69 protein-coding genes, 1 other RNA gene and 1 pseudogene (2 of these 71 running past the window's edge) are annotated in these 55744 nt (G+C 29.8%); 12 read left to right on the plus strand and 59 right to left on the minus strand.

Annotated features, from left to right (window positions below):
* Positions 1-14, plus strand: the 3' portion of a protein-coding gene (gene kdsA / locus BT107_RS06940) for a 3-deoxy-8-phosphooctulonate synthase (RefSeq protein ID WP_072303074.1). Its footprint begins 808 nt before the window's first position; the window shows 14 of its 822 coding nt (coding positions 809-822); its start codon lies beyond the left edge, outside the window; the stop codon is at positions 12-14.
* Between the two features lie 222 nt (positions 15-236).
* A complete protein-coding gene (locus tag BT107_RS06945) occupies positions 237-2153 on the plus strand; it encodes a TlpA family protein disulfide reductase (RefSeq protein ID WP_072303075.1) in 1917 nt (638 codons plus the stop codon).
* 75 nt (positions 2154-2228) lie between these two features.
* Here BT107_RS06945 and BT107_RS06950 read toward each other — a convergent pair whose 3' ends face one another.
* Positions 2229-2582, minus strand: coding sequence for a DUF1801 domain-containing protein (locus tag BT107_RS06950; RefSeq protein ID WP_072303076.1), 354 nt, complete (start codon positions 2580-2582; stop codon positions 2229-2231).
* An 81-nt stretch (positions 2583-2663) separates the two neighbouring features.
* Between BT107_RS06950 and BT107_RS06955 the strand changes: the two genes are divergently transcribed.
* From BT107_RS06955 to BT107_RS06970, 4 genes are read left to right on the plus strand one after another with little or no spacing between them, the layout of a single operon-like run.
* A complete protein-coding gene (locus tag BT107_RS06955; protein ID WP_072303077.1) occupies positions 2664-3287 on the plus strand; it encodes a hypothetical protein in 624 nt (207 codons plus the stop codon).
* Positions 3288-3289: 2 nt separating this feature from the next.
* Positions 3290-3580, plus strand: a complete 291-nt coding sequence (locus BT107_RS06960) for a winged helix-turn-helix domain-containing protein (protein WP_072303078.1) — start codon at positions 3290-3292, stop codon at positions 3578-3580.
* Between the two features lie 53 nt (positions 3581-3633).
* The gene (locus BT107_RS06965) at positions 3634-4089 is read left to right on the plus strand and encodes a hypothetical protein (RefSeq protein WP_072303079.1); all 456 of its coding nucleotides are present in this window, start codon (positions 3634-3636) and stop codon (positions 4087-4089) included.
* 3 nt (positions 4090-4092) lie between these two features.
* Complete coding sequence (locus BT107_RS06970; RefSeq protein WP_072303080.1) at positions 4093-4737, plus strand: DUF1361 domain-containing protein; 645 nt, start codon at positions 4093-4095, stop codon at positions 4735-4737.
* 15 nt (positions 4738-4752) lie between these two features.
* Here the strand turns inward: BT107_RS06970 and BT107_RS06975 are convergent, their stop codons facing one another.
* A complete protein-coding gene (locus BT107_RS06975) occupies positions 4753-5955 on the minus strand; it encodes an NAD(P)-dependent oxidoreductase (RefSeq protein ID WP_072303775.1) in 1203 nt (400 codons plus the stop codon).
* Between the two features lie 214 nt (positions 5956-6169).
* On the opposite strand from BT107_RS06975, the gene ssrA reads away from it, so the two are divergent.
* Positions 6170-6565, plus strand: a transfer-messenger RNA (tmRNA) gene (ssrA, locus tag BT107_RS06980).
* A gap of 159 nt (positions 6566-6724) precedes the next feature.
* Here the strand turns inward: ssrA and BT107_RS06985 are convergent.
* The 11 genes from BT107_RS06985 to BT107_RS17510 form a co-directional block, all read right to left on the minus strand.
* The gene (locus tag BT107_RS06985) at positions 6725-7660 is read right to left on the minus strand and encodes a toxin-antitoxin system YwqK family antitoxin (RefSeq protein WP_072303081.1); all 936 of its coding nucleotides are present in this window, start codon (positions 7658-7660) and stop codon (positions 6725-6727) included.
* A 172-nt stretch (positions 7661-7832) separates the two neighbouring features.
* The gene (locus tag BT107_RS06990; protein ID WP_072303082.1) at positions 7833-8330 is read right to left on the minus strand and encodes a hypothetical protein; all 498 of its coding nucleotides are present in this window, start codon (positions 8328-8330) and stop codon (positions 7833-7835) included.
* Between the two features lie 53 nt (positions 8331-8383).
* Positions 8384-8923, minus strand: coding sequence for a hypothetical protein (locus BT107_RS06995; protein ID WP_072303083.1), 540 nt, complete (start codon positions 8921-8923; stop codon positions 8384-8386).
* 310 nt (positions 8924-9233) lie between these two features.
* Complete coding sequence (locus tag BT107_RS07000) at positions 9234-10220, minus strand: hypothetical protein (protein ID WP_170854713.1); 987 nt, start codon at positions 10218-10220, stop codon at positions 9234-9236.
* Between the two features lie 469 nt (positions 10221-10689).
* Positions 10690-11538 carry a hypothetical protein gene (locus BT107_RS07010; protein WP_072303086.1) on the minus strand — a complete coding sequence of 283 codons (849 nt, stop codon included), beginning with the start codon at positions 11536-11538 and terminating at the stop codon, positions 10690-10692.
* 35 nt (positions 11539-11573) lie between these two features.
* Positions 11574-12398: a hypothetical protein gene (locus BT107_RS07015; RefSeq protein ID WP_072303087.1), complete on the minus strand. Its 825-nt coding sequence runs from the start codon at positions 12396-12398 to the stop codon at positions 11574-11576.
* Between the two features lie 80 nt (positions 12399-12478).
* Positions 12479-12853: a hypothetical protein gene (locus BT107_RS07020; protein ID WP_072303088.1), complete on the minus strand. Its 375-nt coding sequence runs from the start codon at positions 12851-12853 to the stop codon at positions 12479-12481.
* Between the two features lie 34 nt (positions 12854-12887).
* The gene (locus tag BT107_RS07025) at positions 12888-14813 is read right to left on the minus strand and encodes a hypothetical protein (protein WP_072303089.1); all 1926 of its coding nucleotides are present in this window, start codon (positions 14811-14813) and stop codon (positions 12888-12890) included.
* 38 nt (positions 14814-14851) lie between these two features.
* Positions 14852-15670: an SH3 domain-containing protein gene (locus BT107_RS07030; protein ID WP_072303090.1), complete on the minus strand. Its 819-nt coding sequence runs from the start codon at positions 15668-15670 to the stop codon at positions 14852-14854.
* A gap of 323 nt (positions 15671-15993) precedes the next feature.
* A complete protein-coding gene (locus BT107_RS07035) occupies positions 15994-16314 on the minus strand; it encodes a hypothetical protein (RefSeq protein ID WP_072303091.1) in 321 nt (106 codons plus the stop codon).
* Positions 16315-16354: 40 nt separating this feature from the next.
* A complete protein-coding gene (locus BT107_RS17510) occupies positions 16355-16531 on the minus strand; it encodes a hypothetical protein (RefSeq protein WP_170854714.1) in 177 nt (58 codons plus the stop codon).
* Between the two features lie 197 nt (positions 16532-16728).
* Here BT107_RS17510 and BT107_RS07040 point away from each other — a divergent pair, with 197 nt between their 5' ends.
* Complete coding sequence (locus tag BT107_RS07040) at positions 16729-17238, plus strand: LemA family protein (protein ID WP_170854715.1); 510 nt, start codon at positions 16729-16731, stop codon at positions 17236-17238.
* A 1-nt stretch (position 17239) separates the two neighbouring features.
* Entirely contained in the window at positions 17240-18412 is a 1173-nt protein-coding gene (locus BT107_RS07045) for a DUF3137 domain-containing protein (protein ID WP_072303093.1), read from the plus strand.
* Positions 18413-18519: 107 nt separating this feature from the next.
* Here the strand turns inward: BT107_RS07045 and BT107_RS07050 are convergent, their stop codons facing one another.
* The 21 genes from BT107_RS07050 to BT107_RS07150 all read right to left on the minus strand — a co-directional run bounded on the left by BT107_RS07050 (position 18520) and on the right by BT107_RS07150 (position 36338).
* A complete protein-coding gene (locus tag BT107_RS07050) occupies positions 18520-19089 on the minus strand; it encodes a hypothetical protein (protein ID WP_072303094.1) in 570 nt (189 codons plus the stop codon).
* Positions 19090-19344: 255 nt separating this feature from the next.
* Positions 19345-20376: a hypothetical protein gene (locus BT107_RS07055; RefSeq protein WP_072303095.1), complete on the minus strand. Its 1032-nt coding sequence runs from the start codon at positions 20374-20376 to the stop codon at positions 19345-19347.
* Between the two features lie 6 nt (positions 20377-20382).
* Positions 20383-20997: a hypothetical protein gene (locus BT107_RS07060; protein ID WP_072303096.1), complete on the minus strand. Its 615-nt coding sequence runs from the start codon at positions 20995-20997 to the stop codon at positions 20383-20385.
* Positions 20998-21294: 297 nt separating this feature from the next.
* Positions 21295-22164, minus strand: coding sequence for a glycerophosphodiester phosphodiesterase family protein (locus tag BT107_RS07065; protein ID WP_072303097.1), 870 nt, complete (start codon positions 22162-22164; stop codon positions 21295-21297).
* Positions 22165-22455: 291 nt separating this feature from the next.
* Entirely contained in the window at positions 22456-23046 is a 591-nt protein-coding gene (locus tag BT107_RS17710) for a DUF4238 domain-containing protein (protein ID WP_072303098.1), read from the minus strand.
* On the minus strand, positions 23043-23369 hold the full coding sequence (locus tag BT107_RS17715) for a DUF4238 domain-containing protein (RefSeq protein WP_170854716.1): 327 nt from the start codon (positions 23367-23369) through the stop codon (positions 23043-23045). The genes BT107_RS17710 and BT107_RS17715 overlap by 4 nt, the downstream gene beginning before the upstream one ends.
* Before the next feature lie 151 nt (positions 23370-23520).
* A complete protein-coding gene (locus BT107_RS07080) occupies positions 23521-23940 on the minus strand; it encodes an RDD family protein (RefSeq protein ID WP_072303100.1) in 420 nt (139 codons plus the stop codon).
* A gap of 183 nt (positions 23941-24123) precedes the next feature.
* On the minus strand, positions 24124-24672 hold the full coding sequence (locus BT107_RS07085) for a hypothetical protein (protein ID WP_072303101.1): 549 nt from the start codon (positions 24670-24672) through the stop codon (positions 24124-24126).
* Positions 24673-24718: 46 nt separating this feature from the next.
* Positions 24719-25558 (minus strand): hypothetical protein, encoded by an 840-nt coding sequence (locus BT107_RS07090; protein WP_072303102.1) that lies wholly within the window; start codon positions 25556-25558, stop codon positions 24719-24721.
* A gap of 164 nt (positions 25559-25722) precedes the next feature.
* Entirely contained in the window at positions 25723-26448 is a 726-nt protein-coding gene (locus BT107_RS07095) for a YggS family pyridoxal phosphate-dependent enzyme (protein ID WP_072303103.1), read from the minus strand.
* A 2-nt stretch (positions 26449-26450) separates the two neighbouring features.
* Complete coding sequence (locus tag BT107_RS07100) at positions 26451-27026, minus strand: MarR family winged helix-turn-helix transcriptional regulator (protein WP_072303104.1); 576 nt, start codon at positions 27024-27026, stop codon at positions 26451-26453.
* On the minus strand, positions 27010-27753 hold the full coding sequence (locus BT107_RS07105) for an AAA family ATPase (protein WP_072303105.1): 744 nt from the start codon (positions 27751-27753) through the stop codon (positions 27010-27012). The genes BT107_RS07100 and BT107_RS07105 overlap by 17 nt, the downstream gene beginning before the upstream one ends.
* Positions 27754-27799: 46 nt before the next feature.
* Positions 27800-28153 (minus strand): gamma-glutamylcyclotransferase family protein, encoded by a 354-nt coding sequence (locus tag BT107_RS07110; protein ID WP_072303106.1) that lies wholly within the window; start codon positions 28151-28153, stop codon positions 27800-27802.
* A gap of 3 nt (positions 28154-28156) precedes the next feature.
* Positions 28157-28411 (minus strand): DUF2024 family protein, encoded by a 255-nt coding sequence (locus BT107_RS07115; protein WP_072303107.1) that lies wholly within the window; start codon positions 28409-28411, stop codon positions 28157-28159.
* A gap of 60 nt (positions 28412-28471) precedes the next feature.
* Positions 28472-28705 carry a thioredoxin family protein gene (locus BT107_RS07120; protein WP_072303108.1) on the minus strand — a complete coding sequence of 78 codons (234 nt, stop codon included), beginning with the start codon at positions 28703-28705 and terminating at the stop codon, positions 28472-28474.
* 488 nt (positions 28706-29193) lie between these two features.
* On the minus strand, positions 29194-29835 hold the full coding sequence (locus BT107_RS07125; protein ID WP_084639179.1) for a hypothetical protein: 642 nt from the start codon (positions 29833-29835) through the stop codon (positions 29194-29196).
* 58 nt (positions 29836-29893) lie between these two features.
* Positions 29894-30739, minus strand: coding sequence for a hypothetical protein (locus tag BT107_RS07130; protein WP_072303109.1), 846 nt, complete (start codon positions 30737-30739; stop codon positions 29894-29896).
* 201 nt (positions 30740-30940) lie between these two features.
* The gene (locus tag BT107_RS07135; protein ID WP_072303110.1) at positions 30941-33142 is read right to left on the minus strand and encodes a PepSY domain-containing protein; all 2202 of its coding nucleotides are present in this window, start codon (positions 33140-33142) and stop codon (positions 30941-30943) included.
* A 7-nt stretch (positions 33143-33149) separates the two neighbouring features.
* Positions 33150-33641 (minus strand): DUF2271 domain-containing protein, encoded by a 492-nt coding sequence (locus BT107_RS07140; protein WP_072303111.1) that lies wholly within the window; start codon positions 33639-33641, stop codon positions 33150-33152.
* 11 nt (positions 33642-33652) lie between these two features.
* Positions 33653-35128, minus strand: a complete 1476-nt coding sequence (locus BT107_RS07145; protein ID WP_072303112.1) for an ankyrin repeat domain-containing protein — start codon at positions 35126-35128, stop codon at positions 33653-33655.
* Positions 35129-35363: 235 nt separating this feature from the next.
* Positions 35364-36338, minus strand: a complete 975-nt coding sequence (locus BT107_RS07150) for a helix-turn-helix domain-containing protein (protein ID WP_072303113.1) — start codon at positions 36336-36338, stop codon at positions 35364-35366.
* A 124-nt stretch (positions 36339-36462) separates the two neighbouring features.
* On the opposite strand from BT107_RS07150, the gene BT107_RS07155 reads away from it, so the two are divergent.
* Both BT107_RS07155 and BT107_RS07160 read left to right on the plus strand, forming a co-directional pair.
* Entirely contained in the window at positions 36463-38889 is a 2427-nt protein-coding gene (locus tag BT107_RS07155) for a TonB-dependent receptor (RefSeq protein ID WP_072303114.1), read from the plus strand.
* A gap of 19 nt (positions 38890-38908) precedes the next feature.
* Positions 38909-40276, plus strand: coding sequence for a hypothetical protein (locus BT107_RS07160; protein ID WP_072303115.1), 1368 nt, complete (start codon positions 38909-38911; stop codon positions 40274-40276).
* A gap of 88 nt (positions 40277-40364) precedes the next feature.
* Here BT107_RS07160 and BT107_RS07165 read toward each other — a convergent pair whose 3' ends face one another.
* From BT107_RS07165 to BT107_RS07265, 22 genes and pseudogenes are all read right to left on the minus strand, one after another.
* Complete coding sequence (locus tag BT107_RS07165; protein WP_072303116.1) at positions 40365-41057, minus strand: hypothetical protein; 693 nt, start codon at positions 41055-41057, stop codon at positions 40365-40367.
* Positions 41058-41266: 209 nt separating this feature from the next.
* Positions 41267-41599, minus strand: coding sequence for a hypothetical protein (locus BT107_RS07170; RefSeq protein ID WP_072303117.1), 333 nt, complete (start codon positions 41597-41599; stop codon positions 41267-41269).
* Between the two features lie 226 nt (positions 41600-41825).
* A complete protein-coding gene (locus BT107_RS07175) occupies positions 41826-42305 on the minus strand; it encodes a hypothetical protein (RefSeq protein ID WP_072303118.1) in 480 nt (159 codons plus the stop codon).
* Between the two features lie 173 nt (positions 42306-42478).
* The gene (locus tag BT107_RS07180; RefSeq protein WP_072303119.1) at positions 42479-42949 is read right to left on the minus strand and encodes a hypothetical protein; all 471 of its coding nucleotides are present in this window, start codon (positions 42947-42949) and stop codon (positions 42479-42481) included.
* A 26-nt stretch (positions 42950-42975) separates the two neighbouring features.
* On the minus strand, positions 42976-43602 hold the full coding sequence (locus tag BT107_RS07185; RefSeq protein ID WP_072303120.1) for a hypothetical protein: 627 nt from the start codon (positions 43600-43602) through the stop codon (positions 42976-42978).
* Between the two features lie 7 nt (positions 43603-43609).
* Positions 43610-44179, minus strand: a complete 570-nt coding sequence (locus BT107_RS07190; RefSeq protein WP_072303121.1) for a hypothetical protein — start codon at positions 44177-44179, stop codon at positions 43610-43612.
* Positions 44180-44614: 435 nt separating this feature from the next.
* The gene (locus BT107_RS07195) at positions 44615-45076 is read right to left on the minus strand and encodes a MarR family winged helix-turn-helix transcriptional regulator (protein ID WP_072303122.1); all 462 of its coding nucleotides are present in this window, start codon (positions 45074-45076) and stop codon (positions 44615-44617) included.
* A gap of 20 nt (positions 45077-45096) precedes the next feature.
* Positions 45097-45456, minus strand: a complete 360-nt coding sequence (locus tag BT107_RS07200; RefSeq protein ID WP_072303123.1) for a VOC family protein — start codon at positions 45454-45456, stop codon at positions 45097-45099.
* A 95-nt stretch (positions 45457-45551) separates the two neighbouring features.
* Positions 45552-46019 carry a hypothetical protein gene (locus BT107_RS07205; protein WP_072303124.1) on the minus strand — a complete coding sequence of 156 codons (468 nt, stop codon included), beginning with the start codon at positions 46017-46019 and terminating at the stop codon, positions 45552-45554.
* 12 nt (positions 46020-46031) lie between these two features.
* Complete coding sequence (locus BT107_RS07210; RefSeq protein ID WP_072303125.1) at positions 46032-46409, minus strand: hypothetical protein; 378 nt, start codon at positions 46407-46409, stop codon at positions 46032-46034.
* A 187-nt stretch (positions 46410-46596) separates the two neighbouring features.
* Positions 46597-47397 carry a hypothetical protein gene (locus tag BT107_RS07215; RefSeq protein ID WP_072303126.1) on the minus strand — a complete coding sequence of 267 codons (801 nt, stop codon included), beginning with the start codon at positions 47395-47397 and terminating at the stop codon, positions 46597-46599.
* Positions 47398-47404: 7 nt separating this feature from the next.
* Positions 47405-48004 (minus strand): hypothetical protein, encoded by a 600-nt coding sequence (locus BT107_RS07220; RefSeq protein WP_084639181.1) that lies wholly within the window; start codon positions 48002-48004, stop codon positions 47405-47407.
* 103 nt (positions 48005-48107) lie between these two features.
* Positions 48108-48497, minus strand: a complete 390-nt coding sequence (locus BT107_RS07225) for a RidA family protein (protein ID WP_072303127.1) — start codon at positions 48495-48497, stop codon at positions 48108-48110.
* A 104-nt stretch (positions 48498-48601) separates the two neighbouring features.
* Entirely contained in the window at positions 48602-49165 is a 564-nt protein-coding gene (locus tag BT107_RS07230) for a Crp/Fnr family transcriptional regulator (RefSeq protein WP_072303128.1), read from the minus strand.
* Complete coding sequence (locus tag BT107_RS07235; RefSeq protein ID WP_072303129.1) at positions 49137-49538, minus strand: hypothetical protein; 402 nt, start codon at positions 49536-49538, stop codon at positions 49137-49139. The genes BT107_RS07230 and BT107_RS07235 overlap by 29 nt, the downstream gene beginning before the upstream one ends.
* Before the next feature lie 25 nt (positions 49539-49563).
* Positions 49564-50508 (minus strand): hypothetical protein, encoded by a 945-nt coding sequence (locus tag BT107_RS07240; protein WP_139254294.1) that lies wholly within the window; start codon positions 50506-50508, stop codon positions 49564-49566.
* Between the two features lie 56 nt (positions 50509-50564).
* Entirely contained in the window at positions 50565-51056 is a 492-nt protein-coding gene (locus tag BT107_RS07245) for a hypothetical protein (RefSeq protein WP_072303131.1), read from the minus strand.
* Positions 51057-51069: 13 nt separating this feature from the next.
* The gene (locus BT107_RS07250) at positions 51070-51798 is read right to left on the minus strand and encodes a hypothetical protein (RefSeq protein WP_072303132.1); all 729 of its coding nucleotides are present in this window, start codon (positions 51796-51798) and stop codon (positions 51070-51072) included.
* Positions 51799-51840: 42 nt separating this feature from the next.
* Positions 51841-51963, minus strand: a complete 123-nt coding sequence (locus BT107_RS17720; RefSeq protein WP_280173622.1) for a hypothetical protein — start codon at positions 51961-51963, stop codon at positions 51841-51843.
* A 128-nt stretch (positions 51964-52091) separates the two neighbouring features.
* Entirely contained in the window at positions 52092-53360 is a 1269-nt protein-coding gene (locus BT107_RS07255) for an RHS repeat domain-containing protein (protein ID WP_139254295.1), read from the minus strand.
* Between the two features lie 93 nt (positions 53361-53453).
* Positions 53454-53717: pseudogene (locus BT107_RS17760) on the minus strand (DUF4236 domain-containing protein); the annotation flags it as partial.
* 136 nt (positions 53718-53853) lie between these two features.
* Complete coding sequence (locus tag BT107_RS07265) at positions 53854-54270, minus strand: DUF4259 domain-containing protein (RefSeq protein ID WP_072303134.1); 417 nt, start codon at positions 54268-54270, stop codon at positions 53854-53856.
* Positions 54271-54607: 337 nt separating this feature from the next.
* On the opposite strand from BT107_RS07265, the gene BT107_RS07270 reads away from it, so the two are divergent.
* Positions 54608-54967, plus strand: a complete 360-nt coding sequence (locus BT107_RS07270; RefSeq protein WP_072303135.1) for a hypothetical protein — start codon at positions 54608-54610, stop codon at positions 54965-54967.
* 64 nt (positions 54968-55031) lie between these two features.
* On the opposite strand, the gene BT107_RS07275 is transcribed toward BT107_RS07270, so the two are convergent.
* The 3 genes in view from BT107_RS07275 to BT107_RS07285 are tightly spaced (at most 56 nt apart) and all read right to left on the minus strand, a layout consistent with a single transcriptional unit that may run on beyond the window.
* On the minus strand, positions 55032-55349 hold the full coding sequence (locus BT107_RS07275) for a hypothetical protein (RefSeq protein WP_072303136.1): 318 nt from the start codon (positions 55347-55349) through the stop codon (positions 55032-55034).
* Positions 55350-55405: 56 nt separating this feature from the next.
* Complete coding sequence (locus BT107_RS07280) at positions 55406-55603, minus strand: hypothetical protein (RefSeq protein ID WP_072303137.1); 198 nt, start codon at positions 55601-55603, stop codon at positions 55406-55408.
* 11 nt (positions 55604-55614) lie between these two features.
* Positions 55615-55744: the 3' portion of a hypothetical protein gene (locus tag BT107_RS07285; protein WP_072303138.1), read on the minus strand. 218 nt of this gene lie beyond the right edge of the window; only the last 130 of its 348 coding nucleotides appear in the window; its start codon lies off the right edge, out of view; the stop codon is at positions 55615-55617.

Here is a 55744-nt window from a genome sequence, read left to right on the forward strand (position 1 = left end):
ATAGTTTAAAATAAAATTTACTAATTTTAGTATTATAGAAAACCAATTCTTAAATTTAAGAGTTGGTTTTTCTTGTTTTAAACAAGTTACCAACGTCCAAAATAACTCATTAATAATATTAAAAAAGTCCCATTAATTCATAATTAATAAAAATTATCACAAATAACTCAGATATAGCTAGTTAATTTCTTACAAATCCAATACTTTTATCTTTCAACTAAAAATTTAGATCTAAGATGAAAACTACAAATTGTTTATTTGCTCTTGCATTAACAGCGCTTTGTTTTTCTTGTAAAGAAACTCCCAAAGATACAGGGGCCAACATAGGTTCTTTATATATTTCTGATGCTACGCCAAGCCCAGGAGAAACTCTAAACCTTGCATATAGCACAGACGTTAACAAAGAAGATTTTAGTGCTTTTTACTATTATACTGTTGGCAGCAGTGCTTATCCCGTAGATTTAGATGTAACTAAAACAGATAGCTTATACAAAGCATCTATTGTTATACCTGACTCTGCTACGGCATTAGCTTTTAATTTTAAATTAAAAAAAGACTTTGATTCTAATAATAAAAACGGGTATATAATTCCATTAACAACAACATCTGGAGATACTATTGCAGGTGCACTAGCAAGTATTGGCACCTATAAATTAAGGCTTGCTCCAAGTTACGGTGTAGAAGTAGATAAAAAGGAAGCTTTTAACCTTATGAAAGCAGATTTATTTGCTCACGAAGATCTTCAAGAAAAATGGGATGGTATTTTTCCCCGCACATTTATGTCTGAAGAAAAAGCTGAAGCTGAAAAATACATTACTAACAGAATAGCTGCTTACAGAAGTAAATCATCGTTAACAGAAAAAGAATACAGAAACTTAAATTCTCTTTATCAAATTAATGGAAATAAAGAAAAAATAGACTCTTTACAATTAGTAATGGTAGAGAAGTTTCCTAAAGGACTTATTGTACAGCAACAAGCTTGGTCTGAATTTTATAAAGAACAAGACTATTCTAAAAAGAAAGAATTGTTTAATGATTTTAATCAAAAATTTGGTAACAAGAGTCGTATTAGAAATATAATGGCAACAAGGTTAGCTAGTGAAGCTATACAAAATGGAAATAAAGAAGAATACACCTCTATTATGGCACAAGTAACAGACAAAGCTATGTTACCAAATGCATATAATAGTATTGCTTGGAACTATGCTGAAAAAGGTGAAAACCTAGAATTTGCCGCTGAAATATCTAAAAAATCTTTAGACTTAGTTAAAGCTTCTATTAATGATACTAAAGATAAGCCAGTTTACAATACTGTGTCTCAGTATAAAGAAAATATGGTAAGTACTTATAATATGTATGCAGATACATACGCTTTAATTAAATTTAAACAAGGAGATATTGACGAAGCTATAACATACCAAAAAGAAGCTATTGGTAAAGGTTTAGATGTAGAACTTAACGAGAGATATATTCAGTTTTTGACTGAAGGAAAAAAATATGATGCTATTTTAAATGAAGCTTCAAAATTTATTGAAAACGGAAATGCCAATGCTAAGATTAATAAATATTATAAAGAGGCATTTGTACAAAAAAATGGTTCTGAAGATGGGTTTACAGAAAAGTTAGAAGCTTTAGAAAAAGTTGGTTATGACAAATTAGTTGCAAAAACTAAGGAAGAAATGATTAACAAAAAAGCAAAAAACTTTACACTTAAAAATACAAATGGCGAAGTTGTTGAATTAGCAGCCTTAAAAGGTAAAACTGTAATTCTAGATTTTTGGGCTACGTGGTGTGGTCCTTGCAAAGCTTCTTTTCCAGGAATGCAAGTAGCAGTAGACAAATACAAAGACAATGAAAATGTAGTTTTCTTGTTTGTAGACACTATGGAAAGTGGTGATTATGACACTAGAAGTAAACTAGCTGGTGACTTTGTAAAAAATAACAATTACAGTTTTGAGGTTATAGTAGATAACCCCGTAGAAGAAGGTAGCCGTGCTTACCAAGTAGCTTCTAATTTTGAGGTTACTGGCATACCAACCAAAGTAATTATTGGCCCAGACGGAAATATAAAGTTTGTATCTGTTGGCTACAGCGGTAATTCTGACAAATTAGTTAAAGAATTATCATTAAAGATCGATTTACTAAACTCGTAACCATTTACACTTAGTTATCAATAAAGGCAACTCTAACCGGTTGCCTTTCCTTTTGCTTAATTTTTAAAATTTGAATTAAAACTTTTTGTTTCTAACAACAAAAGCATCATTTAAAACTGCTTCTAAAACCATATTATCTATCTCTTCTAAAGAAGTATAACGCAGTGATTTCATCTTCTTACGTCCATCTACAACCAACAATTCGGTAAACTTTGTTAAGTGTTGTCCGCTTTTAAAAACTAAATCTACATAGTTTTTACTACAATTTAAATGACAAAAAGGCTTCTCCTCTATATAAAAGTAAGGTAAACTATATTTAAATTTTAAATCTACACTTGGCAACGTGCGCACAATAACAGCCTGCAAATGCATTAAAATATCTCTATAAGGCTCTTGCGCATTGTAAATATATTCTTCGGCTGGTTTCATATTTTAAATATATAAATTTTACAATGACTATTGCACAACACAATAATTTTACTTTACTTTGTTTTTCAAAGTACTTTATATATGGATTCTAAAAAATACTTAGACGACATTTCTGAGATTAAAAATATGATGAGCAAGTCGTCTCGTTTTATGTCCTTAAGCGGACTGTCTGGAATATTAGCTGGTGTGTATGCATTAATTGGAGCCTATTTAGCACACAGCGTAATACATACAATTAAAACTGAGCAAAATGGGTTAAGTAGATTTTTTATGACATTTGGTGCATTAGACAGTTTACTAATAATTGCATTAAGTGTTATGGTTCTTGCGTTAATTACAGGAACAGTATTAACCTATTTTAAAGCCAAGAAAAGTGGCGAAAAAATGTGGGATGTATCTAGCAAGCGTTTACTGCTAAACTTTTTATTACCATTAATAGTAGGCGGACTTTTCTGCTTAGCTCTAATACAGTATGAATACATAAAAATTGTTGCACCTGCCACACTAATCTTTTACGGTCTTGCTTGTGTTAATGCCAGTAAATATACCTTAGGAGGCGTACGTTATTTAGGGATTACTATAATTACAATTGGTTTAATATCTACACAATTTGTTGGTTATGGTTTGTATTTCTGGGCATTAGGTTTTGGTGTTTGTCATATAATTTATGGTTCTTTAATGTACTTTAAACACGACCGCAACTAAGTATGAGTATTATAAACAATATTAACAAAGCATTTGATCACCGTATTAGACTAGGCATTATGTCTATTTTAATGGTGAATGATTATGCCGATTTTAATATGCTGAAAGAATTACTAGGTGCAACAGATGGCAACATAGCTAGCCATACAAAAGCTTTAGAAAAAGTAGAATACATTAAGGTTGAAAAACAATTTATAGGTAGAAAACCCAATACAAGATATTCTGCAACGCAACTAGGTAAGCTAGAGTTTAAAAAGCATATAGATGCACTTGAAAAATTAATAGGAAGATAAAACTATTTTTTTATAATTCTACTTTGAAATACAAAGTACTTTAAATAATAAATATGAGAGCATTACTGTTAGAAAAACTATACGACTGGAGTAAAATTCCCTATCAAAAATTCTTAAAAAAGAACGATGCTTGGAACATAGAAGTATCTAAACTCTTGCGCTATCCTAAAGATTCTTTAGGCCAAGGATTAGGCTTGTTTATTACCAAGCACAATTTTGAGTTACAAGATAAATTAGAAAGTCATGATGTGTTCCACGTGTTAACAAATACGGGAATTACAGTGCCAGAAGAAGTAAGTATGCAGTTTTATTTATTAGGGAATGGTAAGCGCAGTCTTTATTTATTCTCGGTTGTATTCTTAGGCCTACTACTCTACCCCGATTATTTTACAACTTTTAAAAACACCTACAATAGAGGTAAAAAAGCATTGCAATTTCATCAACTAGATTTTTTAAAAATGCTGCATTTACCAATACAAAAAATTAAAACAACCTTTTTAATATCTTAAAAAATGAAACAGAAATTAATTTTAATTGCAAAATCTAACTTAAGCTTAATAACATCTATAAGCTTTGCTTTCTTAATTTTAGCCGTACGTATAAAAATTACAGGGTCTTTATTCTTTAGTTTTCTTGTTTGGAATCTTTTCTTGGCCGGTTTGCCCTACTTGTTTTCTCAGATTTTAAAACAGTTACACGCCACTAACGCCAATAAATTAATACAGTTTGGAGTCTTTGGTTTATGGTTGCTATTTTTACCAAACAGCCCATATATTATTACAGACCTCATACATTTACAAAATGAAAGCGCTACTATGGTATGGCTAGACTTACTTATTGTATTTGTGTACGCTATTAATGGTTTGTTATTTGGTTTGTTTTCTATGATAGATATTTACCAGATTCTAAAGAGTAAGTACGACGTTAAAAATGCCAACTTTTTTATGATATACTTATGTTTACTATGTGGTTATGGCGTATATCTAGGCAGGTTTTTACGCTTTAATTCTTGGGATTTGTTTACAAAGCCACACATACTAGCCTACAATATTGTCCATAGTTTAACCAACTACAATGTTTGGGCAATGACATTTGCTTTTGGTGGCTTATTATGGATTTTATTCTGGACGTTACAGTCTAAGCTTTACAAACAATAAGTGTTGCACACCAAACTATTTGCCGTCTACATAATCTTGCAAGTAAGAAAATCTTGGTGTTAGTTTACCATCTTTTGTCATTCTGGCACGTTCTAACACTCCGTCTTTATCATTATTAAAAAAGGCGGGGATTACGTGTTTTGTAAAAGATTCTCCAAAACCAACACTTGCATCTCTTGGTAGCTCGCACGGTAAATTATCTACTGCCATAACTGCTATAGCATTTGGATTTTTATAATCTGTTTCTTTTTCTGTTTCTGGATTATACCCATATACAGGATCTGCTATTGTAGATGCTTTTATGGTAGATGCTACTGGCCCATCTATATCACAACTAACATCTGCTACAACTCTAATTTTAAAATCGGGGTGTTTTGCATCTTCTTTTGTAAAAAGGTATGGTGCACCATCGCCATAAAAATGACCTGCAATGTAAAAATCTGTTACTTTGGCAAACCTAAAAAAGTTAGATTTATACTCGCTTGGCTTATCAAAAAATTCTTGTTTGCTACTGCGTTCACCATCTTTACGCTTGTTGTACTCTAAAGCATCTATTTGGCAATATACTGGTGTATTAAATTCTTCTTCTAAATAGGCTTTAAGGGTTACTTTTTGTAAGCCCATACCATCTAGCATTTCTTTAGCTCCATTGCCTACACGACCTTTACCAGTTAACAGTATTTTTATATTGGGTAATTGTATTTTTTTTAATTCTGCTATTAGTGCTGGTTGGTCTTTTACTGTTTCGGCTTTTGGCAATGCATAAGAGCCATACTTTAGTCCGTATGCTCTAAAACCGTTATACGCACCAACTATGCCAGCGTAACGTCCAAAAGCTACTAAACGAGCTCCTTTTGCATTTACAATAACTTCATGATCGTAAAATTCTATGTTTTTTTCTAAAAATGCCTTTAACAGGTTTCTGTTGTAAGGTTGTTTTTTTATGGTATGCGAAAAGAAAAAGTACTTCTTATTTGGCAGTAAAGCATCAATAGGCACTTCTTTTACACCAATAAGCACATCGCAATTTTGCATTTCTGATGCTACAGTTATGTCTTTGTCTGTATATTCTGAATCTTTGTAAACCCTAATGTCTGATGGCTCTACCACTATTTTTGCACTGCTAAAAGTAGTTTCTACTTTTTTACAAGCTTCTGGTGATAATACTACGCGACGATCTGGTGGGCTTTTACGTTCTTTAATGATTCCGAATTTCATAGAAAATACTTTTATAACTTTAGGCTTATGCTTAGTTGTAAATGTAACATATGACAAGATGACAAGCAAAACTTTTTTTGGAATACTTTTTGCTCTATCTTTGCAGACTGCGTTAGGGATAGAAGCGGCATCTTTTTTAAGATTCTTTTTTTTAGAAGATTAAAAAAATACAGCGAATAGCCCGTTAAAACGCCATAATAATTATTAAAATTCTGGGGCCGACTGGTTTTGACAGCGAGACTAATTGGACAGTAAGCACGTCGTGTAATGGCATTGAAACACGTTAAAGGCTAGACCAACTTTTTAAACGGCGAGAATAACTACGCTTTAGCTGCATAATCCGAATTATAGTAGGATTGGCCTAGGTACACAAGGTGTACAAGCTTTATGTCTCCGGAAAGCCTTGATTGACGGCGTTCCATTTTGAGATATCGTAAAAGTCGATATAGATTAGGCAGTGCTTTGTTGCCTTTTTGAAACTAAAGAAGATAAGTTATAAGTGGGTTGTCTTTAACCAGCTTATAAACGAAAATCCAAGAAAAGAATAAGCGTGTAGAAAGCTCTTTGATTACTTGTTTGGACGAGAGTTCGATTCTCTCCGGCTCCACAAGAAAAACTAGGTTGTAAACCTTAAAAACCTGCTCATTTATTTTGAGCAGGTTTTTTTATGTCTAAAATTAGGTATGTTTAGTGTTACTGCTATATATGCTTAAACACTTTTTACTTATTTAAAATAAGAATATAAAACACTGTTTTACAACCTTATAAATTAATTAGGCGAGTCTGTTTTTATTACTCGATTTATGCTCTTGTATTTATTATATGAGGTAATTTTTCCGGTATCATAAACATATTCATCATAATAATCTTGCGTAATATGGTACACAAAATAATGTCCTTGAAACGGTTTATTATTTTTGTATTTGCACGTTACAAATTTACCCGTAAACGGATTTAAACTTTTGTTTAAGACAAGTACATCATTAGCAAATGTATTTTCTACAATTAATTTACCTTCATAAAATATGTTTTGTACTCCCTCTTTTTTTCCGTTCTTATAAAACGTATGTGTAACCTCTAACCAACTCTTTTTAATATCTAATCCGTTTATAGTTTTAGTGCCTTTGTAGGTGCCAAATCCTATTTTTTTACCTTTACTTGTATACCAATAAACAGTATCTCTTTCTTTACCGTATACTGTAGTTGCCAAAGGGTAATAATCATTTGGAGATAAAAACTCAATTCTCTTGGCAGTTACACCGTTTTTATACAAGTATTTAACTGTTGCAGCCTTATATATACCATTGTATATATCGCCATTTTTATATTCACTAGTATACTCTATTTTGCCGTTTTTTAAGTAAACAATACTTGGTCCGTTTAGAACACCATTTACATAATTTGCGCTATTTGTTATTTTCCCTTTTTCATCATAAAAGGTAATTTTACCCTCCATAACTTCTTGTTCTAAGTTAGAGAAATGACCATTCATTTGTAGCACACCACTTATAAAATAGTCTCTAATATAAAAAAGAGAATCGTTCTTTTTAGCTACAACTCTATAAAAACGAGCTTCTTCTTTGGTTGTTTTTTTCCAGTCCTTATCAAAATAAATTTTTGATTGACCGTAGGTACTCTGAAAAAGAAAAAAGCACACCAATGCTATTATACTATTCTTTATACCTCTTGTTTTTACATTGTTCATTATAATTCTATTTTTATACTTTAAATTGATAGTCTTTCTAAATCTACCTCATCTATTAATTTAAGTAACATATATTTTTTTAGTAAAAAAATTAAATATTCTCCCACTTGCTTAGAACAGCTACTTTTAAAGTAGTATTGATTCTGAATTATTTCTACATCTAGTAATAAGGCTAGTGAATTTCTTTTATATGTTCTTCCATTTTTTTAAACCAATATTCATCTTCTTCAGGTTTAAAAGAGAATTTGGTTAACAGTCCTGTCGCCAACATTAACCAAGCAAAAATGTTAATTGGTTTCATCTTTTTTACACTTAAAGAGAATTTTTGTGTTTCTGTAATAATTGTTCCTTTTGCATTTTTCTCTAGCTTAAAAATTGTAGTGTTTTTAATTCCTGCTTGATGCCTTACCGTAGTAAACAAATTATACTTATAAACATCCGTAATTTTACATGTAACAACATCTCCCAAGCAGTCTTCTCCCGTGTGTATTTCTTTCCATTTATTGTTTTTTTCTAATTTAAAAGACTCACTAATTTCATTATTATAGCAAGGTTCTAAACTAAAACCAACTGCATATTTAGGATGTGTTAGATACTCCCAAATTTGCTCTGGTTGATAATCACTCTGAAATTGAAAAATAGTTTTTGTGTGTTTTTTTTCTATCCTCATTTGGTACGCTTAAATAGGTATACGATGATATCCAAGATTAAATGATTCGTTTTTTAATTAAATGCTAAACTATCTTGTGGTTTAGACTCTTGATAAGCTTTAGATAGAGCAACGTAATACACCACATCTTGTTCATTATAAAAAAATACTATACGCGTTTCTTTAAAACTATATTCCAACACATAATTACTCTCATGTATAGGCTTCCCAAGCTTTCCTTTTACTTCTGCTATAGTAGACTTACCTAGTATAATTCCGTTATAAAACTTTACTTTTGCTTTGTTTAATGTAATTCTGTTTAGTACTTCCTCTTTAGGTTTTGGTGTATTCTCTACCCAGTTTTTACTAAAATTTAATTCTATCCCTAAAGTGTCATTTTTAACATTGGTGCTAGAGCTCCACATTGGACTAGAGTCTCCGCAACTTAAACTACCGTGTTTGGTTTCTTCAAAAATAACTTTATTCTGCTTTATAAAATCTGAGTAGGTTAACGATTCAATTTTTAAAAAAGGTACACCAAAGTCCTCATTAATTAATAATGTGTCATTTAATTGTAAACTATAGTTAGTTTCCTTTTTCTCGGGATGTTTCATTTCTTTTTTTTGGTTATTCCCGCAAGAGAATAAAAAGAAAAGTATAATATAAAAGAGGCTTTTTTTCATTTGTGTACCGCTTATTAATTTAAGGTTTGCACCTTTATTTTCATTAGCAATAATACATACACTTATGCTACAACCAAGCCAGCAATTAATATTCGTAAGGGTGCGTTGTATATTTAAAACTAGACTAAAGACCTTTATTTACTTACGCTTCAACATAAAAATAACTGCAACTAATTATTAATAGTAATTCTAAAGCTGTAACCTACACTGCTACATATAATTACATCTAGCATTTTTTTTACTAATTCGTTGCGTTGTCTTTTTTAGCTTGTTTTTTAAGTAAAATCATTCTATAGGTTAGCCCTAAAAACAAAATAAAAATAACGCAGATATTACTAATTATCTCTGTAGAGTTATAAGATCCGTTCATGTTATTACTAATCATTTCAATTACCTTATAGCTATACAAATAAATAGCAATACCTGCTATAACTACTACAAATGGGTGTTTATTTTTAAGGTTAAAACCTAGTACAATACCATAAGCAACAAAAAAGAACGTCAAGAAAATAGTAAGATAATACTTTGCTTCTTCCCAATTTGATAGCTTAATTTCTTTAATTAATTGCTTGTGTAAACTTACCTCATACTTTAATTTATTTAGCGTAAACAAACTAAATTCTGATGTGTTTTTAGGTTTATTTTGAATATATTTATTTAGGTAAGAGTTAGGGAAAACACTTTCTAATATACTATCTGGTGTATTTAATACGAACTCTTTTATATTAGTTTCTTTAACAGACATTTCTGTTTGTAATGAATCTTTGTATTTATTTATGGATAAAACATTCATTATTGACAATCTATTTCTTCTTAAATCGTCGCTCATTTCTCTTCTTTCTTCTGCGTTTAGTTTTTCTCTAAGGGCATACTCATACCTACTTATATAAGACATAATTTTAAGCTCAGGAACCACCGTGTTTTTAACTAAAAAAAGTATTCCTGCAAATAAAATTGACATTGCTAAACCTAATCTTAATAATTTTATTAGGCTAAGTTTATTCTGAAACCAGTAGACAGTAAACAATAGAGTAGAAATAAATAAACCAAAAAGTATAATAGTATCTATTAGACTTAAACTAAGTAAGCACGTATTAATTATATTGATTAAAATATCAGCTTCAGCCATAAAATGTACAATTACTTGTACTACTGAAAACAAATAATAAAAAAAACAACTTATTGTAAAGTACTTTAAAAATTGAAGTAATAATTTCTTTGTGGTCATAACAGTCTAAATAATGGTTTTCTAATGAGAAATAGCTTCTATAATTTTGCCAAAAACTACATATAAACCAAAACTAATTGCACTAACTAATAGTACCAAAAATACTAGTTTAAAAATGGGTTGTTTGGTTTTAAAACGCCTTAAAGCTCTTATTACTAAATAGAAGATTAAACTAAATAGAAACAAAGGGATTCCTATAAAAAAACTATTTCTAAAAACGTTGTATACATCTAAAAAATGAACAACAACTCCGGTACCTATAACCAGTAATGAGATTACTAGTAAGACTTTACATAGTGACTCTAAAAAAGTAATTATTTTTAATTGATTCATTCTTAAATCCTAGTGGTTTACCTATAAAAACAACGCTTAAAACCGTAATTTTTATCTAACAATAATAAACACTAGCATTAAACAAGCATAACTGCAATTTATATTCGTTAGCGTCTATACTATATTTAAGAGAGGTTTACTGTTTTTTAAAATGAATGTATTTTTCGCTACAGTCTTTTAGTTTTACATAGTAATTCATTGCATTACCGTAATTCTGAATTGTTAACTCGCCCGGACTATAGTAGCACTCTACACCTAATCTGCGCTTGCCTATTTCTTTGAGTTTTGCATATTCATTTTCTTTTTCTGGATCTTCTTCAAACAAAGCAACATCAAAATAATCTTCGGCATATTCAATTTCTGTTAGGTTAATATATAAATCGTCTCCTCTAGAGAAGCTTAATTTCCCTGTTAAAGTTCTCTCATTAGATTTATATGTATAGTAATATTCGCCTTTAGTTTTAGCAAACGTAAGCGTAACATCGCAAATATCGTTATAATACTCACCTTCTATATTTTCTGGTAAAGGTGTAATGGCTGTGTCTGTTTTTTCTAAAGTAAATGGGAGTTCTTTTTTACGTTGTGTACTTATCCATTTTCCTTTAATAGCAGCCTTACTAATTTTTCCTTTTAAAATAGCAAGCGTGTCGTTTTTATAATTTAGCTCGTATGCAAGTAGACTATCTGCTACCACAGTACCTACAACTTTGATATCTATTCCTATTTTTTTGTAATAATAAAAGCCGTCTATTACACCATTGCTATTTGGCAAATTAAAAGCAACTTCTAAATTACTACCTATTTTACCTGTATAACTCCCTAAAACTATAGCTTTATTTAATTCCTTAGACGGACTTTCTTCTTTTTTAGCATCTACATTATCCTTGGCATTAAGCTCTGTATTCTTAAAATCTTCTGTTTTAGTTTTTTTCTCCGCACAAGAATTAAGGGCTATTAAAAAAGCTACAAGTAGTATTTTTTTCATTTTTGATAGTGGATTAATATAAATTAAAGTTATAATTATATATTATTTAGTTCTATTCTTGATTTTGTTTTTTGACTAAATTGATTTCTCCATTCTTTGATGTCAAAATTGTTTCTTTCTTGAAAAGAAGATGTTTCCCAATACATCATTAATGCATAATTTTGCTCTAGCAACAAAGCTCTATTATGATCTCCTAGCTCGTAAAGTTCTGTAAAAATAGCCTTAATTACCTCGTAATTTTTATTCTCTTTTTGTCCTCCAAAATTAAAGTCGATTTTTTCTCTATTTCTAAGTAAAGGATGGTCTTTTAATTCTGCTACAGGAGTTAAATTCTTAAGCATTCTTACTGCGTTTTGAGAAGGAAAATCTATTGCCCAGTTAGAAATTACTGCGTTAATTATACTTTTCTGAAAATCTAATTCGTTTCCAATTCTTTTATATTGCGATGCAAGTTTAAACCAGTTTTCGCTTAATTCTCCAAAACTTTCTGTGCTTGCCTTATAAAACTCAATAGCCTTTTCTACGTTATTTTGTTGTAAACATTGGTTTCCTTTCTCTAGATAATTATACACTAATTTTTCATCGTCAATTTCTTCATCGCCATAATCAAAATCGTTTAGTGTATACCACTCCAAAAATTTATCAAGAGAAGAAAAACTAGGTTTTATAATTCCCTCATCGTGTATCATTTCACAAACTATAGGCTCTTCATTTTCTTTACCAAACTCCCAGTACAAACCAAAGTAATCTCCGTTGCCTAAGCCTGCTTCATAAAATTGTAAAAAACCATTTGGCGGATATACTCCAACTTGTATTTCTGTATCTATAGAAACTTCTTTTATTCTCTTGGGTAACTTCATCTTCTATTATTGACTTTCTATTATTAAGACCATATATTTTACTCCACTAAAGTATTAATCTCTTGATAAAAGAATCTAAATTACAACTTTTTGTTCTCTGCTCGTTCTTTTACAACTCCGCCTACCAGTATACCAAGCACGCCTATAATTATATAAAATGGCAATCCTAAAAGTAGAAATAAAGGAAAATCTATCCAACTACTTACAGAGTATATTATTAAAAATAATAGTGTTGAAAAAAAAGGGTAAAAGAAAAGTTTTATTTTAGATCTGTAAATACCTGTAGTTACATAACAAACAGGTACTAAACTTATAATTGCGGGTACAACAAAAATGAATATAAAGTTCTCATTAGAAACATCAAAATAGTCCCTTAAAACTCTTAAAAAAACTCCGTAAAACACAGCAAATAGTACACCTGAGTAACTTTGTATTTTTATCTTTTTTCTAAGCACAGTATTAAAATTAACTACTTACTTTACAATAATTTTATTCTTCAAAATTACGAAGCTGCTCCATAAAATACTTTTTTAACGTATACAAACGAGAAGTTAAATTAGTATTTACCTCTTCTATATTTGATATATCTGTAATGACATACGAATAAAACTCTAGTTTATTTTCACTTAATTTATCATTAACCTCATCTCCAAAAATTAATTTTTTTAAAGCTGCTGCTTTGGTAGTGGTTGTACTCTCTTTGTTATTTCTTTTTATACGCTCTAAATTTTCAATAAGATTTTCAACCATAAGATCTCCATTTTTAAAATCTTTTATGGCATACGCATTTTTAGCCATAGATGCAATCATAAAACTAATATCTGCGTAAAGGTCTTTTGGATAAAAATTTGTGAACGCATCTAAAACTTCCTTACATTCTTTAATTTCTCCTGCTTTTTTGTAATGATTAATAAGAGTTTCATAAGAAGATGCATAACTTATTAAAACAGAAAGCTCAGTTTTTGAGCTATTTTTTGTGTTTTTATGATACTGAAACTTATCCACTAAAACAGAATAGGTTTTATCTGCATCTATGCCTGCTAAATACCTATCATTTTCTATTTTGTTTTTAGGGCTAGCTGCTATTTTATAAGCAAAACCAGATTTCTCTAAATAGTTAAATACTACAGGCAACTCATTAAATGTACAGTATACAGGTCTTGTTTTTATGTTTGAGGCTATAATATCTAACGCAAGTAATTCTCCCTTTACTATATAATTTGTTTTGTACGTAAGTTTTAAGGTGTCTTGATTAATAGCAATAGCTATTTTATTTGTAGACAATTTAGCATTCTCTTTTGCTGCTTTATAAACAACAGATGAATCTTTTTCATTTATTAGTTGTAGTGTGCTTTTTAAATCTAAGTACTTATCATCATTTTTGTTACTACCTAAAACTATATAAGATAAATTTTCTTTTGCATATGCATCTGGTTTTAATGCAAACTTAATTGGTGAGGAAGCTAAAACCATATCATCTCTTAAATGATTTACATAACTGTTTTGGTTTAACAAACTTGTATTTACAATAGCAACATCTTGGCGGTGTTTTAGCTTTGCTTGTGCATACATAAACGGAAATGTATCATTATCACCTGTGGTAAATAAAATTGCATTTGGTTCTAAGGAGTTTAAATAGTTTTTGGCATAATCCATAACAAAATCTGTATACAAATCCTCTGGTAAAAATGCTAAAGCTTCTGCCTGGTTTTGGTAAATACTAAGGTTTAAATAAGTACTAACATACTCGTTATCTAATTTATTACAAATATTACCTACAACTGTTGGATAATCTGGATTTTTTTGACATAGTATGTTATAATTTTCTATAGCCTTTTCTTCATAATTAATATATGTTTTAAGCTGCTCTTTTGTAAATTGATTTTTACCAGATTCTAAAAAATTAAATTGATCTTTAGGATCGCCAAATTCATAACTATTATTTAATAAATGACTTGCACTGGCACTGTATGCTCTTCCTAAAGCATAGTATTCTATATCTTTAAGATTAGATTTTTGTTCTAAAAAAGCAATAACATCTTTTGTCCACCCCACATAACCATAGTAAGGCAGCACATTAAACCTTTCTTTATTATGGTATGTTAAATGGTAATTAGCATACTCGGCATTTAACCCTTTACCTTTAGGAAAATTTAACTCCTGGTATGTATTCTTAGAAGCACTCCAGAACAAAACTGTTTTTTTATAATCATTAGTATCATAATTATACTCTTGAATATAGTAACCCTCTTGTTTTTTAACAAATCTAATATCATCTGTTCCCTGCTCCTTACGTAGATCATAACTTGTAAAAAACGTAGTTACTACATCATCAAAAGAAGGAAATTTATGTTGTGCGCTTTTGCAGTTAACACAAAAAATAAAACACAATAAGAGAATGCTTTTTTTAATCATTTTGTTTTTAGTTAGATTCGTATTTACAAAGTTCTATTTTATCCATTAAACTCGTAATACTCAAATTTATATACCCAAGATGTATTAATAAGCTCTAGCGTAAAATTACCACCATAGCAATCGCCAGGACTACCTTCTAGGTTACCATATAACCTATAATTACCATCTACTTTTTTTAATGCATAAATAGTTATTGATGATAAATACCCATAGTATGCATAACTCTCCATTTCTCCATTCTCTATTATAGAAACTACTGTTCCTAAATTTTCAGAATAAGAGTCATAATATTTGGTTACTACTACGTTTGTATTTTGCGAAGCACTATATGTCTTCTGAGTAAATTTTAATGTTTTTTCTGAGTTATTATTCTCGAATAAATCTATATTTTCTAGCGCACAAGATAATAGCTTATTAATTTTAACTCTGTTTTTCTGGCTTATATTTAAGCTAATTTCTTTTAGATTTGGTGCTATAGAATCTACTGTTCTAGAACCAAGGCTTCCTCTTGTTTTTTCCCAAGTTTGATCTATTAACTCAATTTGATTTGCACAGTTGTCTTTTCTTAATTCATAAATTCTATTAAAGTAGACATAGCCAACTTCATTTAAATTTGTTTTAACTAAAGTCCATTTCTCGTTTTCTGCTTCTGGTAAAGTGAATTTAAATTCTTCATCTTCATTTATTCTTGCTATTATTTTACTTGAAGAACTTTTACCCTGTCTAACATTAACGTATCCATCTGCATCGTTAATTACTCCTGTTCTAATATGCCCATAATCTGGGAATTTAAGATCCTGTGCAGACACATTAAAACCAAATAAGAATAATAAAAGTATGTATGTTATTTTTTGCATTAAATTTTAAGTTTTAGTACTTCTACGTAAATAAGCAACTGCAATGTTTAGTATCCAAAATATAAGCTAGATCAATAGTAGTAATTATAACCTAACAACTAAAGCTTCAATTAATATTCGTAAGCGTGTGTTATATATTTATAACAAAACTATTTACCACTCTTAATAGCTTATCTCCCTAACTTCTAGTTTGCCTATATCGTTTTTATTAAAAGAATTTTTAGACAATCTTTTGGTCCAATTACCATTTTTATCAAATACTAAATACTTGTATTTTATATTAGATATAGTATCCTTGTTTTTATTGAGGACTACAATATTTTTTACAAACCTATTATCTGTATAGTAAAAAAACGCGTGTCTTCTTTATCCACATTTGTAATAGTGATTTTAGAAAATCTATTATTATTTTTTTCTATTCTACCAGAAAATAATAATTCTTCATTATAACTAAAGGACTCTTCTAAAATTAATTTATTTGATAAATATTTAATTCTGTTTTTATTCTTAAAAACATTGTCCTTTGAATAATAAACACACTCATAATTTTTACCTTGTATATAACTAGCTATTGCGCTACCGCTTATACTGTTATTTTCATCATAAGAAATAATTTTAGTATATCTTCCTATGCTATCAAACATTACAATTTTAGATTTTAGATTTTAGTAACCTAAGCTTACTTTATTCATATTTCTCGTTATCAAAATCGGCTTTATACGTTTTTTCTTTTAAAGTTTTTACTATCCCCTCTAGCTCAAATCTATTCCATTCTCTATCTTCTTTAGATTTAGGCAACTGCTTTTTAAAGGTACAACTCGTAAATAGAACTAAAAATAAGACGGTTATTAATTGCTTCATTATTTGGTAATTTTTCAGTTAATATACTATTCTCTATTATTTTAATTAACTGCGACCAGTATAGACAGCAAATTAACCCATTTCCCACTTAAGAAATAGAAAATTCTTATTTTTTATGTTGTACAATTTAAGGAGGTTTTATAAATTAACAGCTGCGTTAGTAAATGCAACAAACTAATTTATACAAAAAAATTAAAATGATTTGGACTTATAATAGAATTGTTAAATATAAAAACCATATTAAATTTTCTAAACAAAACATAGACGTACAACTAAAAAAAAGGTTTGAGGCTTTACCTAATATAGCATCAACTGTAAAAAAATACTTAAGCCACGAAAATGAGATTCATACAAAAATTGCTAGCTTAAGAAATAGCTACACCACCACAAATGGCTCAGAAAAAATAGCAATAGAAAATCAACTCTCTAAGTTACTTGGTAATTTATCTGTTAGTTTTGAGAATTATCCTGAATTAAAATCTAACGAATCTGTAACTCATTTACAACGTTCTATAAATGAGTTTGCAGAACAAATTTCCGCTTCACAAAGAGCATATAATAACTCTGTACTAACCTATAATGACTCTATCTCTACTTTTCCAAGTAATATAGTTGCTTCTATTTTTGGGTTTAAAGAAGAAATTTATTTAAAAATTATTTCTGATGAGCAAGAAAGAGAAAACCCTAACATAAACAACCTATTATAATATGAACCAATTTACAGACCATTTTAATAAGGTTAAAGCAAAGGCTAGTACTATTAAACCACCTTCAAGTATAGGGTATATTATACCCATAATTTTAATGGTTTCTTCCCTTTTTTCTCTTATTACATTTATTCTCTCTTTTATTATATACTTAATTGTTTCAATACTAACCTTTAATAATGGGTTTATAGGTAGTGTTGCTTTTTTTACTTTTTTTTATACTATAGTATCTGCCATTATAGCAATAGTTTTATTTAGATCTTACTTAAAACAAAAACAAGGTTTTAAAAACACCAACATTTACCGTAGAGAATTTAAATTAGGTATTTTACCACAAATAATTGCGTCAAAATATGATAATATAAATTATCAATTTGATGGGATGATTGATGAAGAACGAATTGTAGAATCTTCATTTTTTTCTCCGTCTGTTTTAGACAAAATGAAAGAAAGTTGGTTTTTTGGAGATGATTATTTTTCTGGTAAAATTAAAGACGTAGATTTTGAGTTTTGTGAACTCTACTACAAAACTGATGGAATGACTACTATGGGATGGCTTATTATATTAATAGCTGCCATTATACCTATTCCTCTTTTACCAGATATAATGGTACCCGTTTTAACTAGTTATGATTCGATAAACGATTCTATAGAATTTACATCTAATAAAACTGAAACCGAGTATGACAATACAAAAGTTAATAACAAAGCATTTTTATATGGTAAGCAGACTAATTTTAGAGGTCTTTTTTTATTTGCAGATTTTCACAAAAATTTTGAAGGCACTGTAAATATTAAAACGAAGAACAGATTTAATAAAAAAATGTTTGCTAAGAATCAGCTTAAAACTATTAAAGTAGAAAACAGCGTTATTAATAAAAAATATACAATTACTACTACAAATGAGCAAATGGCGTACTATGTTTTAAGTCCTAAAATTATTGATGCCATAGAACGATTAAACATAAAATTAGGAGAAAAGTTATCTATGACATTAAAGGATGGTAAATTATACTTAATAATGCCAATGAGTAATGATTTATTTGAGAATATAACCATTAAAGAAAAACACATAAAAGTAAATTCTATTGAAGAAATACAAAACGAATTAAACATTATTGCCGACTTAATTAACGAACTAAATCTTAATACTAAAATATGGTCCAAAGCATAAATTAGATTTAAAGTAAATTCTAAAAGAATATAAAAAAGGTAGTTTAACAAAATCTCTTTTGTTAAACTACCTTTTTTGTTGTAATACCTAATTGCTAAGCCTAATTTTTATGCAATTTTAACCACTCGGCACTTTTGGCACAATGGGTAACTATCTAGTAAGGGTTTAATGCGAGTATGCATTTCATCAAAACTTTCGCCATACAAATAAAGAGAAGTTTCTTCACCTTCCCAATAACTAGCAATATGTCCTGTTTTAAAATCGCCAAGTAAACGCTCTATTTCTTCGTAAATATAATTTACATCACAGTTTTTATAAACTTCATCATCTAAATCATTACTATTTAAATACAGTCCTAATCCTTCTTGAGAGCCAAAAGGGATCCTTACAACATCTTTACTTTCATCTTCTGGGTATATAATTAACTTTGACCCAATAGGCGCTAACATAGCCTCTGCTGCTTCAATAATTTTATTAATATTCTCTTCAGAACTATCAGAAATACTTAATTCAATATCACAAGATTCTATTTCTCCGTTTGGTGCTTGCATAGTACCGCCACCAGTAGTTTCGGCCTTAAAACCTAATGTTTCTAGTATTTCTTGCAATGCATCTTCCAAGTCGTGACGGTGCATTGGTTGTAATTTTGCGTTTAGGTTTAATGTTAAATTTGTCATACTATTTACTGTTATTTATCTATAATAAAAAAGTCTTCTAAAATATTCGTTTTTAGGGTTAACAATAATAGCAGTAGAAATTTAATTGCCAAAGTTGCAGTTTATATTCGTTAGCGTATATTATATATTTAAAGTAAAAGTAAAACCAAATGAAATAGATTTTAAAAACACAGATGATTTGCCTCTGTCAAAAGAAATTAGATTTAAGCGTAATTTTAAAAAGTCTGCGCTAACTCCTTTTCTGTATTTATATAATTAATCTTTAAAATACTGCTTAGATATAGCACCAAGATTAGCTATAAAACGTTTTTTTCTCAAATCAGCTCCTTTATCATAAAAATTACCATAAGTCTTTATTTCTAGACTTAACTTATCTATTAGAGATTCAAAATCTGAATAAGTTGCACACTTAGATCTTGTTAAGAAATAGCTTATATCATTAGTATAAATTATTCTAAAAAGAGATCGTATATCTGATAAGGCTTCAATATCTGGAAAATATTCTGCTACATTTTTAGACGATAAATCTGGTCGGGTACTAGTAGACTTTTTTACTAAAAACTCTATATGTTTAATAAGTTCCTCGTTCTCTTTTATCTTATTATATTTTTGAATTAGTTCTTTAGAAATACTTTCATTATTAAAACTTAATTTATGCTCTACTAACTCCATACTCGGTTTAGTAGTATAGGGGCTATTTATTATTGCTCCAATTATACATGCATTAAAATCTTTTTCTTGAATAAAAGAATAACTTAAACTACCTTGTTTTATTGGCTCACGTATTTTAGCCTTAGATATTTCTACATCTCCTATTGCAAAAGTTAAGTTTTCTCCAATATTTAGAGTACTAAAATCTTCTAAAATTTGTGGATTTTTAAAGAACATTGTTAATTTAGATCTATCAGAATAAGCAAGGGATTTTACATCTACATACTCATTCCCCGTTACACGAACATTACAACTCTCTTTAATATTTATAGGAGAAGAATTAGCTGCTTTTATTTGAGCTAAACCAGCTGTCTCTAATAAAAATTTTACCTTTTTTGGCGAAACAAAATTTTCATATTTAATAGTTAAACTATTCTCAGTTATATGAATATGAGTTATTATTCTTGAATAAGATGAATAAAACTCTAATCGGTTTTTTATTTGCTGAATATTTGCATCTGGTCCTATTTTAAAAGTAAATATTGACTCGTATCTATTATTCTTTTGTACGGTATTGGTTGATACGTTTGCTAAGCAAAACACAAGAACCAAAACAAGCAGTACGCCTTTTTTCATTTTTATTTATTTTAAAATTCCTCTAACAATAAAGAAAATACCTAAAGCAGTAACTCCAAAAGAAATGGTACTACCTCCTGTTTTGTACAACAATAAAACACCCATAAGTAATAGAACTACACCAACAATTCTGTTGGCCCTAGACTTCTTTTCTGCGGCCTCTACTTTCTCTTTTAAACCAGGAGAAACAGAAAACATATGTTCCTGAAAAGTATTTAGCAGATCTCCTATATTATCAGAACTATTTGCAGCTTTATCCTGAAACTCTTTATCACTTTTTGCTTTTTCATTTAAAAGCACAGACAGTTCTGCTTGTAAACCTCTTTGGTTGGCTTCATTTTTAAAAACAATTAACTCTTCTTCTGTAAAGTTATCTATGTTATATAGAATTATATTAAACAAATCTTGTTGTGGTAAATCTTTTGCTGAGTCTATTACACTTCCCTTTCTTGCGTTATTATTTGCAATAGCTTCTGATAATTCTAATTGCAGACCTCTTTTGTTTATCTCCTCCATAAAAGCACTATGCTCATCTTTACATAGTTCTCTGTTTAATATGCCATCAAAAAGTACTTCTTTAGATACCTTTTTAGCAACACTTTTATAGTCATTATAGTTCATAGTTAATTGGTTAAATTAGTAAATAAGAAGCATTATTTTCTGCTGCCAGTATTTCATTTACACGCGTATTACTGGTGAAATCTAGACCAACTATAATTTCAGAATTTTTAAGTTGAAGCTTAGTCATTAATCCCGTTCTGTTTTATTCTTTTTTACACTCCTTAGGGTGCATAGGAATAACAAAACGAGTCTTGATTTGTAAAGGGGTAATGTGTTTACAAATACAAGTGCTTTTAGGGTTTATACACTTGTAGCATTGTAGTCTTGTTTTTTTATTTCTATATGTAAATTGCTTATCTATTTTTTTTTATCTCTAATAGCTTTTTGTACCTCCAACGCTCTATCGGCAGCAAAAATATCTATACCAAGTTTAGCCCATTCTTTATAAAGATGATCTCCTTTTGCAGCTGCTTGCCTATCTAAGTTACCTAAAGTACCTAACATACACATAACTCCTTTTTTATGTAATTTGTTATATAATGATGGGTCTGATAACTTTGTTCCTGTAAAAGCAACCATATTTTTCCACGGTATACCAGAATTAGCAGCCCTGTTAAACTCTTCCATATTTCTAATACTTACAGATAGTACTACCTTAGGATTTAGTTTATATAGTTTTTGAGCTGTTTCTATGGAGTAAGTAATAATAACCGACTGATTTAACGCATCATTTTCTTCTATAAAATGCAGCACCTCTTCAGGGTCTACACTTCGTTTAATATCTACAGTAAGTATGGCATTATCTTTTTTTGCCCAATCTAACACATCTTTAAATAACGGAATTTTAAAATCTACAATAGAGTCAAAATTATCTTTTAGTTTAAGTTTAGATAGCACTTCCCAATTGTTTTGGTCTACCCTACCAAAACCTGTAGATGTTCTCTCTAGCGCATTATCATGCATTAATAGTAAAACACCATCTTTGCTTTTTGCTACATCAATTTCAAACAGCGCATTAGGTATGTGCTTTTTAACGTATTGCATTGTTTCTAAACAATTCTCAGGATAGCCAACATAACCTTTACCACCGCGGTGAGCACTAACTAATAGCTCACGATTCTCTACATAACTAAAGTAAGTTTGTAATGTCTTCTCCTGTTTATTTTTTCCGTTACAACCAATAAATAAAAATGAAATTAATAGAATAGGAATTAATAGTTTTTTCATAGTTTTTTTAATAGTATTTAGTTCTTTCTCTGTAACAGAATTTTAAATTTTGAGCCGCTGTATAGAGCCTGTGATATGTTTTAAGCGCCTAAATTAATGAAAAAAATGAATAAAAGTCCCGAAGTATTAGAACCACTACTCTTACGCTTAACTATTATTTTGTTTTTAACTTATTATTATTAAAAGCCTGCCAAAGCATCTAAATAAAAATTTAGCGGACTTTATAAATATATACAGACCTTTCGGTTTTGCCCTAAAGTCAACATTAAGCTCAGGTGTTTTGTTAACTGCTTACTTTTCAGGAAAAACTTTGTTGATAAATTCGTTGAGAGTGTTTTCATTGCTGCAATAAATGTTAGCTGTTCTATTTACAGCTGAACCATAATTCAATTGAAATATTTCTTCAGAATTAACCTTTTGATAGGAAATTCTATTGGTCGACTCATAGAATTCAGGGTTGTGAAAACCTAAAGCAAGTTTTGATGAAATTGGAATAAAATGATAGAGATCATCAATATATTTTGTATCAAAGAAAGCTTTGTTTTTATCTACACTGTACCCTGGTGCATCTGTTGTAATAAATATATCTTCTTTTTCTTTTGGACTATAAATAACTATATTGTAATTGACGACTCGATTTAAAACCGACTTAAAAACAACATTATCGTTAGAATGTAGTCTCAGTATTGAATTGTTATGAAGTTCCTTTGGCTTTGGAATACTCGATAAAAGATAATTAATAACTAACTTAGCTCTTCGAATCAATTGAGGATTATCTATTTTTTCTATTTCAGAGTTAAATTCATCAATACTCTTAATATACTGTTCATTAATTTTTTCTTGAGTGTAACCTTTCCGGAATCTAGGATTTCTTGATTTCATACTGAGTAAAAAAAAGCCAAATCAGGGATTTCCTGGACACTCAATAATTGCTTATCCGCCTTTTCAACAATATCTTCAATAAAGTGTTTTTCATACCAAAAAGCATTACGTTCAATGACATCTATATTTAATTTGTGATAATCAGCTATTCTTGAATCTAAATTATAAAAGTCCCCATGAAAACATATCGAATTGATATGATACTTTTTAGGTTGACTCCATTTATTACCTGCTTCAAAAAATTGTGTAGCGAAAATTTCTTCCGAGTCTGATACTGAGAAATGCTTCAAGTAAGATTTTGGCACATAATGTTGGTTTTCCATTTTGATATATTGCATCTAACGGTTTGGCTATGATTTCGGTCTGGGAAATCCGTTAGGATTTTTCAGGATCGGAATCGAGCCAAATTAAAAGTAGTAATTTTTTTTAGACTAAAAAGTAAGACTGAATTATAGCCATTGTTAGCTGTAGTTTTTACTTTTTAACCACTAGAGTTTTTGCGATTATATCACCAATTCTCTGTTTTTTGTCAGTCGATTTTACAACGACAAATGCAACTAATCCAAAACACCAGTTTATATCTATAATGTCAGAAAGTCTTCTTTTAATGGTTTGCCCTATTGTTAATTCTTCTCCGTTTTCTGAAATAATTTTAAGTCCAACCGTCCAATGTCCCAAAGTCGAACAAAATTTCCATTCGCAAATTGGCAAGTATAAGAACCAAAATAAAAAAGGAACTAACCCCTTGAGTCCACTTACTTTAAATCCACCGTCCTCAGATGGTTCACCGAATTGGTATATATAAACAATAGTAAAGCAAAATATCAGAATGTAATCAATTAGAGTAGCGACAATGCGGAGTCCGGTATTTGATTCGTAGGTATCTATATTCATTAAAGTATTTGGTTAAATTACAGCTAACTAGTTAGTGACAGCAATTAATTACATTTTTCCTACAATATAAAAATATTTTTTTGTAGTACATATGTACAACAATCTATTTTAATATAAACCCATAAAAAAAACCATAAGCACATATGTTAATGGGTTTAGTTTTCTTACTTGCTAAGGTTTAAATTAGGTACTAGACTTCTCATTTATATACTCTAAGTAATCTTCTTCTAGCTTATCTATTTCAGCAATTAAAAAATCGTATATGTTACCTTCAAATACTTCAATATCGGTTTCGTCATATTTGTCGTGTTCAATGGTTATAACACCATTATTTGTGTAAGCTCTATACCCATTGCCTGTTTTCTTAAAAAACATCTGACCAAGGGTTTTCTCTTTATACTCTAATGCTTCTTGGTTTTTCTCTTCAAAAGTCATCCAAGCCGGAGTTTCTTCGTCCTTAGATAGCCCGTAAACAAAAAAGCCATACCCAAATTTCCAGGCAGGCATAACATCATATACTTTTGGTCTTCTCCACACCTCTTCTTTCACCTCAAAAAGTAAGGTGCCAAATGTTACTAAAAAATCTTTTACATCTTCGCTAAATACATAACCACTACTTTTTTCGTAGGCTGTAATTTGCCCTACTGTTGCTGGGTCTGCTACAGAACCAAGTACTACAAAATCATCATTTAGTCTATTTTTACGCTCCCAAAAAGTTTCTTTTGTTGTCATATATAGTTCTTACTTTTTAACCACAGTACTTTGTTAGGCATAGTGTTTATCTATTTTTTTTAATCATATTATCAATATTCGTTTCTTTCTCAATTAATGGTTTCCAAGTTTTAGGAATGAAATCAGTAAGTCTATTTTTTCTAAATTTAGGAAGTCCTTTAATTGTCCAAAAGAATTCTTCTACGTCAGTTAAATCATTAGGTTTATCAATTTTCCATTGAACTAATCTTCCATTTTTATTTATAAAATCGTGTATTAAGTCTTGAATACGATTCTGATGGTTAGAATTTAGAAGTTCCCAGTAAGAAATGAATAGTTCCCCTAATTTTTCGACCATATGAGTTTGATTAAAATTTAATCTGTCATCGAGTACAGCTTCTTTAAAGTAGGCTAAATGTTCATTATAATCCTCATTTTCATAATTCGGAATATTATTTTTTTTAAAGTGCTTTTTTAGCTTGTTTTTAATTATTGTTAGATGATAATAACTATGTTTTGAATAATTCGATTGAAAGTTTATTAGTTCCGCAAAAGAGATTTCAAAGTCAATGTCATATGGTGATATATAATATTTATAAAATCTTTTCTTAAAAAAGAATTCTTTGGTTTTTTTTATTGTTTGAAGAAATTGATTAAAATCATCATTGTGTTTATATTTAACACAAAAATCTTCCATTAAATTAAATAAGGAAACTCTTTTCTTTGGGTCAAGTGGTGATTCAAAAGAAGTATTTAAAAATTCATTTAAGCGTATAAAAAATAAATCAGCTCTTTCATCATCGTGGAAATATACCATTGATTTGTCATTAGTCAATTCAAATATAGTAGGACTAATTATAGTCAGAGAAAAGCTTGTGTATTGTTCGATTAATAATCTTACGTCCATTTTTTTACATTATGCCTAACGTTTAGTATATGAAAAGTAGCAGATTTATGTATGCTAATTTTCAGTTAAAAGCAAAGATAGCAGAAAAGAACTAAACCTTGAGGTTTGCTCTTAACTGCTATTTTTTATATACATTGTTGGCAATAGTACTTTATTTGATGTTGCTATTCAGTTTCATTCCAATAAAAGCTGTCAGGATAAATTCTATCTCCAAAAATAGCTGTACCTACTCTTACTATTGTTGCACCTTCTTCAATAGCAATTTCTAAATCTCCGCTCATACCCATTGATAATTCCGTCATCTTAACATTGGGCATTTTCAAGTTGATTATTTCTTCTTGAATTTTCTTTAATAGCTGAAAACATTTTCTAATTTCAGTTGATTGTGAACTTAATAAGCCAATAGTCATAAGTCCTTTGATGCGAATATTATTAAATTTAGACACTTCATTTACCAAGTCAATAGCGTGCTCTGGTAAAACTCCAAATTTACTATCTTCAAAAGAGGTGTTTACTTGGATATAAACATCTATCTTTTTTTGTTCAAATTCTAATCTTTTTTGTAATTTTTCGGCAATTGACAGCCTATCTATAGATTCTATACAAGTAGCCCACTTTAATACTTCTTTTATTTTGTTAGATTGTAAATGACCGATAAAATGTACTTCGGTATTTTGCTCTTTTAAAGCTGTACATTTCTGTTTTAATTCCTGAACCTTGTTTTCTCCAATAAGATTTTCTCCTTCTTTTAAAGCATAATTTATTCGATTTGAATCTACAGTTTTAGTAGCTAACAATAAACGAACACTTTCTGTATTTCTGTTTGCGTTTTTACAAGATTGTTCTATTCTATTGTGTATAATCTTGAGGTTATGACTGATATTTTCCATTTTTATGCTGTCATTTTATGATCTGGACAATCTATTTGAAGTTCCTCTTTTTTAAGGGCTGTTCCTAGTAGATTGCAATAATTGGTATTACCTTTTTTCTCATAATGAAAACAGGTTAGACACATACGTTGTGTGGAAATTATTTTTTGCTGATTTAATTGATAGATAATACTCAAAATATTCGCTAATAAGTTTTCTTTTTCAATTGTAGTTAAACTGTCTATCGACTTGTTTAAAACAGAGGTAAAACCCTTTGCTTTATTTACAATTTCGTTCCCTTTTTTTGTTAGTTTGACTGTAAAACTTCTAGAATCAGATGAATTTATTTTTTTTGAAAGTAGTTCTTTTTTAATAAGTACTTTGACCGAATCGCTAATCGTGGCTTTTGTTAAATCAAACTCATTTGCTAAAAAACTCACTTTCAAATTTTCTTGTTTATGGGAAGCACAAAAAAGTAAAATTTGGATTTGAATAGGACTTATTTTATACAATTTGCTTTCCTCCCAAAGTAAAACCCTAAATGCTTTTGCAATACGCTCTAAACCGTAGGTTATTTTTTGATTAATTGATTGATTCATCTTGCTCTATTTTGGTCAATTCACTTTCTTCTATACTATTTACTATGTTATTTTTTATGGCACGAAATGCAACATCTTTTGCTTCTGCATATGATAAATTATATTTTCTCCCGATACTTCTAAACTCTTTTGGGAATTGAGTTATTAAAGTATCATAATAAGCATCTAATTGATTATTTGAAGGTTTAATAAATTCTAACTTTAATTGAAAACGCCTTAATAACGCAGTATCGATAATTTTTGAATTATTGGTTGCTGCAATGAGTAATGTTTGGGATGGCAACTGGTCGATTAACTGAATAACAGTATTTACAAGTCGTTTCATTTCGCCAGAGTCTTTATTGTCATAATCCCTTATTTTTCCGATAGAATCAAATTCATCCAAAAAAAGAACTGAGTTTTCTCTTGAAGCTTTTTTGAAAACTTCGGTTACATTTTTTGCGGTTTGCCCTAATCTGGAATCAACAATACCACCTAAATTTAAGATGATAATTTTTTTGTTTAAATATTTGGCAATTGCTTTTGCCGTAGTTGTTTTTCCGCAACCAGTATGACCAAAAAGCAACAGTTTGTTATCTACGGGAAGGTTAAATTCTTCTAGTCTTTTTAGATGTTTAAACTCTTTTAGTAACTGCTTTAGTTCTATTCTATTCGTTTTACTTAAATGGATTTTATCTAAATCTAAAACTTCACTTTTTACGTTTACTATTAAATCATATAATGCCATTAAAAATGTATTTGAGGACAAAGTTAGTAATCCTAATCATTAGAAGCTAAACTTTATTAAGAATATATACCCAGGCTTTGTTTCCAGATTTAAACTTTTTTTGTACTCTTTTATAAGCTGAAACTTCATATTTATCCGTTTCTAAAAGTTCATTCTCTGTGATTTCAAAAATTACACCATCTATAAAATCACTTTTATTTTTTGAGGGTACAGCAATAGGATGAAACTTTTTTCCACTTTTTGTTATAACATTTTCATTTAAGATTTCTTGTTGCTTAATTTCAAAGCCTTCAAGTGTGTCAATTTTTCCTATTAGCTTTCTGCCGTACGTTTCTATTTGTACTTTTTTCAGTTGTAGAGTACCGTAAGAAAATAAAAAATGAGTGCTTTTGTTTTTCATTGATTAACAATTTTCCATTTCAATAATAAAATATCCATTTTCTTTAATTTCTTTTTCAATATGAGTAGGCGCAACTTCTATATGACAAAATTTGCATTCTTTTGTATTTAATTTATAATTAACTAAACCTTTACTTTGTAAGTAGCCTTTCCCGTAATTAAGTACATTTTTGAGCGTTTCATTTTCTTCTGTAAGAATATCAAAATGCATTAATTGATTGTTTTTAGGTACGTACGTGTCGTAGACTGATATTTTCATATTTTTTTGTTAAATTAAACTGGCGTGTAATGGAATTACACGCCAGTTTAAAAGTTTAGATTAGCCTTTTACATCTGCCATAGATGCACCAAAGTTAATATGCAATGTGTTCCCATTAGGTGTTACTAATGCAGGAACAGAATTTACACCAGCATTTTCTGCTTCTTGTATTCTACTTCTGTCTTCTCCAATGTTTACAACTTCTACATTGTTTTCTCCAACTAAATTAATAATATCGTGCTCTGCACTAATGCATACAGGACAGCCAGCGTGATAAAAAATTGATTTACTCATTTTGTATATTTTTAATTTTCAGCAATATTGCTGACACAAACATAGTAAGGATTCCTAACTAAAAAAAGTATTTCAACAAATTTTGCTTCATTTTTTTTAAAATGGTAGTTTAAGTTGTTTTAAAAATTGTAAGTACTGAAAAATGTTTTTGGATGGAAATTTAGTTTGTAGGTGTGTCCTGTATTATTGCCAACTAGTTAGTAACCGCAATTAATTGCGGTTATTCAGCCATACTGGTGGTATAAACGCAATAATTACATTTTTCCTACAATATAAAAACATTTTTTGTAGTACAATTAAAGAAATGTATAATCGGGTAAAAAAAACATAAATAACAAAAAAACCGATAACATACAGTTATGGGTTTTAATTTGTTTTAGTAGCAGTCCATTAAAATATGGCCTTTGTTTTGGTAGTAACTCAGCGGCTTTTTTAAGTGGTTTTTACTTATTTTTTTACCACAGTACTTTGTTATAGCCAGTATTTATTTAAGTGCATTGCCATAAATATCCGCTAATTTTATGTTGATTACACAAAAAAGCGTAACAAATTCCGTCATTACCAAACATTATTTCATTGCCATTAATTGGATTCAAATCCGGGAGTCCGCTATCTAGTTGAAATATAAAAGTCATTTTATTATTACATTTTGGACAGCATATATTTTTAGGTTCTTGAATCCAGATAGGTTTTCCTCCAATTTTATTACAATTCCCTTCCCATTCTTGATTTTTAAAAGAAAGAGGAGTCAGAGCAAGTTTTATATTCGTTTCCTTAAGAGGTTGATTACAATATTCGAATTCTATAGGAATGTTTTCATTTAACCTTTCAATTTCTCCATTTTCTGAATGTTTATAAAATAGATAAGGACCATTTATTTGTGCATTGAAAAAATCTTCAAAGTTGAGTCCGAATATTCGACCTTTAAGTTCTATTCCGTTAACAAGGAAATTTTTATCAAAAGAAATCAGATGGTTTATTCCATTTTTCAATACTCCGCCAAATTTCAGATTGGAATTTTCTAGTGGCTCAAAACCCCAAGTAGGATGCTTATTATTTCTTTGTCCGAAATCATTAGTCGGTAAATAATAACTTCTTTCAAAAATTATATGATAGCTGTTATTTTGCATTATTTTATCATATTTGTTCTAACGGTTGTGTTAAATTGAGTAGTGACGCGATAGCGAGCTATTCAGTTTTATCACTTGTTAGCAAACGTATTTTTCTAATTAGTTTTTTATGAAAATCTTCTTTTCTTGGCTTTTTCTTTCCATCATGCGTTACTTTATTTAACATATTATACTCTAATTTATTTGAATATTGAGAATTTACTTTCTTTAACTCCGTAATGAATTTTATTGCTTTTGGCTGGATACAAGCATTAGCAGAAATTGTTTGATATTCCCCAGGCTCAATTTCAAATTGATTTTCATTTATTGGACTTTTACCATTTTCAGATAATAAATCAATCTGATAAATTTTTTGTTTCGACTTTTTAAGCCTTTTACTTCCTCTTCGCTCATTTCTCCACGGGTGTTCATTATCCTTTAATTGTTCGTACAAAAAGTCTTTATTCCAAATAGAAATTTGATGAGACATTAGAAAATTTGATTCTTTTTTAATTGCTTCTGAAAGAGTGTAACCAGAAAAGTCTATACTCGTAGCCTCTGTTTTATAAGCTTCTGATGAATGAAGTTTTACCAATTTTAGGTCATTACCTTCCACATAACTTATAATTTGGTGTAGAATATCCGTTGGGACTTTCTTACTGAACCACATATCTTCTTGAATAAAAATCACATACTCTTCTTCAATTTGGTTTAAGACTTTTTTCAATCTATTAGTCCATTGTCCAGAACCAGATTTAAGATTAATGTATCCATCTATAGAAATGTCCTTTTCTTCAGTAGAAAAATATTTTTTTAGTGTGCTATTATCACCCCAATGTTTATTAAAAAAATAATTGAACCCTTCAAAAAGAAGTTCATAACCGTCACAGGCAAAAATCAGTATTGCAGTTTTTACTTTTTTCATTTGTTTATGTTTGCCAACTAGTTAGTAACCGCAATTAATTGCGTTTATTCAGCAATACTGGTGGTATAAACGCAATAATTACATTTTTCCTACAATATAAAAACATTTTTTGTAGTACAATTAAAGAAATGTATAATCGGGTAAAAAAAACATAAATAACAAAAAAAACCATAACATACAGTTATGGGTTTTAATTTGTTTTTAGTAGCAGTCCATTAAAATATGGCCTTTGTTTTGGTAGTAACTCAGCGGCTTTTTTAAGTGGTTTTTGCAAATTGTATCTAAAACCGTAGTAACCTCTTTTTGCATACCTATAGAGCCGCAAATTAAAATATAACCTTTGTCCTTTATAAGCTGGGCAACTTCTTTACCGTTTGCCTCTAACAGGTTTTGTACGTATACTTTTTTGGCTTGTTCTCTAGACAATGCCAAATGTAAAGAGGTTAGGTTACCTGCCTGTTGCTGTGTTTCTAATTGGTTTTTGTACAGCTCAAAAGATGCTGCTGTACGCCCACCCCAATACAGGTGTAATTTTTTGTGTGCAGTGTTTTGGCGTATCATCCCTAAATAAGGACCAATACCTGTACCAGTTGCTATTAATAAGGCTTCTTTTGCTTTTTTAGGCAAATGAAATGCTTTGTTTTTTACTATACCACAGCTTATTTTGTCGCCCACAGCAAGGTTTTGTAGCCTATTAGACACACTGCCTTTTTGGTGACGTTTAACGCTTATAACAAGTTCGTTTTTATTCCATTTACCAATGGAGTACAATCGTTCTCTCTGGTCTTTTTCGCCCAAAATAGAGAGTAAATCTCCAGAGGTAAACTTCACTTTTTCTACTGGTTTTAAGTATATACAAAAAGTATCGTCCGGGTTATTTTCTGCCTTGGTGTGTTTGGTTACAGTAAAAGCATAGGTTTTACGTTTCTTTTTACTACCAATAGCTTTTGGTAAACTTATACTTAAATTTTCTTGCTTGCTCCACGCCAATAACCACTGGTTAAAAGACTCTAAACTTTGGTTGTTTATGGTAAACACATCTGCCAAACGGTTATTGTTTGGGTGCGCTTGTAACATAGTATCTACATCATAAGCAAACTTGCAATAGTCTGGGTATGCTAATGATCCAAAACCTACAACCGAGTAGTTAAACTTTGTACCTTGTTGGTGTGTGTTTATAAGTGCTTTAAACTTTTTGGCATTTGTTGGCGCTTCTCCTGTACCGTAGGTAGATGTCATTACCACCAAATGCTTCATATTTTTATAACTCTTGTAGCTGTTTAGCTCTGCCAAATATGCTTTTTTACCCAAACGTAGTAACTCTGAGTACAACGCATTGGCAAAATAAAAGGTGTTTCCGTTTTCAGATCCTATAAGAATAACATAATCGCAGTCGTCTTTTTTGTATTTGTTTTTAATTCTAGATTTTCTACGTTGCAGCGTAATGCTAAAGCCAGAATACATAAAAAATAAAATACCAATAGAAGCTAATAGTAAAACTATACTCCACACTATACTCCCCTGCCCTGTATGAAACAACATACTGTAGTAGCTTATAACAACGTAAAAAGGATAGTTTACTTGGCTAACAATATCACCATTAAATTGGTTTACTAAATACTCTTTGTCTGTTAACTGCAGTAAAAAATAACTTTCTGGAAAAGGTGCAAACGGAAATTCTATTTTACGAACCTGTGATAACTTAGTGTCTTTAAAAACTTTAAATTCTGATAGGCTTACCACTGGTTCTTCTGCAAACAAGGTGTCTTCTTGGTGTACTATCCTGGCAGATGGCAGTACAGAAAACTGTTCTAAAGACAAATACACGCCTGTTAGCGTTATAACCAAAATAGGAATTAGCAACCATCTACCAAAGAGAGTATGGTAATATGGATTAAAGTTTTCTTTAACTATAGGTTTAAAAAAGCCTTTAACACCACCTTGCTTTTTAAGAATTAGAAAAATTCCGCTAATGCTTATTAAACACAGTAAAAATGAAGATAAACCTACAAAAAACCTGCCTATACCTTTTAAAAATAAGGAACGGTGTAATGTGGTTGCAAACTTAAAAATGGGATTAGACTCTTTTGGTGTGCCTAAACTATCTCCTGTTTTTGGGTCTATGTATATTATTTTATCTACACCATCTTTGTCTATTACAGATGCAGTAACCCAGCTGTTCTTATCTATTTCTACAGAAATAACCTCAGCATATTTTTGCTGTAGTGTGCTTGTAAATTCTGCAACAGTAATTTGGTCTAAATCGCCCGTAGTATATGGCTGTATACGATTACTAATTGGTTCTAGTGCTAAAACAGTACCTGTTAAAGCAGCTAATAAAATAAAAATAGAAGAAGATACAGCCAACACAAGGTGACTGTATCTCCAAACTGATAATGTCATAAATTAATTATTTCTGTGGCAACATACGTATGTAACGGATATATCCTGTACCGTCTACTTTACTATTTACACTTTCTGATGTTAGCTCAAAGGTTACATCGTCTGCAACATATTTTTGATCTTCTACTGCAGTTTCAAATCTAATTTTGTAGCCTTTATCTAATTTATCATCATCAATTTTAATGACTTTAATTGCACGTTGTCCTCCGCTAATTGTTGCACCAGTAATTGCATCAATCTTGCTATTTTTATTTTCAAAATAACCCCACCATTTTGTTAAATCGTGGTACCATTCTGGATCGTCGCCCAAAACATTTAACGTTTCTATGTAGTTACCTTTACTGTCTAATAACGAAACTACAATGTAAGCGCCTTCACCCTCATAATTCTTTAACTGAATCATACATTTATACTGGCTAGTTTTAGGAACTGTTGTAAAAGCTGCCAACGTAAATAAACCTACTATTGCAATTGTTATTGTTACTAATTTAAGTTTCATAACGCTATTTATTATTTTAAAAATTCAATTTCGTTTTTATCTAAAAGCTCGTTTTCTAAAGCTAAATCGTAAACAGTTTCTTCAAAATCTGTTCCAATATCTGTTTTTGCTCCTAATGCAATTAATTTCTTTATGTTATCTACGTTGTTAGACGTCATAGCAGCAATGTGCAAAGCAGTAAGTCCGTTTGCGTTTTTAGCATTAACATCTATTTTATAAGAAGCAATCTTAGCTAATAAATCTGCATTGTTTTTAGTTACAGCCAAATGTAAAAGTGTATTACCCTCACTCTGTACACGTGCAATATCTAAGCCTTTTTCTGTAAGTAGCTCCCATTTTTCTGTAAATGGCTTTTTATTTCTTTTAGAGTAAGATTCTAATAAATAGTATGCAAGGCTATTACCGCTAGCATCTACTGCCTTAATATCTGCTCCTTTGTCTATTAAAAATACAACCACATCTTTACTGTTACCACGTACAGCATTCATTAAAGCAGTTTTACCTTCTTTGTTTTTAGCCAATACATTTGCAGCCTCTAAAAACTGAACAATCTCTAGACTGTTGCGGCCAGCAGCATTCATTAAAGGTGTATTTCCTTTATTATCTGCCTTAGAGATAGAAACTCCTTTCTCTATAAAATACTGAAATAACGCTTTGTCTTTACCACTGTAAGATAAATTATGAATTGGGTTAACACCATCGTTATTGGTATTATTAGCTGCAATACCTAAACCTTCTAAATACTTGAAGAACTCTAGGCTATTACCACCACCTCTACCGCCTTGCGATGCAATTAAAACAGCATTACTACCATCTAAATTAGTGTCTTTATAGCTAACTCCTTTTTTAACCAACTCTTCTATAATAGTTTTGTTACCAACACGAGCTGCATAATCTACCACGTTAAGACCTGCTTTGTCTGTACTTTTAAGATCTAGTCCTTTTTTAATAAAGTAATCTAGTTCTTTTAAGCTTTTAGCCTTACCAATTAATTGGTGTAAAGCATTAGCACCTTTAGGATTAGTCTCGTTTATAGATGCTCCATTGTCTATAAGTAAGTTGTACAATTCAGGATTTGTTTGTCCGCCACCAGCTGTAAAAAGTAATGCCGAACTACCTTTATCATCTATAACATCTGTTTTAGCGCCAAGCTTTAAAAGATGCTTCATTACTGGTAAATTCCCTTTCATACCTGCCCAAAATAAGTAAGTACGTCCATCGTGAGTTACCTTATTAACTACATTACCCTCTATGCTTAAAAGGTATTTTACAACATCTAAAGAAGCATCTGCTAAAATAGCATTTGTAGTAGCGTCGAACCCATTAGAACTTAAATCTACAGGGCTATTGCCTTCTTTTACTTTTTGCTGAACCTCTTTTACTGTTGTCGTTGGCTTAAAAAAACCACGGTTTAAAAAAACATTAGCGTCTTGTGCGGTAATTGTACCAACAATTAACAAAAGAGTTAGGGTAAATAATTTTTTCATTTTTGAATCTATTTTTAATAAATAAAGCTTATTTCTTTATTTAGACTTATTATTGATAAAGCGCAAATATAAGAACTATTTTTATTTAGAATGATTAAAGATAGAATTTTTATAAACTATTTTTTTCTGAAGTTAAAAGGTGCTTTATCTCTAGTAATTTTCTTATAAATTGAAAATGTTACCTAAGTATAAGTTCTTGTAAATTGAAGAAGAACAGGAATTGGTGAATTAGCGGTTACTTAATTAACTGACTAGGCAAATACCCCATAGTTTTTTTAAATGCTGTAGTAAAGTGTTGCGGGTTAGAGTACCCAACCTCATATGATACCTCAGCTATAGAGTACCCCTTTTCTAGTATTAGTTGTTTGGCGTTTTCCATTCGCAATTGAGTAATATGCTTAAAGATTGTGGTTTTGTATATTTTTTTAAAATCGCGCTTTAGCTTTGTTGTATTAAAACCTGCAATCTGTGATAAGGCACTAATTGTTAACTTCTGCTTTAAGTTTAATCTACAGTATTCTTCTACCTTAACAATTGCAGCATAATCTGCTTCTGGCATAACAGTATCTGCAACCTCTAGTTTAGTGGTATCCATTAAAAAATCTAACAACAAAATGGTAATTCTACTTTCTATATAGCTTTTTTTAAGACTACCCGTATAAGCACAATTTAGAATTTCTTTTATTTGGTTGCTTAGCTTTAAAGGTATTTGTTTGCTCTCTTTAAAAAATACAAAAGGAGTTTCTGCATCTATGGCAGTAGTTATATCTAGTAAATTGGCCGTACGTTGCTCCCCTAGTATGCGTTCTAAAAAACTCTGAGTAAAAAATACTTCTAAGGTTCTTGTGCGTTTGCCCGTAAATATATCTTTACTTGGTTGCAAAGGCATAAAAAACAGATTGCAAAATCCTTCTGGTATAGTTACAACCAAATTATTATTTGTTTGGTGACTGTAGCTGCCTAACAATGAAAAATGCAACTTAAAAACAGGACAATTACTAGCTAAAGCAACTGCATATCCCTTTTTACACTCTATATTTTTACTACCAACTAAAAACTCAGTAAAATGCGAATGAGACTCTTCTCCTAAAACATCGTGAGCATTATAATTGATATTACTTTCTACAAATGCAGTATTAACACCAGTGTTTTTACCAATGGTGTTACTTAAAATAATAGAATAAGAAAAGCTATTTAAACCTTGTTTCATTATTTCTTAATGCGTTATTAAAACTTCCGTTCGCGTTATTCGTTTCACCAAAACTGAACTTAAGTTTGCAAAACTAATTTAATTTAGACTAAGTCTTAATAAATATTAAAATTATTTTAATCGCATGTTAAAAATAGTATCGGTTTTAAGTCTATTACTTTCTTTTTCGGCGTTCTCGCAACCCGCAGAGAATACCAAAACAGGTACTGTTACTGGAACTGTTTATTTTAAAAACGGAAACCCTGTTGCAGCCGCTTCTGTGTTTACAGAAAAACCAATAAAACACGTTTATACAAACGATAAAGGCTTTTTTACCTTAGAAGACTTACCGTACGGTAATTACACAATTGCCATAAAATACTACGGCAAAGAAATTGAAAAAATTACTATTAAGATAGACAAACAAAACACCCAAATAAAACATACACTTAACTACAATGAAACTAATGAGCTAAATGAAGTTTTAGTTAACGGAAAGACTAAAGAGACCGAAATAGAGACGCAAGGTTTTGCTGTAAACGTTATTAAAACCGAAGAAGCTAGCATTAGAAACATACAAACTAACGAGTTGTTAAATACATCTGTTGGTGTAAAAATTAGACAAAACGGTGGTTTAGGGTCAGAGGTTAGTTATAGTTTAAATGGTTTATCTGGTAGTGCTGTACGTATTTTTATAGACGGCATTCCTATTTCTATGTATGGTTCTTCATTTAACCTTAATAGCATACCCACTTCAATGATAAAAAATATTGAAGTCTACAAAGGTGTTGTTCCTGTGCATTTAGCAGATGATGCTTTGGGTGGAGCAATAAATGTAGTGCTACACCAAGATGCTAAAACAAACTTAAATGCATCTGTTTCCTATGGTTCTTTTAACACCTTACAAGCGAATCTTAATGGTTTGTATCGATTTGAAAAAACAGGTTTTACAGTTAAAGCATCTCTTTTTCATAATTATTCAGATAACGATTACAAAGTATCTGGCAGAAGTGTAGTTGTTACTGGTTTGGGTGGTGTACAAACACCAATTACAGCGCGTAGGTTTAATGATGCTTACAGGTCTACTGGTGGTATGGTACAAGTTGGTTATACCGATGTAAAATGGGCAGATCAATTTTTAATTGGCGTAACAGGTTCAGACGATTATAAAGAAGTACAACACGGTGCATTTATGACTATTACGCCGTATAAAGATCGTTTTTTAGAGTCTAATGCTTTGTTAGCCAACTTAACGTATCAGAAAAAAGATCTTTTTACAAAAGGTTTAGATGTTAAAGTAAATAGTGTTTACGGTAAAAGAAACCGAAGTGTTAACGATACTGTTTCCTGGGCATATAGCTGGAATGGTGATAGAGCCATAGATTTTAGAGGAGACGAGTACCAATACACTTGGAGGTCACAACAAGAAGGCGGCCCAACATTAGCTAAAATAGATAGAAAAGTTGCTTCTGTTAGAACTGGTGTTTCTTATGACATTAACAAAAACAACAAGATTACGGCAAATCATTTTTATAGCGGAATAGACAGAGAAGATAGTGATGCGCTAAGGTCTGTTTTAGAAAATACATTTAAAGGCACTAGAGATTTACATAAAAATATTTATGCTTTAAGTTACGAGTTATCTGCCATAGAAAATAAATTAAAAGCTAGTGTCTTTGGTAAACTATATCAGCAAAAAATAATAAGTATAGATCCAGATATTGCACAAGATGAAGATGGCAATGCCATTGTAGTTGACGAAATTGTTAACAGTAATAAAAAATACGAAGGATACGGTTTTGCTACTTCTTACGCTGTTTCTCCAGATTTTACAGTATTAGCATCTGCAGAGAAAGCAATACGCTTACCTAATGAAACTGAAGTATTTGGTAACGATGGTGATAATGTGGTTGCCAACCCGAGTATTAACCCTGAGCAAAGTAACAATTACAACTTAGGATTTAGATTTGGAAGCTATAAAATTAAAAAACACGAGTTCTCTATAGCAACCAATCTCTTTACAAGAAACATTAAAGACCGTATTGGTCTGCCCATAGAAACGTCTTTAAATATTGATGACGAATTAATTTTATACGTAAACCAAGGTAGCGGAACATCTAAAGGTATAGATGCTCAATTTAACTATACCTATAACAAGAACTTTGGTGTAAACTTTAATTTATCTCGCTTTAGCCTAAACATTGTAAATAACGGTATAGAAATAGACGTTCCTAACACTCCGTTCTTTACTATGAACGGGAATTTGCGCTACTCTTTTAAAGATATTTTTCAGAAAAAATCTAGGTTAAACTTATTCTACACAATGTACTTTACAGATGAGTTCTCTTACCTACCAGAACAAGGAACAAATACTGTGGGAGACGAGTTCTTTAAAGTACCCACACAATTGGTACAAGACTTTGGATTTAGTTATGCATTTCCGAATAAAAGACTAGTTGCAAGTTTTGATATTAAAAACATTTTTGATGAGCCTGTGTACGATAATTTATCGGTACAAAAACCAGGTAGAGCTTTTTACTTTAAACTTAATTATTCAATTCATAAATTTTAATTTTTAAATAACATACAAAATGAAACGTAATTTTATACATAAAAAAACATTTGCCATAGCCTTTGCTTGCATAGGTTTATTAGCTTCTTGTAGCAGTGATGATAATGGAGATAACCCTACAGTAGATCCTGTAGAACCAACTGCTGGCAGATGGATAACTGTTGCTGCTGCTAAAATGGGAGACAATCCTGGTGATGGTAATGGTGGTACACTAATTTATTCTGTAACTAGTGAAGATGCTAAAGACCCTAGTGTATCTATTGATGCTTTTAACAACGGACTTATAGTACCATCTAACAGAACTGCAAGGTTACAATCTTCTGAAGACGGTAGCACTATGTTTAATATTAGCTACGCTGGTGATACTGGTGGTAACTACACTAAATACAATGTAGAAGGCGGACAAAATTTTACTAAAATAGGTACAGAGGTAAGTATTGCTCCTTATGTTGGTACTGCTCCAAGATGGATAAAATTATTTGATGGTGACAAAACAGGATCTGCTGTTTATGTTTCTACAGAACACCAGTTTGATGATAATGGTACTCCTGATGATGCTACGGATGATACCTACTCACGTACTGAAGCTACAATGGGTGTAGTAACTTTAGATTTAGAAAATTCTTCAATTAAAAACTTTGAAGAGTCTAGTATTCCTTTAACTCCTGAAGAAGAAGCATTAGGATATTACATCTCTAGAATAGATATGCCAACGTTAAACGCTGCCAAAGATAAATTATACATTGGCGCTCGTATAAGTAAAGTAGATCCTGCAACAGCAGAATCTGATAGTGATTTTGAAATTTTAGGTTCTAAAACTATTGTATTAGATTACCCTTCTTTAACAAACCCTACAGTAATTACTTCTACAGTAGGTCACGGAAATACAAACGGTTACCGTAGTATTAACTCTTTTCTTTACAACGGAAGTGTATACCAAGCAAACCAAAGTGATCCTGAAGGTTCTCACATCTTAAAGATTGACGCTAATAACGAATACGACAATACGTACGACTTTAATTTAGATACAGCTTTAGGAGTAGAAGGAGCTTATATTTTAGCTTGGAGACCTGCTGCTAACGGTAAAGCCATAGTTGCTTACCGTCACAATGGTTCTGCAGAAGGTGTTGCTGGTTTACAAGGATTTTTTGCTTTGGTAGACTTAAATGCAAAAACTGCAGTAAAGATTGATGCTATACCTTACGATCCTGATTTCTACTTATTCCAATATCAAGGTTTTGTAGTAGACGGAGACGAAATATATGTAACACAAGCTCCTGTTGGGGAAAACGGAAACATTTACGTTATAAATACAGTAACTGGTGAAGTTACTAAAGGTGCTGAATTGGTTAACACAACCGGTAGTCATTTTATTGGTGCTTTCTAAGTCCCAAAAAAAACATACTTTTTGCAAACAAAAAGTCCCTTACCTAATTTCTAGGTAAGGGACTTTTTTATTAGTTAACACAAGCTTATTATATTTTTTTACTGATACCACATTCATTTATAATTTTAAAGTTAACCCTTAAATTAATTTTTTCTTTTGTAGTAACTCTTAATAACAACACTTCTAAATTCCCCTTTAGTAATTGTTTACCCATTTTATAAAACTCACCATCTTCCTCATCTTCAATATCACCAGAAGACTCTATAATTAATTTATTTGCGCCTTCTGGTAAAATAACAAAGTTATCTTCAAGATCATCTAAAATATTAGCGTCAATGGCATTTTGGTAAGATTCCATATCAACTACATTCCCAATAATATCAAAATAAGGAACTACTCCTTCTGCAGGTGCCATTAGACCTTTTATAGGGTAGGTTCCTGCATTTAATTTTGGCGAATTAGATTTATTATGCATCATAAGCTCAATGTCCAATGGAGTATCATTATACATTGCCTCTTCTAAACTTATACTAAATGTGGTTGTAATAAAGCCTTTTTTAAGTGTATTAGAGCTTTTAAAGTAAGAACTTAAGGCTTCCTTCTCTGTGCTTCCAATCTGTACTTTACAGTATAGATCTGATTGGTCTAAGTTTAAATTTTCTTTTGCTGATGCAGCAACAATTTCTTTATTATCGTTATAACTCTCAGAAGTTTTATTCTCTTTGCAAGAAGTTAAAACAATAAAGATTAATACTAGAAAAGCAATACTTTTTTTGGTCATAATTGTTAGTTAATTCAAAACTTAATACACTTATATAATGATGGCTACAATAATTAAGCTCCTAATTTAACAAATAAATTCTTAACATAAAAAACACTTTCTACATATCACCTTTATTATAATATATTTAATTAAGAAAACTACGTAACAACCAACTATAAAGTGTATAGCAGAAATGCTATTAAGTAGTTACAAGAGAGTAAACTTAGTTAGCGCTCTTCAAAATACAAACCTTCCGTATCATCTTCAAGTATACCTGCTCCCAAAATGTAATTTTTTCCAGCTTCAACAGATATATGTATTTGTGTAGTTTTGGTCTGGTACGTTACTCCATGAGCAAAAATCTCATACGATCCTTCTTCTAGATAAATAATTTCTAATTTACCTGCAAAAATGCCTTTTTTCTGTTTACTATATTCCCAAAAAAACGTCTCTAGAGGTTTTCCGTTTATAGCGTCAATTTTTATGTAATTAAGCACTCTTGCATACCCTTCTTTATTTGCAGGTACATTTTCCTTTTTTCTTTTGCCAAATAAGCCCATTTTTATTTTTTTTTAAATAGATTTTACTAAAACTGATAGCGATAATTAATCCGCATCACTTCATATTAAAATTAACAAATAAGTTCCTTAACGTAAAAATACATTTAAGTATAATTTTCTTGTTTTTTTAGCTGATAATAATATTTAGAAGCTCTGCTAAAATATGCATAATAGAAAGTTTTTAAACAGTTGGTTTGTTCTTTAATTAGGTATAAAAAGTAACCTTTTATATCTTTTTAACTTCTGTATAAAGTGGTGGTTTTACTTCGTAATAGACATAATCTTTTTCTTGTACATCATCAAAATCTTGTTTACTTACTTCATATTCTTCACCATCTATACTAACATAAAAATTACTAGACACAGACTTTAGAGTTAGTCTTTTATAAACAGACCTCTTCTTTTCTATGTGTCCATAATTACAAAACTTCTGGTTTTTTTGCAGAAGCAATTGACTTTCTTTTATATTAGTTACAAAAGGTTTGAGATTATATACTGTTATTACCCATATAACCACTATAATAGCCAAGTATACAATAACGGAATAAACATCTTTTGACTTAAAAATACCAAACACCATTAAGTAACTAAATACCAATGCTAGTATTCCAAAAAAAATAATGGTTACATAATCTGTAACTATACCAGAATCTATACGGTCTATTTCTTTTGAATTAAATGGTTTTATTTGAGGTTTGCCTCGCATAGTTATACAAACTTTATTTAGTCAACAGAAAGATACTTACTATTAGCTACGCATAATTTTACTGTTACTTTACTTTTCTACCAAACAACTATAAAACAAATAACACCAATGACTAAAAAGCATTGGTGTTATTTTAAAACTTAGCAAGTAATTTATTTATATAAAATACTTCTTTATGCCTCTACAGCTTCTTCTTTTTTCTTCTTTTTGAATAATGCTCCTAAACCTGCTTCATGAACTTCTACTTCAATATTCATATTATTCTTTATGGTCTCTCTTACTTCGTCATAAATTTCAGAATCGCCACCATATATTAAGCGTATTATAAAGCTTCCAATAAAACCAACTTGATTATTTAAAAAACCTAACCAGCCAGCTAGTGTTGCTTCTGAAAAATTAATAGTTGTAAATTTAGGAACAGATGGTGATGAGCTAGATGTAGTTTCTAAACCAACTACTGTTCTGTGGTATGCATTTTTAATTACTGTAATGTTGTCATAATTAACACCACCAACCATTTGGCCAGCTATACCAGCTTTTTTTCTCAACTTATACTCGTACTTATCTCCTAATTTTTCTTTTAGTACTTTTTCTACATCTTCAATTGTAGGATGATCTACTGCTTTGTAAACTTCAATTTTCATTTTTATTATATTTAGGTGGTTATTTTTTATTTTTCAAATACGTTTAATCCTTCAGTAGACAAAAGTTCACCTTTTTCATCTGTTTTAAATGAAAATTTAAACATATCTGTGTCTGCTATTCGTTTTCCGTAAAAACTGTTTCCTTTAACATCTATTTTATCAGCAAATAAATTAAAAGATTCATTTATTTTTCCTGTCTCTTGGTCTACAGTCATACTATAGCTTCCCTCTAACCTATAGTTATTAAACTCTTTTGTTTCTTTTTCTATTAAATCAACAGCCTTTTTAAAATTTGCTGTAATATGATCTAAATTAAATTCTTTTAATTTTAGAGCCTTTGTCTTATCGGTTTCTTTTATGCTAGATTCTGGCTTAAAAAGTTTATTCATTAAAGCAGAGTAAAACCACATTGATGATTTACCATCCTCTAAAAGCATAATTGTTACTTGCTCTACCTCGGTAGAGTTGTCACTTTTATTAGAAATACTTAACGAGTATACTTCCTTGTCTAACCCAAATTGGTTCTCTACTATTTTTTTAATCTCAGAAACACCTTCTTTTGTACTTAGCTCAATACTACCACTTGTGCCATTACCACAACTAGACAAAACTAGAAGCAACACACAACATAAACTTTTAATTACTCTACTCATTATACGCTTACTTTATAAAAATTAATGTATTGTCTTTATTTACTCTAAACCTGTATTCTTCATAAATAATGGTTATAACTTTACCAGAACTACTAGAGCCTGTTTCATATTGCACATCAAATTCTGAGAAAACATCACCATTTTTATCAGCTTCAAAAACCCAATTATTTAAAAGGTAATCTACATCTTCTTTAAACAAACCTTTTTCTTTTAACAAACCTAAAGCTTCATCATATTTAGCAGGTATAATAGAAACATCTACTTGACCTACCTTAAACGGATTTTTTCTTTTAAGTAAGTTTACGCCAGGGCTTTTTATTGGATCTGTAAAACCGTTATACTCAAACTTATCGTTAAAAAAAATGTCTTTTACTTTATAGACTCTACTAATATTATCTAGGTTACTTTCTAATGTTGATGCATTTAAAGACAATTGATACACCTCAAAATCTTTATCAAAATTTTCTTGTAAAGTCTTTTCAATTTTTAAAATACCTTCTTCTGTACTTAATTCCTTGTCTTTACAAGAAAACAGACTAACGCTTACAAAAACCAAAACTATTAATGCCTTTTTCATTTATTCTTAAATTATTTAAAGTTCCCTTAAAAAAGATTTTTCTTTAATAAGCTGATCAACTGCTTTTTTATATAACGAACATATTATGTGGTTATTACCAATGGGTTTTTATAACTACAAAACAATTTTAATATGTAGCAAACATATTGTGAATTACGATAAATTAATGTTGTGAATGTATATTTGTATAGGTTTAATATATATTTGATACCAAACCAATACTTTTGTAAATCCTCTATAAGAAAACGAAATATAATAGTAAGTTATTATAAACGATAAGATATTATCCATGATTTTAGGATATCACAAAGACACCCTACTATACCAAAATGTATTAGCTAACAACCTATAATTGCAGAAGAATCTACAGGTTCTATTTTTAGCTATATTAAGTAGTTTATTTTGTATTAAAAATTATTGTTTTCTGTACTACTTTTATTCTTCTTTATTCTGCTCAATTATGTCTGCCATATTCTTGTTAAATACAGACAAATTATCTCCTAAAATAGAAAAGAATTGAATATCAGTATTTTCAACCGTAGTTAAAGCTGTTTGTAAAATTTCTGCTCCTTCTTTTGTCAACTTAATTACTTTAGCTCTGGTGTCGGTAGGGTGCTCTTCTCTAGTTATAAACTTCTTTTTTACCAGAGTTCTAAGTACTTTAGAAACCATCATTCTGTCTGTATTACTTTGGTTAGCAATATCAACCTGAGTAACAACTTCAGTCTTTTTAGAAAGCCAACCTAATGCAGCTAAAAGAACAAATTGTGTTTGTGTTAGATTTAAAGGATCTAATACTTTTTTTAGTCTACGTTGCCACAGTATTGTTACTTGCCCTAGCAAATAACCTGGACTATCTTGTGGACTCTTAAAATTAAACTGAATTTCTTTAGGCATAATAATACTTAAATTTTTAATTATTTAGCTTGTAAAAAAGTTAGTTTATAACCGTCAATATCTTTTACATGGAATGCTTTACCAAAAGGTGTTTCAATAATTGATCCCACGGTAGTTACCCCATTCGCAACAAATTTATCTTTTAGTTCTTCTACATTTTCATTAACGGCAAACCAAAGAGCAACACCTATTCCTAGATCTTTTTCTTCAATGGGTTCAAGCGGCGTGCGAATAGCAAAACTTGCTTGTCCTTGGTTGTACTTAAAAATACAGGCTTGAGGGTTGGAGTTATCAATTTGAAAACCTATTTTTTTTGTATAAAAGTCTTTTGATGCTTCCAAGTTTTTTACTTGTAAAGATGCAAATGTTAATTGTTTCATTTTACCTTAATTTAATTGTTGTTGCAAATATAGTATATTCGACAACAATAATATGCTAGTTTAAAAATTTACAACAAATTATAAAAAAATGACCTCTAATCTTCTGATAAAAACTCGTGCTTTCTTAGCAAATTAAGCAGCACACTTTTCATAGGGTTAGCGCATTTACTTTTTATAGAACTCTTGGTTAATTTATTATCTATGTCAATATTTCCTGTTAATGTAGAAATACGCACTTCTGTTACAATAACATCTTCTTTGTAAAAGAGAAACACTAGATCGTAATGGTATAGCAAGGCTCTTTCTTGAATGTATGATTCTGGATCTTTTAACTTTGCAATAATTAATTCTTGATCTTCTTTACTTAGGGTTATCCTTTTTAACTCTTTCTTGTATTCCTTTTTAGTATCCCCTGGTGTAGACATTTCTTTTGTATGCACTTCCCATATAGAAAACTGTATAGTATCTGTAAGCTGTGAGTTAATATTTAGCTCATCTATACTTATTTGTGCATACCCTATTGAGGTAAAAAGTGCAAGGCACACTAGTAGTAGTTGTTTCATTTGTAGAGATACCTATTTAATGCTCTTATTTTGTTCCCTAGACAGCACATCGTTTAAGGTTTCATCCATAATATGCACTTTATATAGTTTTACATTTACACTTATTTCATTTTTTGTAATACAATCTTCTAGTATAGCTAAACATTCTTTATCGTTAACATATGCCTGTAGGTTTATAAAATTAGGTGGCTTAGGAATATCTAACAACCATATATTTTCTTCATTTACAAACTGTATACAGTTATTGTTTTCATCTACCAGTCCTAAAAAGTTTTCTGATCCGTCTAATAATTCTAAAAACGTACGTATAGCAGACTCTACAGTTACTTCTATGGCGTTACTAGATTCAATAGTTTCGTTAGTTCCGTAATTTGTATAAAATAATTTCATTGGTTTAAATATCGTTTAGAAGTTATAGGTATAAAAATAGCACTACAGCTCTAAAATTAGGAGACACAATTTATATGTGCTGCTGTAAAATCTATATTCGTAATAAAGAGGATACTTTATAGGGAAGGTCCTTCTTTGGATAAATCACCCATCTAATTCGCTATAAACACTACTGTGTTCGTTATTTTTACTTTAATTGAATGTGAATATGATCATCGTGCCTTACTGCCCTACAACCGTGATATCTAATTCTAGTATCGTTTAAACTCATTCTACTTTTTAAATGAGGTTCTATAAATAGTTTTCCTAAACTTTGATTTTTTAAGATACTTTTTATCAACTTTTTTGTTCCTTTTTTAGAGAACACATAGCCTTTATTTATTTTTCCGAACGTCATATATTTTGGATAATCGTATTGAAAATAACCACTACTAATACACTTTGTAACTTGGTCATATTCATTAGCTGTAGGATCCTCAAAAACACCATAGCCACTAATAGATTTTTGCCCGTTTTTTATAATCCCGTTTTCTGTTTGGTAAATTAGACTTAGATCTATCTTCTTTCCGTCATTATGGCTTAAATGCGGAAGTAGCGGAAACTTATTAATAAAAGGAAAATTTGCATCTAAATAATGAATCTCTATAGCTGTTGCAGATAGTTCTTTAGCTGTTTTACTTAATAGATTGTTTAGCTGTGGTCTTACATAATTTCTATTTAATAAAACCGTCATATAATTTGTTGGTTTTATTTTTTCTGAATGGTTTACTCTTTCTCGTCCAAAGATTGGAGCTATAAAAGGAACAATTAAAAACGTAGAAAAAAGATACAACCCTATAAAAATTAATCCTGTTTTAAACTTTAGTTTTTTATTCCATTTTTTAGATATAAGTAAACTTACCAGATAAACAATTCCGCCGATCTGAGTAATTACAGTTAATACACCAAAAAGGAGTAGTTTTAATAGCGTCTTAAGTAGTTTCTTCAATTTTATTTTAATTTTTAATATCTAATTTCATCAATTCCCTATACAGCTTATCTAAAAATAGTTGTTGTTCTATATCTTCTTTAAAATATCGTTGATAAACAACACTACAAGATTCTACATCCAAAATATTATCTTTATCAAAAGACCAATCATCTGGGTTTTTAATAGCTATACCTAAGCTGTTATCACAACTTTTCCAAAGATTAGAAAATTCTGTCTCTTTGTTTTTATTTAAGTTATTAAAATCTGCATACAAAGTATAGCCAATCATTTCTGGGTTAAAGAATTTAATAATTTTTGTAATTGGTACCCCGCCCCATTCTATTGTAACTCCTGCATCTAAAGAAATCTGAGTAATATCTTTATTTTTTAGTGGTTTCTTTTGCTCATACTTTACCCAAGAATGACGCTTTTTATATGTTATTTTTGTTTTTTGGGGCAACAGTATACCGTTTACAACAATTGGTGTTGTGGTTATAAAATAAGGGCTTTTATCTGGTGTATTAACAACCCACATTTTACCAAGTGCTTTAATATAAATGTAAGCTCCTACAATTACGATAAGTAGTAACAACCCAATTATTATAAATATGTGTTTTACTCCCATTTATTGTTTATAGTACGTGACATCTTTAGTAAAGTAGTAACGATTTAAAAATACTCTTATTTTTAAGTTGAACAATATACTATTTTAAAACCTTAATTAAATGCTATTTTACTACAGTAACTTCTAATTCTATTTTTAATTTTTCAAAAAGACTTTTTACTTCTAATAATGTACTTGCCTGTTTTATGTTATGTAAAGCTATCCAGTTTAGAAAAACATCAAAACAAGTAAAAAGTTCGTCTGTAGAAGTTGTATACATATTTAACCTCACAATATTTTTACACTCATACCCTGCTTCTTTTATAACTTTTTCTAAATTTTCTATAGTTAAGGTTAATTGAGTTCTCATATCCGCATTGCTAGATATACCATTAGCATCTATGGCAGTTTGTCCAGAAATATATAGTGTACCTTCAGGTTTTGTTACTTCAATTGCTTGTACATAGCCTCGTTCATTTTGCCATTTCCAAGGGTTGGTAATTCGTTTTTCCATTTGTTATTTTTTTTCTTGCTAACATAATTGTCTTGTGCTGCAAATATTTACATTATAGCATTGTTTTAACGTGACAAACATCACTATTATAAAACGGAAAATTTTTAAGAAGAAAATCTACTAAGCGTCTCTCTAGAAACACCTAAATACGAAGCTAAAAGAGTTTTAGAAACTCGTTGAAATAATAAAGGGTATTGTTTAAGTAATTGCTCGTACCTTTCTTTAGCATTTGACGTTAAAAACGATAAAATTCTATTTTGTGAAGCAATAAACCCTAAGTTAGATTTTTGGAGAAAGAAATGCTCCATTTTAGGCAGCTTAGCAGATAGTTTTTGATAATTTTTAAGACTTAAAGAGTATACCATAGTGTCTTCTATACACTGTAATGACATTTTAGCTTTTGACTGCGTAAAATAAGCCGAAAAATCACTTTCCCACCAATCTTCCATTGCGAAAGAAACAATATGTTGTTTTCCTTCTTTGTCATTATAAACTAGTTTTAATAGCCCAGAAACAACAAAATAACAGTTATCTACATTTTCTCCTTGCTGAATAAGAAATTCATTTTTTTTATATGCTGCTAACGAAAAATGCAATAACACATAAGACAACTCATCATCTGTAAGAAGTACTATTTTTTTAATATGATCTCTTAACTTTTCTTCCATCAAAATTGAGGTGATTATTTTTATTATACAAGACAGTTACAGGCTCATTAATTTTGTCTTTGTAAGATTTAATTTTACTTAAATTGGTTGATGCATAATAGTATGGCTTTTTCTTTATCTGTTGTCCATTTTTAACTTTAAATTCAATTATAGGTGTTTTATATCCTTCTTTATCAGCTTCATAGAATAGTATTTTACCTACGCATTCAATTCCGTTGTTTTTAATACCCTTTATAATAGCCCAAGATTTAATTCCTATTAGTTTAAGGAAAGAACCTAGAATTAAAAAACAAATTACAGGTTTGTAAAACATACAAAATCCAAAAACAAGTATTATTGGTATTGCATATTGTTTTTTGTGTATAAATTCCACTTGTTACTCTTGTACTTAATTATGATTAAGGTAAATCTAGATCTGTATCTATGTTATAAAGCATTATCCTATTTTTTGTAGGTAAACAAATTATATTTAAATACCTATCTCCTTTACTAGTTTTCATAAATAACCTTATCTCCATATTAGCCTCATATCTGTATTGTTTTTTGTGCCATCTAACCTGTGTTTTTTCAGGTATAATTGACTCTAAAATTTCTAACTTATAAAAACCCTTATTTAATTTAGCCTTATTTTCTCGCAAATAATTAGGAAGTTCTCTTGCTGACCTCATTGGAGCATCTAATAAATCATATTCTTTTTCCTGAGGGTATTCTTTACTTAAATTTTCGAAATCTTTATTCTTAATTAGATTAAAAATTTTGACGCCATAAGTATAAAAGTCTTCATTTAACTCATTAATAAAGTACGTTTTTTGAGAAGAAATTTTACTTAGTTTATAATTTTCTATTTCTAATTTATTTTTAGAAACCCACTGGTTATTATATTTATACAATTTATAGTAATATGGAGAAATGGTAATAATTAAAGAATCTTTTAAGAAATTAAAACTTACGCTAGCTGTTCTCTCTTCTGGTTCATTATTTGCATTTGGTTTTATAAAATATTTAAATGTATTATAATATTGATTATCAAGTTTTAAATTATACTTTTTTATAGTATCGCTTATATCCCTATAATTATTTACTAGTATCTTTTCTTGACTATCTGCATAAAGAATAAAATTTTCAAGCATTTTACTTCCTTTTTGTGTTTTCTTCAAGTGGTCAATCCTTTTTAATTCACTAGAATCAAACTGTCTTCTAAATTTTTTAAAATCATTATTTTCTACAGCACTAAAAATACTATCTATATAACTTGAGGGAGTTACAAATGTTTGCTGAGATTTTACAATATAACTTTGTAACATTAGAATAATAAAAAGGAGAAAGAATGTTTGTTTTTTCATCAGTTTTTTTTGAATAATCATTGCTTGCACAATAAGCTAATTTGCCTTAATTATAGTTATACACCAGTTTGTTCTATCTTTTTTAATTTCACTATCAATTTCTCAATCTGAACTATTGGTATTTTAATAGCAGATTCTATTTTTTCACTTTCATCTCCTATAACCAATGTTCCTATTTTTTCTTCTGCGTATCCTATTTTATTTATAAAAAAATCTATCTTACTTAATTTGATAGTTTTTGTTTGATCCTTAAACCATCTATAATTTGCTTCGTATTTTAAAGTTGATGAATTCCAGATTATAGTCTCTTTACCATAAGTATTCCAAAGAGCAATTTTTAAAAGTCTAAACCCTATAAGTCCAAATAAGAATAAACCAATAAAGTACCCTATCTGTAATCCTTTTCCAATTGCAATTGACATAATAGTAGCTACTACTGGTATAAGAAATGATGTAAAAGCAAAGAAGAACATAACAATTCTAATAAAGAGTGGGCTTTTTTTCACCTTAAGTACTATTATCTTTTCATTTAAACTGTACTGTTTCATTTAGCTGTAGTATTTATTTCCCTACCAATCCTAACTCATTTTTTATGTCTGTCCGTTCCAATAGCTTTGTTGGATTAACACTCCATTTTTCTGCTATACTCATCACTAACGTTTCATCAGCAAAATTTAAATCTTCACGCTCAAAATATTCTTCTTGCTCTGCTTCTTTTGATAAAGAATTAAATAAGTTTAGTCCGTCCTCAGCTTCAGTTGGTACGCCAAATACTTTTATAGTTTCCATACTTTCTCCTACATAAGAATAAATACGTTCCGTTTTTCCATTTATAGATTTTATCCAACTATGAAATTCAACTACACGGTGCGTACCAAAGAACTGAGCTTCTCCAAATTCCGCGCTCAAATCATTTATAAAATTCTCTAATTCTAAAATATTTTCTAGACTATCTCCTTTATTGGGTATTCCTATTCCTGTTATTAAAGTCCACTCTCCTATTTGGGGAGTAATAAAAATCCCATCATTGTAAGCCGCTTCAATTCCTGTTTCCCAGTTGGCTTTTTTAATATTCTTTAATTTTATTATTTCTGCAAGTCTATTTTTCTGATTTGTTTTTACAGCAATCCAAACCATTTTGTATCCAAAATTTACAGGCTTATCTGTACTGTCTGAAACTTTTAATGGTTTCTGATTATTATGAAATTCAGCATTTGCACCAGATTTTTTAGCATACCAGACAGAAATTAAAATAAGTAAAACTACCCCAATGATGATAAAGACTTTCATTTTTTATTACTGTTAATGGTTATTTATAAGAAGAATATATAGCTATTTATGTACTTTTTCAATTGGTGCTTCACCAAACAACCCTGCTTTAAAATTAGCCCATTCAGACAAGAAAGCTACCAAAACCATAAAGGCTATTGCCCCAACTATTACTTTATATTTCATTATTCTGATATTTATTTTGTTTTATTTTTAAAACCAAATTTTATATTTAGCGGACTTCATTGATATTCGCAAACCAATCTAAAGCCAATATTACATATGATTTACATCACATTATTCCCTGTTGCTTTTTAATAATATTCAATTTTTCGTTTTATTAATTCATTCCAAACTTCTTCTATTACACCTCCATTTTCATCATAAATAGACCTGAATTCATTCCAGATTTTATTATCCATTGTTTCTGTTCTTGTATAATTTAAAAGTCTTCCTAAGTTATCATAATCATATTTTTCAATCCAATGATATTCGCTCTGTGTAGTACCTTTCACTAATTGATTTTTAGAATCATATTCAAAATTAGAAATATACCTTTGTTTTTTACCCATAAAACTAATTACGGATAATTTATCTTCAATAATGTTATTAAAATCGTCGTATTTATAATCATGCTGATAAATATTATTTCCATAGCTCCCATTAGAACTATTAGACGTTAACAGTTTTGATTTATTGTAAACACTGGTCGATTTTAAGACTTCATTTGTTTCTGTATTAGTTAGAACTTCTTTAATTAGTAAATGTGAATCATCGTAGAAGTATTCAAAAATATAACTATCTACACTAAATTTAGAAAGTAAATTATCTTCATTATATTCATATAAATGATTAAACAATATTTCATTGTCTTCTAAATCTTCTTTCTTTTCTAAAGTTATATTACCACGACTGTCGTACTCAAAAGTATATGCTATAAGTGGTGTGTTTTTTAATTCATTAGTGTATTTTTCTAAAGCCTCTTCTGTAATATCTGAGGTAGTCGCTATAACGCCTGAATATGGACCAGTTTCCCAACCAAAATGCTCAATTTTGCTAATTAGCCCAGCAGTATTGTAAGTATATATTATTTTTTCTGGCCTTTGCCCTAATTTTAATACAAGCTGATGTTTATTGTTATATTTAAATATTTGTTTTTCTTCTATTTCATATTGATTATTAGTGTATTCACTTAAGCTATATTTAATATATTCTATAATATTTTGATGCTCGTCCCATTTAAAAGTCTCTTTAATTTTTGAATCTCCGTTAAAACGAGAATATACTTTTTCTGTTATATTTCCGAATGAATTAAATTTGTAAATATTGAGGTATTCTTTTTCATTATTTTCTCCTTTTTTGTCTTCGTAAATATGTTCTTCAATAAACATTATCTTCTTCGTTAGGTGATTCCAATGTTGTGCATAGTCTTCACCTCCTTCAAAGCGTAAATCTGCCCTATTTCTCCAATATTCATTATTTGATTTGGTAATGTTTTTAAAATCTAACTCAAATCTATTTTTACTTTTAAAATCTCTCCAATATATTTCGTAATCTAGCTTTTCAGGTAGTTCTACTTTCAAAGCTTGTGAAAATAATGTTGAAAAAGAGAAGATCAATAAAAATGTAAGTGCATTATTTTTCATATCTTTTTAAAATTTGTTAGCTTCAGTATTTTATTTAATATATTCATTATATTTTTCAGAAAACTTCTTTGAATAATCCTCGTTACTAAAAAGAAAAACCTCAAAAACTCCAGTATTACTTTTGAAAATAAATTCTCCATAGCGTGCTATTGGAATTTTATAATTATCCTTAAACCTTCTATCAGGTGTTTCATCTTTATTTAGGTTAACATTAAACCCTTTTATTCCTAAGGTGGTACTTATTCCACTGGCACTAAAGTTTACATAAAAACCAGGAAATAGATTTTGCCTTCTTCTAAATTTTAATCCATAATTTTTTGTTTTATCTTTTTAAAACCAAATTTTATAGTTATCGGACTTTGTAAATAAATACTAAACTTTGGGTTAAGCTCCAAAACCCGTATTAATTATAGGCATTGTTGTAAAACGTTTATTTCAAGCGGCTAATTAATTCTTCTAAGTTTCTTTTCCATTTAGGATAAAGTTCTTCGTTATCAGACCAAAGTTCGTTTAATTCAGATTTTTCACTTATCACTATATCCAATGCTTTAATTGCAGGTTCTTTTAAATCATCAAGCTTTAAATCTAAATTTAACTTACTGAACATATTCACATTACTTTCGTCTTTTTCTTCTTCGCTATCTGTTCTATACTTAGTTCCATTTAAATAATTGTCGAGATAAGCAGCAGAAACAGTTACCATATGGCATTCATCATATTCTAAATAATCAGAGTTGATTGCACTCTCAAATGAAGATTTGAAAAATGTTTTTGCATCAGTTTTTATTTCATCAGTAAAGTCATAAGCAGTATCGTCATCAAATATTCCGTAATCCCAAGCTCCCATAATATATTTTTTAGTTAGTTTCGTTTTAATATTTTACAACTACATATAAACTCAAATCATAGTGGTAATTTAACCAATATGGTAGTGTAAACGCACATACAGCATCGTGGTTTACTTCTATTTTTCTTACAATATAAAAACTTTTTTTCTACCCCAATTACGGAAATGTGTAATTGCACCAAAATTCTACATAAATGGTATGTTAGGTGTTTGTTTGCAAAAGAGCTTACGAACGTAATTGTTAGGTGTATGTGTTAATCTATTTTTTACTTTCTTTATAGCCGCAACTGCGTGTAGTACATTTTAAAATGCATTACACCTATTAACTTATACCTAAATGCACAGTAAAGATTTAGTTGGTACATTCTCTATTATAGGCAGCAACCAAGATGCAGACAATAGCACCTACAAAGGCACGCTTACGCTTGTTTTAGATGCTACTAACAGGTTTATAGCTAAGTGGTTTATTAATGGTGAGCAATACCAAATGGGTACTGGTTTTTTTAAAGACAATATTCTGGTGATTAACTTTAACTACAAAGGCGAGAACAATGCTATTTTTAAGGGTGTTGTGGTATATAAATGTGTTTCTAAAGATATTCTAGATGGTTTTTGGTCAGAGAAACACGGAGATCCTAATTACTTAGGTGAAGAACGTTGCTTTAGAATTAAAGAGAAAAAAGAGCTATTAAACTAAACAAAAAAAGCAACACTAAAATAGTGTTGCTTTTATATATGTGGGGTTGCATTAAGGAGGTACCTTAACTTTTATAATTCTCTTTTGGTATTGCCTTAAAAAATTCTGCGGCATTTATATCTCCAGATGGTCCGTAACCAATAAGGGCTGTTCCTTTATTGTTATCTGCAGTTTCTATAATATACAGTATAGACATATCAGACGGGTTACTCATACCCTCGTACCTATACTCTTTTACTACAGTGACCTCTTCTGGTTTATATTTCTTTTTGGTAGCTACATCTAACAAACTATCATCTTTTACATTGTAGTTGCTTTTGTAGCCTTTATCTTGGTATTTTTCTATGTTCTTTCTTTCACTTTTTGCATAATTATGATCCATAATGTGTGTGTTTTAAGTGTGTTAAAAGACGTAGCTTGTGTAAAAACGAGTTGTTTTTACTTAAATATTTTTTTAATTAGCATTAATGCTCCGTACTTACGTGCAAATTTTAATGCCCAATTAACCCAATTGTATGGTTTTAAATCTTCGGCAACATTGTGTTTTTGTTGCTTTAATTCTTCAACCAATATTTGGCGTTGCAGACTAAGTCTTTTTAAATCTAATTCTATTTCTTTAAACGAGTTGTATTGCATAGTTTCTGGTTTTAATCAAAATACGTTTTAGACATATTCTTAATTAATATTTTCTCTATAAATCCTCGTCCACTATACACCAGTAGGCAAATAATAATAAAAATTCCGCCAACTGATAAATACCCTAAAGGCATACTGTTA

The organism is Cellulophaga fucicola (assembly GCF_900119145.1).
In the GTDB taxonomy this organism is placed as follows: Bacteria; Bacteroidota; Bacteroidia; order Flavobacteriales; family Flavobacteriaceae; genus Cellulophaga; species Cellulophaga fucicola.

Excerpts from the sequence above, each read along its gene's own strand:
- BT107_RS06945 (WP_072303075.1), top strand. The coding sequence starts at position 237 with ATGAAAACTACAAATTGTTTATTTGCTCTTGCATTAACAGCGCTTTGT.
- BT107_RS06950 (WP_072303076.1), bottom strand. The coding sequence starts at position 2,582 with ATGAAACCAGCCGAAGAATATATTTACAATGCGCAAGAGCCTTATAGA.
- BT107_RS06955 (WP_072303077.1), top strand. The coding sequence starts at position 2,664 with ATGGATTCTAAAAAATACTTAGACGACATTTCTGAGATTAAAAATATG.
- BT107_RS06960 (WP_072303078.1), top strand. The coding sequence starts at position 3,290 with ATGAGTATTATAAACAATATTAACAAAGCATTTGATCACCGTATTAGA.
- BT107_RS06965 (WP_072303079.1), top strand. The coding sequence starts at position 3,634 with ATGAGAGCATTACTGTTAGAAAAACTATACGACTGGAGTAAAATTCCC.
- BT107_RS06970 (WP_072303080.1), top strand. The coding sequence starts at position 4,093 with ATGAAACAGAAATTAATTTTAATTGCAAAATCTAACTTAAGCTTAATA.
- BT107_RS06975 (WP_072303775.1), bottom strand. The coding sequence starts at position 5,955 with ATGAAATTCGGAATCATTAAAGAACGTAAAAGCCCACCAGATCGTCGC.
- BT107_RS06985 (WP_072303081.1), bottom strand. The coding sequence starts at position 7,660 with ATGAACAATGTAAAAACAAGAGGTATAAAGAATAGTATAATAGCATTG.
- BT107_RS06990 (WP_072303082.1), bottom strand. The coding sequence starts at position 8,330 with ATGAGGATAGAAAAAAAACACACAAAAACTATTTTTCAATTTCAGAGT.
- BT107_RS06995 (WP_072303083.1), bottom strand. The coding sequence starts at position 8,923 with ATGAAACATCCCGAGAAAAAGGAAACTAACTATAGTTTACAATTAAAT.
- BT107_RS07000 (WP_170854713.1), bottom strand. The coding sequence starts at position 10,220 with ATGACCACAAAGAAATTATTACTTCAATTTTTAAAGTACTTTACAATA.
- BT107_RS07010 (WP_072303086.1), bottom strand. The coding sequence starts at position 11,538 with ATGAAAAAAATACTACTTGTAGCTTTTTTAATAGCCCTTAATTCTTGT.
- BT107_RS07015 (WP_072303087.1), bottom strand. The coding sequence starts at position 12,398 with ATGAAGTTACCCAAGAGAATAAAAGAAGTTTCTATAGATACAGAAATA.
- BT107_RS07025 (WP_072303089.1), bottom strand. The coding sequence starts at position 14,813 with ATGATTAAAAAAAGCATTCTCTTATTGTGTTTTATTTTTTGTGTTAAC.
- BT107_RS07030 (WP_072303090.1), bottom strand. The coding sequence starts at position 15,670 with ATGCAAAAAATAACATACATACTTTTATTATTCTTATTTGGTTTTAAT.
- BT107_RS07035 (WP_072303091.1), bottom strand. The coding sequence starts at position 16,314 with ATGTTTGATAGCATAGGAAGATATACTAAAATTATTTCTTATGATGAA.
- BT107_RS17510 (WP_170854714.1), bottom strand. The coding sequence starts at position 16,531 with ATGAAGCAATTAATAACCGTCTTATTTTTAGTTCTATTTACGAGTTGT.
- BT107_RS07040 (WP_170854715.1), top strand. The coding sequence starts at position 16,729 with ATGATTTGGACTTATAATAGAATTGTTAAATATAAAAACCATATTAAA.
- BT107_RS07045 (WP_072303093.1), top strand. The coding sequence starts at position 17,240 with ATGAACCAATTTACAGACCATTTTAATAAGGTTAAAGCAAAGGCTAGT.
- BT107_RS07050 (WP_072303094.1), bottom strand. The coding sequence starts at position 19,089 with ATGACAAATTTAACATTAAACCTAAACGCAAAATTACAACCAATGCAC.
- BT107_RS07055 (WP_072303095.1), bottom strand. The coding sequence starts at position 20,376 with ATGAAAAAAGGCGTACTGCTTGTTTTGGTTCTTGTGTTTTGCTTAGCA.
- BT107_RS07060 (WP_072303096.1), bottom strand. The coding sequence starts at position 20,997 with ATGAACTATAATGACTATAAAAGTGTTGCTAAAAAGGTATCTAAAGAA.
- BT107_RS07065 (WP_072303097.1), bottom strand. The coding sequence starts at position 22,164 with ATGAAAAAACTATTAATTCCTATTCTATTAATTTCATTTTTATTTATT.
- BT107_RS17710 (WP_072303098.1), bottom strand. The coding sequence starts at position 23,046 with ATGAAATCAAGAAATCCTAGATTCCGGAAAGGTTACACTCAAGAAAAA.
- BT107_RS17715 (WP_170854716.1), bottom strand. The coding sequence starts at position 23,369 with ATGGAAAACCAACATTATGTGCCAAAATCTTACTTGAAGCATTTCTCA.
- BT107_RS07080 (WP_072303100.1), bottom strand. The coding sequence starts at position 23,940 with ATGAATATAGATACCTACGAATCAAATACCGGACTCCGCATTGTCGCT.
- BT107_RS07085 (WP_072303101.1), bottom strand. The coding sequence starts at position 24,672 with ATGACAACAAAAGAAACTTTTTGGGAGCGTAAAAATAGACTAAATGAT.
- BT107_RS07090 (WP_072303102.1), bottom strand. The coding sequence starts at position 25,558 with ATGGACGTAAGATTATTAATCGAACAATACACAAGCTTTTCTCTGACT.
- BT107_RS07095 (WP_072303103.1), bottom strand. The coding sequence starts at position 26,448 with ATGGAAAATATCAGTCATAACCTCAAGATTATACACAATAGAATAGAA.
- BT107_RS07100 (WP_072303104.1), bottom strand. The coding sequence starts at position 27,026 with ATGAATCAATCAATTAATCAAAAAATAACCTACGGTTTAGAGCGTATT.
- BT107_RS07105 (WP_072303105.1), bottom strand. The coding sequence starts at position 27,753 with ATGGCATTATATGATTTAATAGTAAACGTAAAAAGTGAAGTTTTAGAT.
- BT107_RS07110 (WP_072303106.1), bottom strand. The coding sequence starts at position 28,153 with ATGAAAAACAAAAGCACTCATTTTTTATTTTCTTACGGTACTCTACAA.
- BT107_RS07115 (WP_072303107.1), bottom strand. The coding sequence starts at position 28,411 with ATGAAAATATCAGTCTACGACACGTACGTACCTAAAAACAATCAATTA.
- BT107_RS07120 (WP_072303108.1), bottom strand. The coding sequence starts at position 28,705 with ATGAGTAAATCAATTTTTTATCACGCTGGCTGTCCTGTATGCATTAGT.
- BT107_RS07125 (WP_084639179.1), bottom strand. The coding sequence starts at position 29,835 with ATGCAAAATAACAGCTATCATATAATTTTTGAAAGAAGTTATTATTTA.
- BT107_RS07130 (WP_072303109.1), bottom strand. The coding sequence starts at position 30,739 with ATGAAAAAAGTAAAAACTGCAATACTGATTTTTGCCTGTGACGGTTAT.
- BT107_RS07135 (WP_072303110.1), bottom strand. The coding sequence starts at position 33,142 with ATGACATTATCAGTTTGGAGATACAGTCACCTTGTGTTGGCTGTATCT.
- BT107_RS07140 (WP_072303111.1), bottom strand. The coding sequence starts at position 33,641 with ATGAAACTTAAATTAGTAACAATAACAATTGCAATAGTAGGTTTATTT.
- BT107_RS07145 (WP_072303112.1), bottom strand. The coding sequence starts at position 35,128 with ATGAAAAAATTATTTACCCTAACTCTTTTGTTAATTGTTGGTACAATT.
- BT107_RS07150 (WP_072303113.1), bottom strand. The coding sequence starts at position 36,338 with ATGAAACAAGGTTTAAATAGCTTTTCTTATTCTATTATTTTAAGTAAC.
- BT107_RS07155 (WP_072303114.1), top strand. The coding sequence starts at position 36,463 with ATGTTAAAAATAGTATCGGTTTTAAGTCTATTACTTTCTTTTTCGGCG.
- BT107_RS07160 (WP_072303115.1), top strand. The coding sequence starts at position 38,909 with ATGAAACGTAATTTTATACATAAAAAAACATTTGCCATAGCCTTTGCT.
- BT107_RS07165 (WP_072303116.1), bottom strand. The coding sequence starts at position 41,057 with ATGACCAAAAAAAGTATTGCTTTTCTAGTATTAATCTTTATTGTTTTA.
- BT107_RS07170 (WP_072303117.1), bottom strand. The coding sequence starts at position 41,599 with ATGGGCTTATTTGGCAAAAGAAAAAAGGAAAATGTACCTGCAAATAAA.
- BT107_RS07175 (WP_072303118.1), bottom strand. The coding sequence starts at position 42,305 with ATGCGAGGCAAACCTCAAATAAAACCATTTAATTCAAAAGAAATAGAC.
- BT107_RS07180 (WP_072303119.1), bottom strand. The coding sequence starts at position 42,949 with ATGAAAATTGAAGTTTACAAAGCAGTAGATCATCCTACAATTGAAGAT.
- BT107_RS07185 (WP_072303120.1), bottom strand. The coding sequence starts at position 43,602 with ATGAGTAGAGTAATTAAAAGTTTATGTTGTGTGTTGCTTCTAGTTTTG.
- BT107_RS07190 (WP_072303121.1), bottom strand. The coding sequence starts at position 44,179 with ATGAAAAAGGCATTAATAGTTTTGGTTTTTGTAAGCGTTAGTCTGTTT.
- BT107_RS07195 (WP_072303122.1), bottom strand. The coding sequence starts at position 45,076 with ATGCCTAAAGAAATTCAGTTTAATTTTAAGAGTCCACAAGATAGTCCA.
- BT107_RS07200 (WP_072303123.1), bottom strand. The coding sequence starts at position 45,456 with ATGAAACAATTAACATTTGCATCTTTACAAGTAAAAAACTTGGAAGCA.
- BT107_RS07205 (WP_072303124.1), bottom strand. The coding sequence starts at position 46,019 with ATGAAACAACTACTACTAGTGTGCCTTGCACTTTTTACCTCAATAGGG.
- BT107_RS07210 (WP_072303125.1), bottom strand. The coding sequence starts at position 46,409 with ATGAAATTATTTTATACAAATTACGGAACTAACGAAACTATTGAATCT.
- BT107_RS07220 (WP_084639181.1), bottom strand. The coding sequence starts at position 48,004 with ATGGGAGTAAAACACATATTTATAATAATTGGGTTGTTACTACTTATC.
- BT107_RS07225 (WP_072303127.1), bottom strand. The coding sequence starts at position 48,497 with ATGGAAAAACGAATTACCAACCCTTGGAAATGGCAAAATGAACGAGGC.
- BT107_RS07230 (WP_072303128.1), bottom strand. The coding sequence starts at position 49,165 with ATGGAAGAAAAGTTAAGAGATCATATTAAAAAAATAGTACTTCTTACA.
- BT107_RS07240 (WP_139254294.1), bottom strand. The coding sequence starts at position 50,508 with ATGAAAAAACAAACATTCTTTCTCCTTTTTATTATTCTAATGTTACAA.
- BT107_RS07245 (WP_072303131.1), bottom strand. The coding sequence starts at position 51,056 with ATGAAACAGTACAGTTTAAATGAAAAGATAATAGTACTTAAGGTGAAA.
- BT107_RS07250 (WP_072303132.1), bottom strand. The coding sequence starts at position 51,798 with ATGAAAGTCTTTATCATCATTGGGGTAGTTTTACTTATTTTAATTTCT.
- BT107_RS17720 (WP_280173622.1), bottom strand. The coding sequence starts at position 51,963 with ATGAAATATAAAGTAATAGTTGGGGCAATAGCCTTTATGGTTTTGGTA.
- BT107_RS07265 (WP_072303134.1), bottom strand. The coding sequence starts at position 54,270 with ATGGGAGCTTGGGATTACGGAATATTTGATGACGATACTGCTTATGAC.
- BT107_RS07270 (WP_072303135.1), top strand. The coding sequence starts at position 54,608 with ATGCACAGTAAAGATTTAGTTGGTACATTCTCTATTATAGGCAGCAAC.
- BT107_RS07275 (WP_072303136.1), bottom strand. The coding sequence starts at position 55,349 with ATGGATCATAATTATGCAAAAAGTGAAAGAAAGAACATAGAAAAATAC.
- BT107_RS07280 (WP_072303137.1), bottom strand. The coding sequence starts at position 55,603 with ATGCAATACAACTCGTTTAAAGAAATAGAATTAGATTTAAAAAGACTT.